The 56636-nt window shown below is 71.5% G+C and carries 53 protein-coding genes, 1 tRNA gene and 1 pseudogene (1 of these 55 running past the window's edge); 28 read left to right on the top strand and 27 right to left on the bottom strand.

What is annotated here, in order from left to right; translation table 11 throughout:
- A pseudogene (locus FK530_RS18605) lies at positions 1-557 on the top strand (Fe-S oxidoreductase); the annotation flags it as partial.
- A gap of 45 nt (positions 558-602) precedes the next feature.
- Positions 603-1271 carry a hypothetical protein gene (locus FK530_RS18610; protein WP_231706698.1) on the top strand — a complete coding sequence of 223 codons (669 nt, stop codon included), beginning with the start codon at positions 603-605 and terminating at the stop codon, positions 1269-1271.
- Positions 1272-1349: 78 nt separating this feature from the next.
- Here the strand turns inward: FK530_RS18610 and FK530_RS18615 are convergent, their stop codons facing one another.
- On the bottom strand, positions 1350-1931 hold the full coding sequence (locus tag FK530_RS18615) for a TetR/AcrR family transcriptional regulator (protein WP_146488480.1): 582 nt from the start codon (positions 1929-1931) through the stop codon (positions 1350-1352).
- 96 nt (positions 1932-2027) lie between these two features.
- Here FK530_RS18615 and FK530_RS18620 point away from each other — a divergent pair, with 96 nt between their 5' ends.
- The 3 genes from FK530_RS18620 to FK530_RS18630 are packed head-to-tail and all read left to right on the top strand — an operon-like array spanning position 2028 to position 6113.
- Positions 2028-3050 (top strand): ABC transporter permease, encoded by a 1023-nt coding sequence (locus FK530_RS18620; RefSeq protein ID WP_146488481.1) that lies wholly within the window; start codon positions 2028-2030, stop codon positions 3048-3050.
- A 3-nt stretch (positions 3051-3053) separates the two neighbouring features.
- Complete coding sequence (locus FK530_RS18625; RefSeq protein ID WP_146488482.1) at positions 3054-4310, top strand: pyridoxal phosphate-dependent aminotransferase; 1257 nt, start codon at positions 3054-3056, stop codon at positions 4308-4310.
- Positions 4311-4319: 9 nt separating this feature from the next.
- The gene (locus FK530_RS18630; RefSeq protein ID WP_231706699.1) at positions 4320-6113 is read left to right on the top strand and encodes a YibE/F family protein; all 1794 of its coding nucleotides are present in this window, start codon (positions 4320-4322) and stop codon (positions 6111-6113) included.
- Between the two features lie 9 nt (positions 6114-6122).
- On the opposite strand, the gene dcd is transcribed toward FK530_RS18630, so the two are convergent.
- On the bottom strand, positions 6123-6689 hold the full coding sequence (dcd, locus tag FK530_RS18635) for a dCTP deaminase (RefSeq protein ID WP_068524682.1): 567 nt from the start codon (positions 6687-6689) through the stop codon (positions 6123-6125).
- Positions 6690-6769: 80 nt separating this feature from the next.
- Here dcd and FK530_RS18640 point away from each other — a divergent pair, with 80 nt between their 5' ends.
- The gene (locus FK530_RS18640) at positions 6770-7363 is read left to right on the top strand and encodes a hypothetical protein (protein ID WP_146488483.1); all 594 of its coding nucleotides are present in this window, start codon (positions 6770-6772) and stop codon (positions 7361-7363) included.
- 76 nt (positions 7364-7439) lie between these two features.
- Positions 7440-7513: transfer RNA gene (locus FK530_RS18645), tRNA-Gly, on the top strand.
- Positions 7514-7563: 50 nt separating this feature from the next.
- Here FK530_RS18645 and FK530_RS18650 read toward each other — a convergent pair.
- Positions 7564-8358, bottom strand: coding sequence for a hypothetical protein (locus FK530_RS18650; RefSeq protein ID WP_146488484.1), 795 nt, complete (start codon positions 8356-8358; stop codon positions 7564-7566).
- Positions 8359-8450: 92 nt separating this feature from the next.
- Positions 8451-8822, bottom strand: a complete 372-nt coding sequence (locus tag FK530_RS18655; protein ID WP_146488485.1) for a PLD nuclease N-terminal domain-containing protein — start codon at positions 8820-8822, stop codon at positions 8451-8453.
- Between the two features lie 78 nt (positions 8823-8900).
- Between FK530_RS18655 and FK530_RS18660 the strand changes: the two genes are divergently transcribed.
- Together FK530_RS18660 and FK530_RS18665 are read left to right on the top strand one after the other, a co-directional pair.
- A complete protein-coding gene (locus FK530_RS18660; RefSeq protein WP_146488486.1) occupies positions 8901-9224 on the top strand; it encodes a hypothetical protein in 324 nt (107 codons plus the stop codon).
- A complete protein-coding gene (locus tag FK530_RS18665; protein WP_146488487.1) occupies positions 9221-10000 on the top strand; it encodes an S-methyl-5'-thioadenosine phosphorylase in 780 nt (259 codons plus the stop codon). Before FK530_RS18660 ends, FK530_RS18665 begins: the two co-directional genes overlap by 4 nt.
- Here the strand turns inward: FK530_RS18665 and FK530_RS18670 are convergent.
- The 3 genes from FK530_RS18670 to FK530_RS18680 all read right to left on the bottom strand — a co-directional run bounded on the left by FK530_RS18670 (position 9997) and on the right by FK530_RS18680 (position 12301).
- Positions 9997-10329: a hypothetical protein gene (locus FK530_RS18670; RefSeq protein WP_146488488.1), complete on the bottom strand. Its 333-nt coding sequence runs from the start codon at positions 10327-10329 to the stop codon at positions 9997-9999. The two genes, FK530_RS18665 and FK530_RS18670, sit on opposite strands and share 4 nt — an antisense overlap.
- Positions 10330-10401: 72 nt before the next feature.
- Positions 10402-10893 (bottom strand): SRPBCC family protein, encoded by a 492-nt coding sequence (locus FK530_RS18675; RefSeq protein ID WP_146488489.1) that lies wholly within the window; start codon positions 10891-10893, stop codon positions 10402-10404.
- 22 nt (positions 10894-10915) lie between these two features.
- Positions 10916-12301 carry an aspartate aminotransferase family protein gene (locus FK530_RS18680; protein ID WP_146488490.1) on the bottom strand — a complete coding sequence of 462 codons (1386 nt, stop codon included), beginning with the start codon at positions 12299-12301 and terminating at the stop codon, positions 10916-10918.
- 163 nt (positions 12302-12464) lie between these two features.
- On the opposite strand from FK530_RS18680, the gene glsA reads away from it, so the two are divergent.
- Positions 12465-13733: a glutaminase A gene (glsA, locus tag FK530_RS18685; RefSeq protein WP_146488491.1), complete on the top strand. Its 1269-nt coding sequence runs from the start codon at positions 12465-12467 to the stop codon at positions 13731-13733.
- A gap of 21 nt (positions 13734-13754) precedes the next feature.
- Here the strand turns inward: glsA and FK530_RS18690 are convergent, their stop codons facing one another.
- From FK530_RS18690 to FK530_RS18700, 3 genes are all read right to left on the bottom strand, one after another.
- A complete protein-coding gene (locus FK530_RS18690) occupies positions 13755-15311 on the bottom strand; it encodes a molybdopterin-dependent oxidoreductase (RefSeq protein WP_146488492.1) in 1557 nt (518 codons plus the stop codon).
- 137 nt (positions 15312-15448) lie between these two features.
- Entirely contained in the window at positions 15449-17089 is a 1641-nt protein-coding gene (locus FK530_RS18695) for a long-chain fatty acid--CoA ligase (protein WP_231706700.1), read from the bottom strand.
- Between the two features lie 44 nt (positions 17090-17133).
- Entirely contained in the window at positions 17134-17904 is a 771-nt protein-coding gene (locus tag FK530_RS18700) for an SDR family oxidoreductase (protein WP_146488493.1), read from the bottom strand.
- Between the two features lie 160 nt (positions 17905-18064).
- Between FK530_RS18700 and FK530_RS18705 the strand changes: the two genes are divergently transcribed.
- Positions 18065-19522 carry an alanine/glycine:cation symporter family protein gene (locus FK530_RS18705; RefSeq protein WP_146488494.1) on the top strand — a complete coding sequence of 486 codons (1458 nt, stop codon included), beginning with the start codon at positions 18065-18067 and terminating at the stop codon, positions 19520-19522.
- A 31-nt stretch (positions 19523-19553) separates the two neighbouring features.
- Entirely contained in the window at positions 19554-19859 is a 306-nt protein-coding gene (locus tag FK530_RS18710; RefSeq protein ID WP_146488495.1) for a hypothetical protein, read from the top strand.
- Between the two features lie 55 nt (positions 19860-19914).
- On the opposite strand, the gene FK530_RS18715 is transcribed toward FK530_RS18710, so the two are convergent.
- On the bottom strand, positions 19915-20466 hold the full coding sequence (locus FK530_RS18715) for a TetR/AcrR family transcriptional regulator (protein WP_223120463.1): 552 nt from the start codon (positions 20464-20466) through the stop codon (positions 19915-19917).
- Positions 20467-20557: 91 nt separating this feature from the next.
- Between FK530_RS18715 and FK530_RS18720 the strand changes: the two genes are divergently transcribed.
- Complete coding sequence (locus FK530_RS18720) at positions 20558-22105, top strand: MFS transporter (protein ID WP_146488497.1); 1548 nt, start codon at positions 20558-20560, stop codon at positions 22103-22105.
- A 192-nt stretch (positions 22106-22297) separates the two neighbouring features.
- Here the strand turns inward: FK530_RS18720 and FK530_RS18725 are convergent, their stop codons facing one another.
- From FK530_RS18725 to FK530_RS18735, 3 genes are all read right to left on the bottom strand, one after another.
- Positions 22298-23419: an alpha/beta hydrolase gene (locus FK530_RS18725; protein ID WP_146488498.1), complete on the bottom strand. Its 1122-nt coding sequence runs from the start codon at positions 23417-23419 to the stop codon at positions 22298-22300.
- A 124-nt stretch (positions 23420-23543) separates the two neighbouring features.
- Positions 23544-23945 (bottom strand): GlcG/HbpS family heme-binding protein, encoded by a 402-nt coding sequence (locus tag FK530_RS18730; RefSeq protein ID WP_146488499.1) that lies wholly within the window; start codon positions 23943-23945, stop codon positions 23544-23546.
- Positions 23938-24714 (bottom strand): SDR family oxidoreductase, encoded by a 777-nt coding sequence (locus FK530_RS18735; protein WP_146488500.1) that lies wholly within the window; start codon positions 24712-24714, stop codon positions 23938-23940. Before FK530_RS18735 ends, FK530_RS18730 begins: the two co-directional genes overlap by 8 nt.
- Before the next feature lie 108 nt (positions 24715-24822).
- Between FK530_RS18735 and FK530_RS18740 the strand changes: the two genes are divergently transcribed.
- The 7 genes from FK530_RS18740 to FK530_RS18770 all read left to right on the top strand — a co-directional run bounded on the left by FK530_RS18740 (position 24823) and on the right by FK530_RS18770 (position 32765).
- Positions 24823-25386 carry a TetR/AcrR family transcriptional regulator gene (locus FK530_RS18740; RefSeq protein WP_146488501.1) on the top strand — a complete coding sequence of 188 codons (564 nt, stop codon included), beginning with the start codon at positions 24823-24825 and terminating at the stop codon, positions 25384-25386.
- A 28-nt stretch (positions 25387-25414) separates the two neighbouring features.
- Positions 25415-26185 carry a deoxyribonuclease IV gene (locus tag FK530_RS18745; protein ID WP_146488502.1) on the top strand — a complete coding sequence of 257 codons (771 nt, stop codon included), beginning with the start codon at positions 25415-25417 and terminating at the stop codon, positions 26183-26185.
- Positions 26182-26883, top strand: a complete 702-nt coding sequence (locus tag FK530_RS18750) for a class I SAM-dependent methyltransferase (RefSeq protein ID WP_146488503.1) — start codon at positions 26182-26184, stop codon at positions 26881-26883. The genes FK530_RS18745 and FK530_RS18750 overlap by 4 nt, the downstream gene beginning before the upstream one ends.
- Before the next feature lie 115 nt (positions 26884-26998).
- Entirely contained in the window at positions 26999-28831 is a 1833-nt protein-coding gene (locus FK530_RS18755) for an acyl-CoA dehydrogenase (protein WP_146488504.1), read from the top strand.
- Positions 28832-28986: 155 nt separating this feature from the next.
- Entirely contained in the window at positions 28987-29655 is a 669-nt protein-coding gene (locus FK530_RS18760) for a hypothetical protein (RefSeq protein ID WP_146488505.1), read from the top strand.
- A 35-nt stretch (positions 29656-29690) separates the two neighbouring features.
- Positions 29691-31649 carry a YhgE/Pip domain-containing protein gene (locus FK530_RS18765; RefSeq protein ID WP_146488559.1) on the top strand — a complete coding sequence of 653 codons (1959 nt, stop codon included), beginning with the start codon at positions 29691-29693 and terminating at the stop codon, positions 31647-31649.
- Positions 31650-31700: 51 nt separating this feature from the next.
- Positions 31701-32765: an acyltransferase family protein gene (locus FK530_RS18770; RefSeq protein WP_223120473.1), complete on the top strand. Its 1065-nt coding sequence runs from the start codon at positions 31701-31703 to the stop codon at positions 32763-32765.
- Here the strand turns inward: FK530_RS18770 and FK530_RS18775 are convergent.
- From FK530_RS18775 to FK530_RS18785, 3 genes are all read right to left on the bottom strand, one after another.
- Positions 32731-33231 carry a hypothetical protein gene (locus tag FK530_RS18775; protein ID WP_146488507.1) on the bottom strand — a complete coding sequence of 167 codons (501 nt, stop codon included), beginning with the start codon at positions 33229-33231 and terminating at the stop codon, positions 32731-32733. The genes FK530_RS18770 and FK530_RS18775 overlap by 35 nt on opposite strands.
- Positions 33228-33650, bottom strand: a complete 423-nt coding sequence (locus tag FK530_RS18780) for a CoA-binding protein (protein ID WP_146488508.1) — start codon at positions 33648-33650, stop codon at positions 33228-33230. The genes FK530_RS18775 and FK530_RS18780 overlap by 4 nt, the downstream gene beginning before the upstream one ends.
- A gap of 85 nt (positions 33651-33735) precedes the next feature.
- Complete coding sequence (locus FK530_RS18785) at positions 33736-35019, bottom strand: acetyl-CoA C-acetyltransferase (RefSeq protein ID WP_146488509.1); 1284 nt, start codon at positions 35017-35019, stop codon at positions 33736-33738.
- Positions 35020-35124: 105 nt separating this feature from the next.
- Here FK530_RS18785 and FK530_RS18790 point away from each other — a divergent pair, with 105 nt between their 5' ends.
- Positions 35125-36483, top strand: a complete 1359-nt coding sequence (locus FK530_RS18790) for a 3-oxoacyl-ACP reductase (RefSeq protein WP_146488510.1) — start codon at positions 35125-35127, stop codon at positions 36481-36483.
- Positions 36484-36485: 2 nt separating this feature from the next.
- Positions 36486-37376, top strand: coding sequence for a MaoC family dehydratase (locus tag FK530_RS18795; protein WP_146488511.1), 891 nt, complete (start codon positions 36486-36488; stop codon positions 37374-37376).
- Between the two features lie 377 nt (positions 37377-37753).
- Here the strand turns inward: FK530_RS18795 and FK530_RS18800 are convergent, their stop codons facing one another.
- The 3 genes from FK530_RS18800 to FK530_RS18810 all read right to left on the bottom strand — a co-directional run bounded on the left by FK530_RS18800 (position 37754) and on the right by FK530_RS18810 (position 40544).
- Positions 37754-38350: a TetR/AcrR family transcriptional regulator gene (locus FK530_RS18800; protein ID WP_146437632.1), complete on the bottom strand. Its 597-nt coding sequence runs from the start codon at positions 38348-38350 to the stop codon at positions 37754-37756.
- Positions 38351-38429: 79 nt separating this feature from the next.
- Positions 38430-39593: a glycoside hydrolase family 3 N-terminal domain-containing protein gene (locus FK530_RS18805; RefSeq protein ID WP_146488512.1), complete on the bottom strand. Its 1164-nt coding sequence runs from the start codon at positions 39591-39593 to the stop codon at positions 38430-38432.
- 27 nt (positions 39594-39620) lie between these two features.
- Complete coding sequence (locus tag FK530_RS18810; RefSeq protein ID WP_146488513.1) at positions 39621-40544, bottom strand: SMP-30/gluconolactonase/LRE family protein; 924 nt, start codon at positions 40542-40544, stop codon at positions 39621-39623.
- 143 nt (positions 40545-40687) lie between these two features.
- On the opposite strand from FK530_RS18810, the gene FK530_RS18815 reads away from it, so the two are divergent.
- The 3 genes from FK530_RS18815 to FK530_RS18825 are packed head-to-tail and all read left to right on the top strand — an operon-like array spanning position 40688 to position 45666.
- The gene (locus tag FK530_RS18815) at positions 40688-41188 is read left to right on the top strand and encodes a universal stress protein (protein ID WP_146488514.1); all 501 of its coding nucleotides are present in this window, start codon (positions 40688-40690) and stop codon (positions 41186-41188) included.
- 10 nt (positions 41189-41198) lie between these two features.
- On the top strand, positions 41199-41399 hold the full coding sequence (locus tag FK530_RS18820; RefSeq protein ID WP_146488515.1) for a DUF2613 family protein: 201 nt from the start codon (positions 41199-41201) through the stop codon (positions 41397-41399).
- Positions 41386-45666, top strand: coding sequence for an alpha-(1->3)-arabinofuranosyltransferase (locus tag FK530_RS18825; RefSeq protein WP_146488516.1), 4281 nt, complete (start codon positions 41386-41388; stop codon positions 45664-45666). The genes FK530_RS18820 and FK530_RS18825 overlap by 14 nt, the downstream gene beginning before the upstream one ends.
- Positions 45667-45970: 304 nt before the next feature.
- Here the strand turns inward: FK530_RS18825 and FK530_RS18830 are convergent, their stop codons facing one another.
- Positions 45971-47206 (bottom strand): acyltransferase family protein, encoded by a 1236-nt coding sequence (locus FK530_RS18830; RefSeq protein WP_146488517.1) that lies wholly within the window; start codon positions 47204-47206, stop codon positions 45971-45973.
- A gap of 165 nt (positions 47207-47371) precedes the next feature.
- On the opposite strand from FK530_RS18830, the gene pgfA reads away from it, so the two are divergent.
- Positions 47372-48727, top strand: coding sequence for a cell envelope lipid trafficking protein PgfA (gene pgfA, locus FK530_RS18835; RefSeq protein WP_146488518.1), 1356 nt, complete (start codon positions 47372-47374; stop codon positions 48725-48727).
- Here the strand turns inward: pgfA and FK530_RS18840 are convergent.
- Complete coding sequence (locus FK530_RS18840; protein ID WP_146488519.1) at positions 48657-49856, bottom strand: polysaccharide biosynthesis protein; 1200 nt, start codon at positions 49854-49856, stop codon at positions 48657-48659. The two genes, pgfA and FK530_RS18840, sit on opposite strands and share 71 nt — an antisense overlap.
- Before the next feature lie 29 nt (positions 49857-49885).
- Between FK530_RS18840 and FK530_RS18845 the strand changes: the two genes are divergently transcribed.
- Positions 49886-51604 carry an MmpA family trehalose lipid delivery protein gene (locus FK530_RS18845; protein WP_146488520.1) on the top strand — a complete coding sequence of 573 codons (1719 nt, stop codon included), beginning with the start codon at positions 49886-49888 and terminating at the stop codon, positions 51602-51604.
- 269 nt (positions 51605-51873) lie between these two features.
- Positions 51874-53223, top strand: a complete 1350-nt coding sequence (locus FK530_RS18850; RefSeq protein WP_231706702.1) for a condensation domain-containing protein — start codon at positions 51874-51876, stop codon at positions 53221-53223.
- A gap of 64 nt (positions 53224-53287) precedes the next feature.
- Here FK530_RS18850 and FK530_RS18855 read toward each other — a convergent pair whose 3' ends face one another.
- The 5 genes from FK530_RS18855 to FK530_RS18875 all read right to left on the bottom strand — a co-directional run.
- Positions 53288-54016: a hypothetical protein gene (locus FK530_RS18855; protein ID WP_146488522.1), complete on the bottom strand. Its 729-nt coding sequence runs from the start codon at positions 54014-54016 to the stop codon at positions 53288-53290.
- 39 nt (positions 54017-54055) lie between these two features.
- Positions 54056-54682 (bottom strand): MBL fold metallo-hydrolase, encoded by a 627-nt coding sequence (locus FK530_RS18860; RefSeq protein ID WP_146488523.1) that lies wholly within the window; start codon positions 54680-54682, stop codon positions 54056-54058.
- The gene (locus FK530_RS18865) at positions 54679-55764 is read right to left on the bottom strand and encodes an S-(hydroxymethyl)mycothiol dehydrogenase (protein WP_146488524.1); all 1086 of its coding nucleotides are present in this window, start codon (positions 55762-55764) and stop codon (positions 54679-54681) included. The genes FK530_RS18860 and FK530_RS18865 overlap by 4 nt, the downstream gene beginning before the upstream one ends.
- A 68-nt stretch (positions 55765-55832) precedes the next feature.
- A complete protein-coding gene (locus FK530_RS18870) occupies positions 55833-56183 on the bottom strand; it encodes a UBP-type zinc finger domain-containing protein (protein ID WP_146488525.1) in 351 nt (116 codons plus the stop codon).
- Positions 56180-56636, bottom strand: partial view of an ATP-binding protein gene (locus tag FK530_RS18875; RefSeq protein WP_231706703.1) — the end only. Its footprint extends 1028 nt past the window's final position; only the last 457 of its 1485 coding nucleotides appear in the window; its start codon lies beyond the right edge, outside the window; it ends in the stop codon at positions 56180-56182. Before FK530_RS18875 ends, FK530_RS18870 begins: the two co-directional genes overlap by 4 nt.

The raw sequence follows: 56636 nt of genomic DNA on the forward strand, positions 1-56636 counted from the left end.
CCGCTCCGGCGGCCGAGGCACCCGCGACCGACGCACCCGCCGCACCCGCGAAGCCCGCGGTCGGCCTCGGCCTGGCGGGTGGCGCGAAGCGTCCGGGCGCGAAGAAGCCCGGCGCTCCGAAGCCTGCGGCGGCGGCTCCTGCCGCACCCGCGGCCGAGACGCCGGCTCCGGAGGCCCCGGCCCCCGCGGCGGAGTCCGCTCCCGCCGAGGATCGCACGGTCACGACTCCGGGCGAGTCCAAGGCCGCCGGCTTCGGCATCGCCGCGGGCGCCAAGCGCCCCGGTGCCAAGAAGCCGGGTGCTCCGAAACCAGCGCCTGTGACGGATTCGGCGCCCGCACCGGCTGAGACGCCGGTCACACCCGAACCCGCGGCCGAAGCCCCGGCGGAGGCCCCCACGGCGGCGCCGGAGGCGGCGCCGTCGGCCCCGGAAACCCCCGCCGACCAGCCGAAGGCACCGTCGGGCGGCAGCGACCGGACGGTGTCGACGGAGGGCGAGTCGAAGGCCAAGGGCTTCGGGATCGCGGCGGGCGCGAAGCGCCCCGGCGGCAGGAAGTGATCGAAGCTCCCCGAATGGCTATCGCTTCTGCGGCAGGATGTACGCGTGCCTGAGTACGTGACATACGAGGAGTTCGGGCGGCGGTTCTTCGAGATCGCCGTCAACGAGGAGCGCGTGGGCTCCGCGTTCTCCGACATCGCCGGCGGCGACTTCACCGTGGGCCCGATCCCGTCGGGTCCCGGTGGGGTCGCCAAGGTGTGGGCGCAGGTCGAGATCGACGAGCCGCAGCTCACCCGCCAGGTGGGCGAGCTCATCACCTTCACGGTGAAGATCCCGCTGCGCATCGGCCTGCTGATCGACCTCAAGGTGGACCGGATCCGCTACGACGTGGCCGGCCTCATCACGCTGCCGCTCACCGTGCGGGCCGCGGCACCGCTGGAGCTGCGCATCGAGGTCGACCCGCCCAAGCCCAAGGACGTGTGGGTCGACGTCGAGTCGCGCACGATCCGCGGCTCGATCGTCCGCGTCGTCGCGAGCGTCGACTCGGAGATCCGCCGTTTCATCGCGCAGTACGTGGCCAAAGAGATCGACAAGCCCGAGGTCAAGAAGGCCCGGATCATCAACGTCTCCGAGGAGCTGGGGCGCGCCTTTCACAACCTCGGCGACGAGGAGGATCCGCAGACCGCGACCGCGGCGCCGCAGGTACCGCCCGCGGCGCCCACTGCGGAGTCCGAGGTGCTGGAACCGACCGAGATCCTGCCACCGCGCGACTAGCTCTGGAAACCGGCCGATTCCCGCCTCGGGGCGTCGTACATCGATCGTCGGCGAGTATTCGGCCGGTTCCGCGGCGGATCAGCCCTCGGCGCCGTCGACGATCCGCTGAATCGCGGCGCCGTACGTCGCGATCAGCTCCTCGGGCGACGGCTCGACGAACAGCGGCGCCGCGATCAGGTACCGCAGGAAGGCCAGCCCGAACATCGTGCTGGCGACGATCCGCGCCGTCTCGATCGTGACGCCCGAATGCTTGGTCAGCGTCGGAATCATCACCGACGACAGGAACTCGCCGAAGGTGTTGGCCGCGCCCTCGTCCGCGTTGATCGCGGCGCGCAGCAGCGCTCGGAACGCCTCGGACGTCTCCGGCCCCTCCCATACCGTGAGCGCCGCGCGCACCAGGCGCTCCCCCATGCCCTCGCGCGGGCCGTCGAGCGCGGCGGTGAAGATCTCCTCCGGGTCGACCGGCATGCTCATCACGCCCCGGAACAGGCCCTTCTTGTTGCCGTAGTAGTACGAGACCAGGGCCACGTCGACGCCCGCGCGGCTCGCGATGGCGCGGATCGTGGCGCGGTCGTACCCCACCTCGGCGAAGAGCTCACGCGCCGCCTCGAGGATGTCCGCCTTCGCGGTACTGGTGCCCGCCCGTCTGCCCGTCGCCATGCGGCGATCCTAACAGTATTTCAACGAGTGTTGACTTCCAGGCGCACGCGGTCGTACCGTCGTTTCATCACACGTTGAATTACCTCGGAGGCTCTCATGAGCAAGTCCCACGCCACGCTCGCCGCGGCCTTCGCCGCGCTGGCGATCGCCATTCCCCTCATCGTCCTGCTGTTCACCGGCCCCGCCTCGCACGGCAAGCCCCACGACCTGCCGATCGGCGTCGTCGGGCCGGAAGCGGCCGCGCAGCAGGTCGAGCAGCGTCTGGACGCGCAACAGCCCGGCGGCTTCGACGTCCGCGCCTACGGCTCGGAGGCCGCGCTCGTGCGGGCCGCGCAGGACCGCGAGGTCTACGGCGGCCTTGTCCCCGGAGGCCCCGGCACCGAACCCAAGGCCGTCGTCGCGAGCGGCGCCTCGCCCGCCGTCGCACCGATGATCACCCAGATGTCCACCGCGCTGGCCCAGGGCCAGAAGGTGCAGACCGTCGAGGTCGCGCCGCTCTCCGCCGACGATCCGCGCGGCGCGGGCTTCGGTTCCATCGTGATGCCCGTCTTCCTCTCCGGCATGGTCCTGGCTTTGGCCACCGTGATGATCGGCGGCCACCCGAAGATCGTCGCCGCCGCGCTGCCGATCGGCGCCGCGGTCGTCGGCGGCGCCGCGGTCGGCGCGGCCATGTGGATCGGCGTCCTGCCCGGAGGCTTCTGGGGCCAGTGGCTCGCGATGAGCGCGGGCATGCTCGCCATCGGCGCGACGGTGGCCGGCCTGGTCTCCCTCCTCGGCACCAAGGGCATCGGCCCCGCCGCGTTGCTGTTCATGCTGATCGGCATGCCGTTGGCGGGCATCGCGATGCCGCCGGAGTTCCTGCCGCACGTCTGGGCGGTGCTCGGCCAGAGTCTGCCGATCGGCGCCACGGGCACGGCGCTGCGCAGCGCGGCCTTCTTCGCCGACGGTGGCCTGATCGGCGCCGGGGCCGGCGCGGCCTTCGCGGTGCTCGGAGCGTGGATCGTCGTGGGCTACGCCCTGCTCGTCATCGGCGCGGCCAGGCACCGCGCGGAACGCGGCGCACCGTCGGACAACGGCGAGGTGACCGAAAAGGATTTGCCGCAGCCTGCGACGATATAGCTCATGAGCCGACCGCATGTGCCCCACATCCGCACCGAACTCAAGCCGCTCGAGCAGTCCGCCAAGCTGCAGAACGTGCTGTACGAGATCCGTGGACCCGTGGTGGCACAGGCGGCTCGGCTCGAGGCGCAGGGGCACCGCATCCTCAAGCTGAACATCGGCAACCCGGCGACCTTCGGTTTCGAGGCGCCGGACTCCATCGTGCGCGACATGATCCACGCGTTGCCCACCTCGCAGGGCTACAGCGAGTCGCAGGGGATCGCCTCCGCCCGACGGGCCGTGGTGACCCGCTACGAGGAGGTCCAGGACTTCCCGTACTTCGACATCGGCGACGTGTACCTCGGCAACGGCGTCTCCGAGCTGATCACGATGACGCTGCAGGCGCTGCTGAACAACGGCGACGAGGTCCTCATCCCCGCACCCGACTACCCGCTGTGGACGGCCATGACCTCGCTCTCCGGCGGCACACCGGTGCACTACCTGTGCGACGAGGACAACGGCTGGAACCCGTCGGTCGAGGACATCGAGGCGAAGATCACACCGCGCACCAAGGCGATCGTGGTGATCAACCCGAACAACCCCACGGGCGCGGTCTACTCCCGCGAGACGCTGCAGCAGATCGTCGAGGTGGCGCGCAAGCACTCGCTGCTCGTACTCGCCGACGAGATCTACGACCGCATCCTCTACGACGACGCGCAGCACATCTCCATCGCCGAGCTCGCCCCGGACCTGCTGGTGTGCACCTTCAACGGGCTGTCCAAGGCCTACCGCGTGTGCGGCTACCGCGCCGGCTGGATGGTGCTCACCGGCCCCAAGGATCACGCGTCCGGCTTCATCGAGGGCCTGACCCTGCTGGCGTCGACGCGCCTGTGCCCCAACGTTCCCGCGCAGCACGCCATCCAGGTGGCGCTCGGCGGCTACCAGTCGATCAACGACCTGATCCTGCCGGGCGGGCGCCTGCTCGAGCAGCGCGACGTGGCCTTCGAGAAGCTCAACCAGATCGACGGCGTGAGCTGTGTGAAGCCCCGGGGCGCCCTCTACGCCTTCCCCAAGCTGGATCGGGAGGTCCACGACATCCGCGACGACGAGCAGATGGTCCTCGACCTGCTCAACCAGGAGAAGATCCTCCTGGTCCAGGGCACCGGCTTCAACTGGCCCACGCCCGACCACCTGCGTGTTGTGACGCTCCCCTGGGCCCGTGACCTGGCCGAGGCCCTCGATCGTTTCGGCAACTTCCTGAGTTCCTACAAGCAGAAGTAGGGTGTCGGCGTGACAGCCGACCACGACCACGACGTGCACGACGACGCCGCAGCGCACGTGCACAGCCACTCGCTGACCACCATCTCGCTGGGGAGATGGGCGTCGCGGGTCGTCGTCGGGCTGCTCGCCGTCATCGGCGTCCTCGTCGTGGCGGGCGTGATCCTGCTCTGGCCGTCGCAGATCCGCGTCAGCGTGCCCTCGGGGCCGCAGACGCCGACCCTGGCGAAGGGCGAGGTCTCCGAGCAGCTGGTCGGCGACTGCAACTTCTCGCCGTCGGGCAACGGCCAGCTCAGCGACACGGAGCCGCATCCGGTCCTCAACGCCGACGGCGGCTGCCTCAACAGCTCCGTCAAGATCACCAGCGGCCCGGACGCCGGCAAGTGGACCGTGTTCTCGATCGGCACGCAGCGCACCAACGTCTCCGCCGTGCCCGGGCAGACCGCCTCGCCGGATGCGGCACCGTCGGGCGTGGACCTGTCGCGTCCGGCCACGCCCGGGACCGGGCAGCCCGACCTCTCGCCCGGCACGAAGATCATGATGAGCTGGAACGGCGGCGGCGTGGCGGGCTCACCGTCGAACTACGCCTTCTACGACTACGCGCGCGGCGTCTCGCTGTGGGTGTGGGGCCTGGTCTTCGCGGCCGTCGTGATCGCGGTGGCGCAGTGGCGCGGGCTGCGGGCGCTGCTCGGTCTCGCACTCTCGGGCGTGGTGATCGTCTTCTTCGCGCTGCCGTCGATCCTGGACGGACACTCGGCCGTGTGGGTGGCGCTGGTCGCGTCGGCGGTGATCCTCTACCTGGTCCTGTACCTGGCGCACGGCGTCTCGCTGCGGACATCGGCGGCCCTGTTGGGCACGCTCTGTTCGCTGGCGGTGTGCGGGGTCCTCGCCTGGCTCGCGACGGCCACCACCCAGGTCACGGGCCTGAGCAGTGAGGACACCACCAGTCTGCAGGCGTACGCCTCCACGGTCTCGACGTCCGGGGTGCTGCTCGCGGGCTTCGTGATCGGCGCGCTGGGCGTGCTCAACGACGTGACGATCACGCAGTCGTCGGCGACCTTCGAGCTCGCGAAGCTCTCCCCGAAGTCCTCGCGGCGCCGCACCTTCCTCTCGGCCATGCGGGTGGGCCGGGACCACATCGCGTCGACGGTCTACACCCTGGTCTTCGCCTACGTCGGCACCGCGCTGCCGCTGCTCCTGCTGTTCTCCATCGCGGGCCGGCCGCTGGGCCAGGTGCTCACGTCGGACTCCGTGGCGATCGAGCTGGTTCGCGCCTTCGTCGGCGGCATCGGCCTCGCGCTGTCCGTGCCGCTGACCACGGCGATCGCCACCCTGCTCGCGAAGCCGAAGCGGGTGGCCGTGAGCCCCGAGGCCGCGAAGCGCTACTCGCAGAGCCACCCGGACGCCGACCCGGAGGACATCCCCGTGCGGCCCCGTCGGACCGCCAAGCCCGTGACGGCGTCGGCTCCCGCCGACGACGCGGCGCCCGCCCGACGGTCCGCGACGGTCGAACAGGGATCCGCACCCGTGGCGCCGCCGACCGGACAGTTCCCCGTCGCCCCGCACCCCGCGGCGTCCCGCCCCGCGGCGTCCCGTCCCGTCTCGAGCGCCGACTCCCGGCCCGAGGCAGGGCAGCCGCGCCAGGCCCCGTCACCGACGCAGCAGCCCGCGCCGCGGCCGGGCCGGCGACGCCTGCCGGACGAGCCGATTCCCGCGCCCCCGCGGCCGCAGCCTCGCCCGCCGGTGCTGCCCGACCCGCCCGCGCAGGATCCCTCGCCGCGGCGCGGCCGGCATTCGGCTGACTGAGCCGGGAAGTCAGCTCTGGAAGTTGAGATACGCCTTCGAGGGCGTCGGGCCGCGCTGGCCCTGGTACTTCGAGCCCACCGACGAGCTGCCGTAGGGGTTCTCCGCCGGGCTGGTGAGCCGGAACAGGCAGAGCTGGCCGATCTTCATGCCCGGCCACAGCGTGATCGGCAGGTTCGCGACGTTCGACAGCTCCAGCGTGATGTGCCCGGAGAAGCCGGGGTCGATGAAGCCGGCCGTCGAGTGCGTCAGCAGGCCGAGGCGCCCCAGCGAGGACTTGCCCTCGAGGCGGCCGGCGAGGTCGTCGGGCAGGCTGCACACCTCGAGGGTGGAGCCGAGGACGAACTCACCGGGGTGCAGCACGAAGGGCTCTCCCTCGGCGGGCTCGACCAGCGAGGTCAGCTCGTCCTGTCGCTGCTTGGGGTCGATGTGCGTGTACCGGGTGTTGTTGAAGACCCGGAACAGGCCGTCGAGCCGCACGTCGACGCTGGACGGCTGCACCATCTGCGGGTCGAAGGGGTCGATCCCCAGGCGGCCGGATTCCACATGGGCGCGGATGTCGCGATCGGAGAGCAGCACGGGTTCAGCGTAAGGCAGGCCACCACGGCCCCGAGCGTTGCCACGGGTAACGATCCCGGCCCGCGCACCGACCACAGGGCATGAAGCTCGCACGGATCGTGCTCCCCGCCCTCCTGGCCATCGCGGTGTCGGCGTGCGGCTCCGGGTCCGACGGTCCGCCGACGGGCACGGTCCCGCCGCCGGTCACCGCCTCGGAGACGACCGCATCGGCGCCGGTCACGGCGTCCGACACCGTCGCACCCCCGACGCCCGCATCGCCCTCCCCGCAGGCCGCGACGGTGGCCGATCCACCGGACCGGTATCGCCCCGCGTCCGGTCGGGGCGTCTACTTCTTCACGCCGAGCCGCAACATCGCGTGCGGGCTCGACTCGGCCACCGTGGGCTGCCAGGTCTTCACGACCACTGCGATCCCGCCGGGCGCCGACTGCGATCACGGGACGATGCCGCGGGATCGGTTGTCGAAGGGCTACGTCTCCCAGGACGGTGGTGCGTTCACGCCGTCGTGCTTCAACCAGGGCCTGTTCTTCATGGTGGTGCCCGACCAGAAGACCCTGGAGTACGGACACGGCGTGACCGCGGGCGGCGTGAGCTGCGTGTCCGAGACCCGGGGCGTGACCTGCCGGCGCGGGGAGCACGGCTTCTTCGTCTCGGCGCAGAGTTTCGACCGGTGGTGACGGCTCGCCGGACCCGACGGTGCCCGTGCTAGTGTTGCCGTTACGCGCGGCACCGCTCACCGACGGTGCCGCGACTGCCGATGTAGTTCAATGGTAGAACTCCTGCTTCCCAAGCAGGTAGCGCGGGTTCGATTCCCGTCATCGGCTCCAGGACCGGTCCGCGCAGCGGGCCGGTCTTCATCGTTCGGGGCGAGTGCGCCTCAGGCGTCGGCCGCTTCCGCCGTCGCGCTCCGCGACTTCTGGTCGACGTACAAGAGCGCGTTGGTCACGATGAGGAACGGCAGCACCGCGAGCTGCCCGACCACCCAGCCGACGTTCCCGAGCAGGAGGCTGGTGAGGGTCTGGGAGGCGATGTCGTCGCCGGGCCGCGCTTCGAGGGCGGCGAGGGTGAACGGCAGCCCCACGACGGTCGAGACCACGCCCACCAGCACGTAGGTGCAGATCACGCGGCCGAGCAGGCGCCAGTAACCGTGCCGCTGCAGCTCGACTGCGCGCCACAGCGCGTCGACGGGCCGCAGTTTCTCGAGCACGAGCATCGGCCCCGCGATCACGAGCGTCGGCAGGGCGGCGAGCACCACGACGGCCGCGACGGCGAACAGCACCGTCGTGGTCAGGCGGGCGGACTCCGGCCCGGCGCGCACGGCGAGGGCGATCGCGAGCGCGGCGGCGAGGACGACCGGCACGAGGACGACCACCCCGTCCAGGACACCGAGGCCCAGTGCGGAAGCCAGGCGCGGCCTGGACTGCCGCCACGCCAGACGCAGCGTGGTCCGCTCCCCCGCGAGGTGCCGATAGGCGACGATCGAGCCCATCGCCGTCACGGCGACGCTGACGAGCATCCACACGAGCGTCACCAGCATCGTCCCCGCCGGGTAGAAGCCCAGCGTCACCACGACCTGGAGGCTGTCCTGGTCGGCCGACGGGGTCCAGCGGGGGTCCCGGATGAGCGGGAGCCGGGCCAGCACGCCGAGTGCGGCGATCGTGCTGATCAGCACGGCCGCTATCCCGAACGTGGGCCCCGGGTTCGCGCGGAGCACCGCGAGGGACGAACGGTAGATCGTGCCCACCCCGCGCGGCGGGACGGCGTTCAGTCCTTGTCCTCGGGTGCGTCCGGGTGGTTGCGGGCGTCCATCTCCTTGGCCCGGCGGCGCTGCTGCTCGGCGCGCTCACGGCACTGCCGCAGGAACTCGTCGTCGTCGTCCGGGTACTGGGCGATGTGCCGGCCCGGGCGCTCGTACTCGGGGAATCCCGTGGCGCGCGACGGTGCGCCGCCGCCCGCAGGGGCCCCGACGGGCCGGCCCAGAAGGAACCAGATCAGGGAGCCGGCGAGTGGGATCAGGATGACGATGATCAGCCAGCCGCCTTTGGGCAGGTGGCGGACCCGGTACTCGTCCGAGACGATCACGTCGATGAGGGCGGCCACCCACATCAGCATCACCAGCGCACCGAAGTACGGCATCTTGAACCCCCACCCTTAGGAAAACGGATAGCCGATGCTACCGCGAACCCCGCCCACGACTCGACCTATTGTGGCAGCGTGAGCGATCTCAGCTGGCCGGCGGCCCGTTCCCTCAGCATCGGCAAGCGCTCCGGCGCCGTCCGCGGACACCTCGAACTGACCGACACGCACCTGCGATTCCGCCCGGCGGGCATCGCGTCGAAGGTGCAGGGCACCCCGTTCGCGGTCCAGCTCAAGCACGTCGCGGCCGCGGGGACCGTCGAGGAGACGGTCGGCCTGTTCAAGCGGACCCGGCAGCGGCTCTGCGTCACCCTGGGCGACGGTTCGGAGCAGTTCTTCGAGGTGGGACGGCCCGACGAGGTCGCCGAGGCCGTCCGCGGCCGGCTCGGCGGCCGCGCATGATCGGCGTCATCGGCGGGACCGGGCTGTACCGGTTCCTGCCGGGCGAGAGCGAGCAGCGCACCGTCGACACTCCGTACGGGCGGCCGAGCGCGCCGATCACCGTCGGCGAGGTCGCCGGCCGCGAGGTCGCCTTCCTCCCCCGGCACGGGCGCGGCCACGAGTTCTCGCCGCACACCGTGCCGTACCGGGCGAACCTCTGGGCGTTGTGCAGCCTCGGGGTGCGCAAGGTGCTCGCCCCGTGCGCCGTCGGGAGCCTGGACCCCACCGCGGGGCCGGGAACGATCGCGATCCCCGAGCAGCTCGTCGACCGGACGAGCGGCAGGTCGTCGACCTACTTCGACGGTGGCGGGGTGCACGTGAGCTTCGCCGACCCGTACTGCCCCGCCCTGCGCGCGGCGGCGGCGCCGCACGCGGACCGGGCGGCGTCGACGATGGTCGTCATCGAGGGGCCACGCTTCTCGACCCGCGCGGAGAGCCGCTGGTACGCGGCGCAGGGCTGGGACCTGGTGAACATGACCGGCCTGCCCGAGGCGGCGCTGGCCCGCGAACTGAAGCTCTGCTACGCGTCGATCGCGCTGGTCACGGACCTGGACGCGGGCATCGAAGCAGGCACCGGCGTGCGCACCGAGGACGTCCTCGCCGAGTTCACCCGCAACCTGCCGCGGCTGACCGACGTGCTCACGAAGACCATCGCCGCGACCGATTCCGCCGCGAAGTGCGACTGCGCCGCGGGCGATCACGACCTGCCGGCAGGGCTGGATCCGGTGTGGGTCTAGCCGTCGGCGAGGATCTTCGCGCGGGCCGCGGCGCGCTCATCGGCGTCGATCACACCGCGTTCCGCGAGGTCCTCGATCTCCGCGAGCCGCTCCTCGATCGTGCGCTCCGCGCCGAGGGCGCGGCTCTGCAGCGCCTGCACCTGCAGGTCCGTCTCCAAGGTGAAGATGTCCTGCCCCTTCTCCTTGGCCGCACGATAGTTCTTGACCCCGGTCACGATGATCAGCGTCAGGATGCTCAGAAAGAACACCGCGAAGATCACCGCGCCCACAATGAAGAATCCCGGGACCCCGGGCGATTCCACGGTTACCTGCGGCGTGTCCGGATACATGCGGCGACTATAGCGCGAAATACAGAATCCGCACGACCCGATTCGACCGTGCGGATTCTGGAGTGCTAGCGGCTACGCCGAGCCGAGGTAGCGCTCGGTGTCGCGCTGGAGCCACTTGACGATCAGGCCCACCGGGAACCCGCTGAGCCCGATCGCTCGGTCGCCGCCGATCGGTTCGATGAGCAGCGTCCAGGTGAACACGGAGCCGCCGTCGGGGTGCGCCTCGACGCGGTACTTCTCCGCGAGCCGCGCCAGGCCGGGGGCGGTGGCGGACTGCACGTAGAAGGCTTTCTCGCACAGCGTCTCCGACTCCTCCCAGGAGTAGAAGATCTCGTCGGCGCTGATGCCCGGGCCGAGGTGCACCCGGCGGGTGGAGCCGGCGGCGAAGGGCCGCGGGCTGGTCCACTCGATCTTCCGTATCCCCTTGCACCAGTGCAGCGGTCGGTCCGAGGTCAGCTCACCCCACACCCAGTCGACGGGGCGCGCGGAGCGCACCGAGAACTCGTACACACCGGGACGCCCGGCCTGCAGTTCGGCGGGGAGGACGGGCTTGAGAGCGGGCATGTCGGGCTCCTGGGTTCGGCGGTCAGACGGTGTGCGCGTCCGCGACGTTGAGCGCCTCGTCGATGATGGCGAGACCCTCGCGGGCCTCCTCGGCGGAGACGTTGCACGGCGGCACGACGTGGATGCGGTTGTAGTTGGCGAAGGGCAGCAGGCCGCCCTTCTTGAGCGCACCGATGGTCTCGTTCATCGCGGGGCTGCTGCCGCCGTAGGGCGCGAGCGGCTCGCGGGTCTCCTTGTCGCGCACCAGCTCGATGGCGAAGAAGACGCCCTCGCCGCGCACGTCGCCGACGGACGGGTGCGTGGCCTTGAACTGCTCGAGCGTGGGGCGGATGATCTCGTCGCCGATCGTCGCGGCGTTCTCGACCATGCCCTCCTCGGCCATGGCGTTGATCGTGGCGACCGCCGAGGCGGTAGCGAGGGGGTGGCCCGAGTAGGTCAGGCCGCCCGGGTAGGGCTTGTCGGCGAAGGTCGCGGCGATCTCGGCACCGATGGCGACGCCGCCGAGCGGCACGTAGCCGCTGTTCACGCCCTTGGCGAAGGTCAGCAGGTCGGGCACGACGGGACCGGCGGCGGTCGCGCCGTGCTCGATCGCGAACCACTTGCCCGTGCGGCCGAAGCCGGACATGACCTCGTCGGCGATCATGACGATGCCGTACTTGGTGCACAGCTCCCGGACGCCGGCCATGTAGCCGGGCGGCGGGACCATGATGCCGGGCGTGCCGGGGATCGCCTCGAGGATGATCGCGGCGATGGTCGCCGGGCCCTCGAGCACGATGGTGCGCTCCAGATGCTCGAGCGCGCGCTGCGACTCCTGCTCCTCGGTCTCCGCGTAGAAGGAGCTGCGGTAGAGGAAGGGGCCGTCGAAGTGGGCGACGGACTCGCCGCCGAAGTCGCTCGCGAAGCGGCGGGTATCGCCGGTGACGTTGATCGCCAGCTCGGTGCCGCCGTGGTAGCTGCGGTAGCGGCTGAGCACCTTGCGGCGCCCGGTGTGGACGCGGGCCATGCGGATGGCGTGCTCCACGGCGTCGGCGCCGCCGTTGGTGAAGAAGACCTTGTCCAGATCGCCCGGGGTGCGTTCGGCGATGAGCCGCGCGGCCTCGCTGCGGGACTCGTTGACGTGCTGGGGCGCGATGGTGCAGATCTTCGCGGCCTGCTCCGCGATGGCCGCGACGACCTTCGGGTGCTGGTGGCCGATGTTGGTGTTGACCATCTGCGAGCTGAAGTCGAGGAGCTTGCGCCCCTCGCCGTCCCACACGTACGAGCCCTCGGAGGCGAGGATCGTCATCGGGGTGATCTGCGCCTGCGCCGACCACGAGTGGAAGACGTGGGCGCGGTCGAGCTCGTAGGCGCGGGATCCTGCGGCGATCGCGTCGTCGAGGTTCCGGCCGTCGGGCAGCGTGTTCGTCATAGCTGTTACTCCAAGAAAATGTCTGCGGCAATGCTTCTCTGGCGGTATCCGCGGGTATGCGCTGCTCACCTGGTCACGTCACGGTGACTGCAACGATACCCGCCGCTTCCGGCCCGATTCGTCGCGGCCGACGCCGCGACGCCCCGTCGGATAGCTTTGCAGTATGAGTGGGACGAGCACGGAACGACAGCCCGGCGGACTCACCGGGTTCACCGACAACCCCGTCAACGCGGCGATGGCCCGCGTGCTCGACGACGTGCGCCGCGAGGAGCACCCCGGCGCGGTCGCCGACTACATCCCCCAGCTGGCGACGGCCGATCCGGAGGCCTTCGGAGTCGCCTCGGTGTCGGTGCACGGGCACAGCTACGGCGCCGGCGACTACCGCGTCCCGTTCACCATCCAGTCGATGAGCAAACCCTTCGTCTACGCGCTGGCGCTGGAGGCGCTCGGTGTGGAGGCGGTGTGCGCGCGGATCGGGGTCGAGCCCAGCGGCGAGGCCTTCAACGGCATCAGCTTCGACCCCTCGGGCCGGCCCGAGAACCCGCTCATCAACGCGGGGGCGATCGTCTCGACCTCGCTGATCCCCGGGTCCGACGGTGCCGAGCGCTTCGCCACGATCCGGGACGGCCTGTCGCGCTTCGCCGGTCGCGAATTGGAACTCGATGAGGCCGTCTACCGCTCGGAGTCGGACACCGGCTTCCGCAACCTCGCCCTCGCGGCGCTCGCCAAATCGACGGACGCGCTGCGCGTGCCGATCGAGGACGCGCTCGATCCGTACTTCCGGCAGTGCTCGCTGCTGGTCGACGCCCACGACGTCGCGGTGATGGGCGGCACCCTCGCCAACGGCGGCGTCAACCCGGTCACCGGCGAGCGGGTGGTGAGCACGGCGGTCGCGCAGCACGTGCTCTCGGTGATGACGGGCTGCGGCATGTACGACCGGTCCGGGGCCTGGATGGTGTCGGTCGGGATCCCGGCGAAGTCCGGGGTCGGCGGCGGCATCGTCGCCGCGACGCCGGGCGAGTACGGTATCTGCGTCTTCAGCCCGCCGCTCGACGAGGCCGGCAACTCCAGCCGCGGCGTCGCGGTGCTGCAGCGGATGAGCAGTGAATTCGGCCTGCACCTGCTGAGCCGGTCGATGAACCCGGTGAGCGCCGTCGCCGCCGTCACGACGGATCCGGCCACCGGTCGCGTCGTGCTGCGACTGCGCGGCGAGGTCGACTTCGTGGCCGTCGAGGAGGTCGTGCACGAGGCGCTGAGCCTCGGCCATGCGCAGAGCGGCAGCACCATCGTGCTCGACCTCACCGACGTCACCCGGATCTCGACGGTGTCCGCCTACCTCCTCAACCAGCTCGCCTCCGATGTGGGCTACGGCGTGCGCGTGATCGTGCAGGACCCGTCGAGCCTGTGCACGGCGAACCGTCTCGGGGACTGACGTTCTCGGCGACCCGTCGGGTCATCGTGCGGTGACCACGACGCGGTGCCACCCGGTGGCACCGTCGGGGGCGGGCGGTGCCTGCGCGTCGGTCTGGAGCATCCCGTTCGCGTCGGTGGCGCGGACCTCGAGCGTGTGCTCGCCGCGGTCGAGCGGGATCGAGGCGCTCCACTGCCGCCAGGTGTCCGGCCCGACGGTGTCCGCGAGACGCGCGGGGACCCACGGGCCGGAATCGGCACGGACCTCCACCCGGCCGATGCCGGTGTGCTGCGCCCAGGCGACCCCGGCCACCGTCACCGCGCCAGCGGAGACCATTCCGCGCGGCACGTCGATGCGCGAGGAGACCTTGACCGGGCCGAGCGCCGACCAGCCCCGCGGCGTCCAGTAGCCCTGGTCGGCCGCGAACGTGGTGACCTTGAGCGAGGTCACCCACTTCGTCGCCGACACGTAACCGTAGAGGCCGGGGACCACGAGCCGGGCGGGGAAACCGTGGATCACGGGCAGCGGCTCGCCGTTCATCCCGATGGCGAGCAACGACGCACGGGCGGGATCGCGCAGCACCTCGAGCGGCGTCCCCGCGGTGAAACCGTCGCTGCTGCGCGAGAGCACCATGTCGGCCCCGGCGCGCGGTCGCGCCCGTTCCAGTAGGGACCGGATCGGGTAGCCGCGCCAGAGGGCGTTGCCGATGAGGTCGCCGCCCACCTCGTTACTGACGCACGCCAGCGTCGCGTAGTGCTCCTCCAGCGGCAGCGCGAGGAGCTCGTCCCAGGTGAGGGTGAACGGCTCGTCGACCATGCCGTGCACGTCCAACGACCACTCGGCGGGATCGAGCTGCGGCACCCGCAGCGCGGTGTCGATGCGGTAGAAGTCCGCCGCGGGCGTGACATAGGGGGTGAGCCGGTCGATCCCCAGGTCGGCGCCCGCCGGGACGGCGGCCGCCGGCGTCGTCGGCGACGGCAGACGGAGAGTCTCCCGCGCCGACTTCACCGCGACCGCGCCGGCCGAAAGCAGGCGGGCCCCGACGAGGGCGAGCACCGTCGTACCGGCGGCCGCGCCGGCGACGACGAGGAAGCCCCTCCGGTCCAGCGTGGCGGCGCCGGCTCCCTCACCCGACGATCCGGGCCACAGCCGCCGCATCGCGAGACGCAGCACGACGAGCGCCGTTCCGATGCCCACGAGACTCGGCGCGGCCCACAGCGGAGTCGCCTCGGGCCGCGTGAGCGCCGTCCACGTTCCCACGATCCCGACCACCCCGAACAGCACCGATCCCCAGGGCGGCCGGCGGAGCTCGAGCAGACCCGCGACCGCGGCGCCCAGGGCGAGAACAACGCCCATCACGCCGAGGAGGACGGCCTTATCGGCGGTACCGAAGTACTCGACGGCGAAGTCCTTGAGCCACGGCGGCGCGGCGTCGATGACCGCCGCGCCGCCCGTGAAAAGGGTGCTGGACCCGGGCGCGACGACGGCGGCGACGAGCTCCGACACCGCCAGCCCGGCCGCGCCGGCGAGGACACCCGCCAGCGCGGCGTCCCCTCGTTGTGCACCCCGCCCGGCCGGACTCGCGGACTCCTCGGTCATGGATCCAGCGTGGCACGCGGAGGCTGCGCCCGCGAGCGTCGCCCGCACACCTCACGGAATCGTAAGAATCGGGGGAAGGACAAGGGCCGCCGCAGCCTTCCGGCTGCGACGGCCCCGTCGGTCCAGCTACTCCCGCATCAGCTGCGCGAGTCGACCACGGTGTAGGTGTCGTCGGCGTACTCGGCGCGGATGAGCTTCTTGTCGAACTTGCCGACCGAGGTCTTCGGGACCTCGGCGACGAAGGCCCACCGCTCGGGGATCTGCCACTTGGGCAGCTTGTCCTCGAGGAAGGCGCGCTGCGCGGCGACATCGGCGTCGGCGGCGTCCTTGACGACGGCGAGCACGAAGGGACGCTCGTCCCACTTCTCGTCGGGCACGGCGACGACGGCGGCCTCGGCGATGGTCGGGTTGCTCATGACCGTGTTCTCGAGCTCGACGGAGCTGATCCACTCGCCGCCGGTCTTGATCATGTCCTTGGTGCGGTCGCGGATGGTCATGAAGCCGTCCGGGCTGATCGACGCCACGTCGCCGGTGCGGAGCCAGCCGTCGTGGAACTTCGACTCGTCGGAGACGTTGCCCTCGGGCGAGTAGTACGCGCCCGTGATCCAGGGGCCGCGCACCTCGAGCTCGCCGGATGCCTCACCGTCCCAGGGCTGTTCGTTGCCCTCGTCGTCGATGAGACGGGCCTGGACCGACGCGGGGAAGCGGCCCTGCGTGACGCGGTAGCCGAACTCGTCCTCGGCGGAGATGCCGAAGGGCGGGCGCGAGACCGAGCCCAGCGGGGAGGTCTCCGTCATGCCCCAGGCGTGCACGATGCGGGTGCCGAGCGTGTCGAAGGTGCGGATCATCGACGGGGGCACCGCGGCTCCGCCGACGACGACCTCGCGCAGGTGCGAGATGTCCTGCGGCTTGGCGGCGAGCTGCGCGGCGACGCCGGCCCAGATGGTGGGCACGGCGGCCGCGAAGGTGGCCTTCGTGGCGTCGAGGATCTGCAGCAGCGGCTCGGGCTGCAGGAAGCGGTCGGGCATGATCAGCGTGATGCCGCCCATCATCGCCGCGTAGGGCAGGCCCCAGCTCATGACGTGGAACATCGGGACGATCGCGAGCACGGAATCGGCGTTGCCGAGCGCCATGCCCGACGACGAGTTCACCTGCATCGAGTGCAGCCAGATGCTGCGGTGGCTGTAGACGACGCCCTTGGGGTCGCCCGTGGTGCCGGAGGTGTAACACATGACCGCGGCGTCGCGCTCCGAGATCTCGGGCCACGCGAAGGTGGTGGGCTCACCGGCGATCAGCTCGTCGAAGGAGTGCACCGTGATGCCCTCGGGCGCCTCGAGCGCCTCCTTCGGGCCGTTCGCGACGATCACGTGCTGGACGTTCGGGGTCGCGGCCAGGTACTTGCCGAGCAGCGGCGCGACGGAGGCGTCGACGAGAATCACCTTGTCGTCGGCCTGGTTGATGATGAACACCGCCTGCTCGGGCGAGAGGCGCAGGTTCAGGGTGTGCAGCACGGCGCCCATCGCGGGCACGGCGGCGTACGCCACCTGATGCTCGTTGTTGTTCCACATGAACGTCGCGACGCGGTCGCCCCGCTGCACGCCCAGCTTGGTCAGGGCGTGGGCGAGCTGTGCGGCCTTGTCCCCGACCTCGGCGAAGGACAGGTCGCGCAGGCCCTCACCGGTCCACGTGGTGATCTTTGCCTCGGGGAAGACGCGGCGGCTGTACTCGACAAGACGGGCGATCGTCAGCTCGCCGTCCTGCATGGTGGTCGCAATCACGGTGGTGGAGACTCCTTCTCGGATGGGAAATGCAGCCGGTGGCACTACTGGCTGGTGATCTGGTTGACCAAGCGCACGACCGACCTCGGGGCGAATTTACTCGAATTGGACAGCAACGTGGTCAGGGTTCCGACGGAATAGTGGATCCGGGGCAGGAAGGGCACCCGGATCGAGGGGTGTACGGAGTTCCAGACCTGATCGGCGACCTCCTCGGGCGTGATGTTCACGCCGAGCGTGCGCGTGCTCTTGGCGTCGGTGTCCGCCAGCGCCGTCTTCGCCCACAGCGGCCAGATCGCGACCACGCGGATACCGTGCTTCTCCCACTCCAGCTCCAGCGCCTCGGTGAAGCCTGCCACGTAGAACTTCGCGGCGCTGTAGGTCGCGATGCCCGGCTGGCCGTAGATCGCCGACGCGGAGCTGATGTTCACCAGGTGCGCGCCCTCGACACCGGTGAGGTACGGCAGCGCCGCCTTGGCGCCGTAGGTGACGCCGAGGGCGTCGATGTCGATCTGGAGCTTGATCTGCTCCGGCGTGATCTCGTCGAGATCGCCACTGAAGAGGACGCCCGCGTTGTTGTCGAGCACCGTGAGGGTGCCGCCGGTGTGCTGGGTGAAATCGGCGAGCGCCGCCTCCCACTGGCCGTAGTCGGTCACGTCGAGCGTGCCGGTCACGATCGCGGGGTGTTCGGCCTTCAACTCCTCCAGCGCAACGGCGTTGACGTCGTAGACGCCCACCGTCCACCCCTCGGAGAGGAAACGCAGAGCAGTGGCCCGACCGATGCCCGAGGCACCGCCGGAGATGAAGATCGATGGCATGGCGTCCAACCTACCTGCTGGTCAGGCCGGGGTAAACCCCCTACTGAGCAGGACTCAATTAGGGGCGGGTGCCGCCCTCGGGCGCGGATCCGGGCGGTACGACGGTGCCGCTTCCGGGCATGAAATCATCGGATCACCGCACGCTTCATGAGAGGAACGAATGACCTCGCTCTTCGAGCACATCGACACCGCCATCAGCTGGCTCAGCGTCAATCTCTACAACTGGGTCCTGATCTACCTGCTGTTGGGCGTCGGCGCCTACATGACGATCCGAACCCGTTTCGTCCAGGTCCGCCTACTGCCCAGCATGATCCGCGCTATCGGCTCGTCCCGGTCCGACGCGGAGGGCGGCATCTCGTCGTTCCAGGCCTTCTGCGTGGGCCTCGCATCGCGCGTGGGCACCGGCAACATCGCCGGTGTGAGCGTGGCGCTCGTGCTCGGCGGGCCCGGTGCGGTCTTCTGGATGTGGGTCGTCGCGCTCGTCGGCATGGCGACGGCGTTCGTCGAGGCCACTCTGGCGCAGCTGTTCAAGGTGCGGGGCACCGACGGCAGCTTCCGCGGCGGCCCCGCCTACTACATCCAGCGCGGGCTCGGTTCCCGCCGTTGGGGCATGGTCTTCGCGGTGCTGCTGATCTTCGCCTTCGGATTCGCCTTCAACATGGTGCAGGCCAACACGATCGGCGGCTCGCTCGCCGCCACCTTCCACGTCGACACCGCCTGGATCGCGGTGGCGCTCATGGTGATCACCGCACCCATCCTGTACGGCGGCGTGCGCCGCATCGCCAAGGTCGCCGAGGCGATCCTGCCGGTGATGGCGCTGATCTACGTGGGCCTCGCACTCGTGATCGTGGCGCTCAACATCACCGCCTTCCCCGAGGTGATCCGACAGATCGTCGCCGGCGCCTTCGGCCTCGACGAGGCCCTAGCCGGCACCGCGGGCGGCATCCTCGCGGCCCTGCTCAACGGCGTGAAGCGCGGCCTGTTCTCCAACGAGGCCGGCATGGGCAGCGCGCCGAACACCGCCGCGACGGCCACCGTCTCGCATCCCGCGAAGCAGGGCCTGATCCAGTCCTTCGGCGTCTTCGTCGACACCATCATCGTGTGCACGGCGACGGCCTTCATCGTGCTCGTCTCCGGGATCTACACGCCGGGAACCACTCCGGAGTCCGGTGGCGCCGTGCTCACGCAGGATTCGATCTCCGCCGTCCTCGGAGCGTGGACGACGGTGCCGATGGCGCTGCTGGTCTTCGTCTTCGCCTTCTCGTCGATCATCGGCAACTACTCCTACGCCGAGATCAACCTCAACTTCCTCGGGCTGGAGGGCCAGCGGCTGCGCGTCCTCCAGACCCTGGTGCTCGCGGCAGTCGGCGTCGGCACCCTCGCCGAGCTCGACACCGTGTGGATGCTCGCCGACGTCGCGATGGCGCTGATGGCCACGGTGAACCTCGTCGCGATCGCCCTGCTCGGCTCGTGGGCCTTCGGCGCGCTCCGCGACTACGACGCGATGACCAAGCGCGGCGTGGACGAGCGGTTCGTCGGGCGCGGCAACCCGAATCTCCCCGGCGACCTGCCGGGTGATGTGTGGGGCCCCGTCGATGAGGCAGAGCCCGCCCGCTGAGGGGCGACCCCGGAAGTCGTAGGACAGGGTGATGGTTTCTGACATCGCACAGTGGACGGCCTGGTCGATCGCCGCAGTCTGCCTCCTGGTGAACTTCTACACCATTGCGGCAGAGCACGATCGACGAAAGAACGGAGCCCCCTCGCTCGCGTGGGTGTTCTGGACGTCGGCGGGAGCGCTGGCGGCGTCGACGGGCGTCGCCGTGGCAATCCAGCGAAACGCCAGCGCCGGAGTGGCGGCGGCCAGCCTCGTGGTGATCACGGCCCTGCTCGTTGCGATCCGAAGCACTCGGTATGTCCGCCTGTTCGGACGAGTGATCACCATGGCGGACCGATAGACGTCCCGACGGGTAGCCGGGGCATTCCGCGGGCAGCGGAAGGGCCGACGGCGGGTCAGGAGGCCCCGTCGACCATGCGGGCGACGACGGCGAGGAGGCCGGCCATCTGCGCATCGGTGGCGCGGCGGCGGCCGCCGCTGAGGGCGGCGTCGTAGTACAGGCCATCACCGAGGAGGAGGACCGCGCGGGCGGTGGCCTCGTCGGGCACCTCCTGCTGCACCGTCGCGAGGAAGCGGTCCTGCATCGACCGGATCGCGCGCTCGGCGCGATCGTTCGCCGCCTGGCTCAGGCGGAGCACCGCGACGATCGCGCGATCGAGCGGGGAGTCGTCGTAGTTCGAGGTGCGCACGTAGTAGGCGACGGCACCCTCGGGCGCGGCGGCCATCAGCTCGACGTCCGTGGCCACCAGCTCGTCCAGCCAGTCGCACAGGCCGTCGACCAGGGCCTTCTTCGATCCGAAGTGATAGAGCAGGCCACCCTTGCTGACGCCGGCCTCCGCGGCGACGGCCTCGAGCGTAGCCGCGCGTTCGCCGTGCTCGATGAGGATCTTCACGAAGGCGTCGAGCAGCTTGGCGCGGGCGGCGGGAGGGGGCGGCACACCTCGCATCGTAGGGGTGATCGTCGTCTCTCGTTTCTATACCGTCCAGCTGGTACAGTAACGCGGTACTCGAAACAACGACACCGCAGGAAGTGCCGCCATGACCACCACACTCACCACCACGACCGCGTCCCCGCGCGCCACGGTGCGCGATTGGGGTGCGCTCGCGGTCCTGATGCTTCCCGTCCTCCTGGTGTCCATCGACGGCACCGTGCTCGGCTTCGCGCTGCCCTCGATCGCCGCCACGCTGGGGCCCACCGCGGCGCAGCAGCTGTGGATCATCGACGTCTACCCGCTGGTGCTCGCCGGCCTGCTCGTCTCGATGGGCAGCCTCGGCGATCGCTGGGGACGGCGCCGCCTGCTCCTCCTGGGCGCCACCGGCTTCGCCGCGATGTCCGTGGTCGCGGCCTACGCCCCCACGGCCGCGGCGCTCATCGCCGCCCGCGCGGGCCTGGGCTTCTTCGGCGCGATGCTGATGCCGTCGACGCTCTCGTTGCTGCGCAACATCTTCACCGATCCGCAGCAGCGGCGGCTCGCGATCGCGGTGTGGGCCTCGTGCTTCGCCGCCGGTGCCGCGCTCGGCCCCATCGTGGGCGGCTTCCTCCTGGAGCACTTCTGGTGGGGCTCGGTCTTCCTCATGGCCGTGCCGGTGCTGATCCCGCTGCTCGCGCTCGCCCCGGTCTTCGTGCCCGAGTCGCGCGACCCGAAGCCGGGCCGCATCGATCCGGCCTCGATCGCGCTCTCACTGCTCGCGCTGACCCCGATCGTCTACGCCGTCAAGACGCTCGCCAAGGGCGGCGACCTCGTGGTCGTCGCGGTGGCGCTGGCCGTCGGCGCGACGGCGACCGCGCTGTTCCTGCGCCGGCAGCTGCGCCGCCCGGACCCGATGCTGGACGTGCGCCTGTTCGCCGACCGCCGCTTCTCCGGCGCCGTCGCGGTGAACCTGCTCAGCGTCTTCTCGCTGGTCGGCTTCATGTTCTTCGTCTCGCAGCACCTCCAGCTGGTGGTCGGGATGAGCCCGATGGACGCCGGCTGGGCGCTGGTCCCCGGGCTGATCACGATGATGGTCGCGGGCCTGTACGTGGTGCGGGTCGTGCGGTGGATCGCCCCGTCGACCGTGGTGGTAAGCGGCATGCTCGTCTCCGCCGCCGCGTACGCCGTGGTGATGGCCTTCGCCTCGCCGGATTCCACGCTCGCCGTGCTCATCGCCTTCGCGATGCTCGGCGTGGGCATCGGCGCCGCCGAGACGCTGTCGAACGACCTCATCGTCTCGTCGGTGCCCGCCGAGAAGGCGGGTGCGGCATCGGCCGTTTCGGAGACCGCGTACGAACTCGGTTCGGTGCTGGGCACGGCCGTCCTGGGCTCGATCCTGGCCGGTGCGTACGCCGCGAAGCTCGTGCTTCCCGCGGGGCTGAGCGGCGACCAGGCCGGGGCGGCGTCCGAGACGCTGGCCGGCGCGCACCACGTCGCCACGCAGCTGCCCGCCGAGTCCGCCGACGCGCTGGTCCGGGCCGCCGGTCAGGCCTTCGACGCCGGCGTCTCGGTGACCTCCGCGATCGGCGTGGTGCTCATGCTGGCTGCGGCCTGGATCGCGCACCGCACGCTGCGGGCACCGTCCTCGTCGGTCGCGACGACCGTCGCGCAGTAGTCCCGCAGCCGCCGCGCCGCGGCGCTCGCCACCTCCGCGTGGCCGGTGAGCGTCGCGGCCGCGCGGGCGGCGAACGCAGCCACCTCCGGCGGCCCGGCCCGGGTCCGCCAGTGCGCCGCGCGAGTCTCGAAGAAATCCGCGATCTCCTCCCACCGCCGGGCGGCACGCGCCAGTGCCGCCGGGTCCACCGCATCACCGGGCATCGCCGCCCCCTCCCATGAGCACCTCGGCGAAGGCGCGCAGGCTCGGCGATCCCTCGGCGAAGTAGCCGGAATGCGCGCCCGCCGTGGGGAGTGCCCGCTCGCCCGCGGGCAGCGCCGTCGCACCGAACGACGGTGCCGCCGGGTCGGTTCCGAGCCCCACGTAGATCCCGAACAGCCGCGCCAGGCGGGCCGCACCGTCGGTCCGCGCGACCTGCGGGATCGGATCGGCGGGGTCGCGCGCCACGTACACCGGGATCCCCAGCTCGGCGGCCGAGCGCACGGGGCCGGCGCCCGGCGAACCGAGCAGGACCATGGCGTCGACGGTGCCCGCGAGCGCGCCGTCGGCGCCCGCCGTCGCCACCGTGGTCGAGCCGTAGCTGTGCCCGAAGACCACGACGCGCCGGTCCTCGACGAGCGCATCGATCTCCCGCAGGTCGCGCTGCAGCGCGGCCGCGCCGTGTGTCGCCGCGGACCGGCCCAGCACCTTCGCCGACCCCCACCCGGACGGCGCGTCGTAGCCGATCCACGCCACCGTCGCGACGGTGCGCGACGGGTCGGCCCGGCGCGCCTCCGCCAGCAGGTTCTCGGCGTTCCCCAGGACCGCCGTGACCGAGCCGAGCGTGGTGCCCATCCCCGGCACCACGACGCCCACGTTCTGCGCGGCGTCCAGATCGCCGATCGCAACGACGGCGATCCCGTCGCCCGCGAACGCCCCCGACTCGTACGCGACGAGCTGCACCGTCTCCCCGCCCGCCTCCAGCGCGACGATCCGGGCCTCCAGCGCGCCCAGCGCCGCGAGCCGCGCGTCCTCCGCGTGATCGCGACGGCGACCACGCTCCCGCAGGAAGGCCAGGTCGGCGGCGAGCCGCCGCCGATTCTCGCGGTCGCGCGACGCCGTCCTTCGGACGGGCATCGACGGTGCGCCCACCGCCGCGGGCAGGTCGATCGCCGCCAGCCGCTCCGCGAGTCCTCCTCCCCCGGCGAGGATCTCACGCTCCGCCGCCGCGAGCGCCACGGCCAGTGCCGCGGCGGCGGCATCCTGGCGCGACGCCCAGCCGGCGTACGCCGCCGCGGGCGTACCGCGCCACGCCGTCTCGTCGATGACCACCATGGCGTCACGCTAGGCCCCGGCGCCGTCGACCTCGCCCGGTCGACGGCGCTCGAAAGCCCGTTCCTCCACAGGACCGCGGTCCTCCACAGGAGGTCGGACCGCGGCCCGTCGGACGGAAGGAATGTCAGTCCCCGCGGGCCGCGCGGGCGAGCGCCGCATCCTGCTCCGGCGTGCCGCCCGAGACCCCGAGCCCGCCGATCAGGTCCCCAGCATCGTCGAACAGCGGGACCCCGCCGCCCATGAGCAGCAGGCCGCCGCGCGGGACGTGATCGAAGTGCGGGTACGCCTCACCGACCGCGACCGGCGAGGCGAGGTCCTCGCTCGGCATCCGGAACATCACCGCGGTCCGGGCCTTAGCGACCGCGAGGTCGTTCGAGGCCAGCCAGGCGTCGTCCATGCGCTCGAAGGCGACGGGCGAGGCGCCGCGGTCGAGCACCGAGAAGACGGCGTTCAGTCCCTGTTCCGCGGCTCGCGCGCGACCTCGGTCGATGATCTGTCGGGCAGTGTCCAGGGTGATGTCAGGCATGCTGCGTCCACTCCGTCTCCTGCCACTGCTTCGCGGCCTCGATGGTGTCCGCGGGCCGCATCGTGCGGTAGAGGTGGTCCTCCGCGGGGATGATCTCGACCATCGCGTCGATCATCTCCTGCGGATCGGCCTGTCCGGCGAGGCTGTCGCCGAAGTCGGGCATCGGGACCACCGCGGTGTCGGGGTCGTACCACTGGACGTAGCTCTCGGCGCCGGTGTCGTTGAAGCCGGTGCCGAAGACGCCCGGGTTCACGGTGGCGACCTTGACGCCCAGGGGCTCGAGCTCGGCCTTCATCGACCCTGCGATCGCCTCGATGGCGTGCTTGGTCGCGCAGTAGACGCCGAGGAACGGGACCACGAGGATGCCGCCCATTGAGGAGGTCCAGACGACCTTGCCGGCGCCGCGCCGCACCATCTTCGGGACGATGCTCTGCACGAGCTGCAGGTGGCCGAAGACGTTGATCTCGAACGACTCCCGGGCGCGCTGGAGCGGAATGTCCACGATCGATCCGCCCTCCATCACGCCCGCGTTGAGGACGAGGACGTCGGGGTCGTACGAGCCCGCGTGCGCGAGATCGATCTCGTCGAGGATGTTGAGCTTGATGACCTCGATCCGCACGCCAGCCGCTGCGGCGTCCGCGCGGAGCCCGCGGACCTGCGGCCAGGTCTCGGCGGCGGCGATGACCTCGTGACCCTGCCGCGCGAGCTCGAGCGCGGTCCCGCGACCGAATCCGGAGCTCGCCCCGGTGATGAGTATGCGCTGTGCCACGATCTCTCCTTCACTAACTGGTTGGTTACCTTCGAATCCAGAGTGACACCGCAGCGCGACGATGTCAATAACTGGTTAGTTACTTTGGCGGCGAGTAGTGTGCCCGGCGTGCCACCCGACGCCACCGAGACCAAGCGACGCATCCTGGCCGCGGCTCGTACCGAGTTCGCGGCCAACGGGCTCGCGGGTGCCCGCGTCGACCGGATCGCCGAGTCGGCCAGCGCGAACAAGCGGTCGATCTACGTGCACTTCGGCCCGAAGGAAGAGCTCTTCGACCTGGTCGTGGGCCTGGCGCTGCAGGACATGGCCGAGGCTGTGCCGCTCACCCCGGACGACCTCCCCGCCTACGCGGGAGCCCTCTTCGACTACCTCAGCGCGCATCCGGACGTCCTGCGCCTGACCACGTGGTCGCGCCTCGAACGGCCCGACGCGGCACCGTCGGAGGTGGACGCCTACGGCCCGAAGGTCGCCGCCCTGCGCGCCCGGTACGGCGACGCCGCGGTCGACGTTCTCGCGCTCGTGCTCGGACTGATCACCGCCTGGCCGAGCGCCTCCCCCGCGCTCCGCTCGCTGGCCGGCGAGGCGGACGCCGCCGCGCGACTGAGCCGGCACCGGGAGTCCCTCATCGCCGCCGTGCGCGCCACCGTCGACACCGCGACGACCGGACACTGAACGCCGGGCGGACGCCTAAGCTAGCGGCATGCGCATCGGTGCCCATGTCCGCAGTGACACCCACCCCGTCGAAACGGCCGAGCAGCTGGGGGTGGACGTGATCCAGATGTTCGTCTCCGACCCTCAGGGCTGGAAGAGGCCGGAACCGCACCCGCAGACCCAGGCCCTCAAGGACTCGCCCCTGGAAATCGTGGTGCACTCGGCGTACGTCATCAACGTCGCGAGCCTGAACAACCGGCTCCGCATGCCGAGCCGCAAGGCCGTCGAGCAGCAGGCCGCGGCCGCCGCCGACCTCGGGGCCTTCGGACTCGTCGTGCACGGCGGGCACCTGCGTGACGGCGAGGATCTGCAGGCGGGGATCGACAACTGGCGCAAGCTCTTCACCCGCCAGGAGGAGAAGGGCGGCTTCGGCGTGCCGATCCTGATCGAGAACACCGCGGGCGGCGACGGAGCGATCGCGCGCCAGCTGGAGACCATCGACCGGCTGTGGGACGCCGTGGGCGATCAGGGCGCCGGCTTCTGCCTCGACACCTGCCACGCCTGGGCGGGCGGCGAGGAGCTGATGGGGATCGTCGAGCGCGTCCTGGCGATCACCGGTCGCATCGACCTGGTGCACCTGAACAACTCGCGCGACGAGTTCGACTCCGCCCGCGACCGGCACGCCAACCTGCAGGACGGCACCATCGACCCCGACCTGCTGGCCGATGTGGCCCGCGCCGCCGGAGCCCCGATCATCCTCGAGACCCCGTCCGAGGGACTCGCCGACGACGTGGCGTACCTCAAGGAGGCCCTGCTGTGAGCACTCCCGACGGGATCGACCGGGCCGACGAGGAGCGCGAGGACGGCGGGATCGGCCCGCTCTCCCCCGCCGAGCTCGCGCACGGCGAGAAGCAGCTCCGCGGCGCGAAGGAGTGGGACGACCGCTATCGCGCCACCGAACTGGTGTGGGGAACGCCACCCGATCCGTGGATCGTCGAGCAGGTGACGATCCTTCCGCCCGGTCGCGCACTGGACGTGGGATCCGGCGAGGGCCGGCACGCGCTCTGGCTCGCCACACGCGCGTGGGACGTGACGGCCGTCGACTACTCGCGGGTCGGCCTCGACAAGGCGGCCACCGTCGCGGCCCGGTCGCCGCGCACCGTCCGCGCGCGGCTGCACTGGACCCCGCTCGACATCACCACCGATGCGATCCCCGATCAGCCCTACGACCTGGCCGTCTGGGCGTATCTGCACCCCGACCCCGAGGACCGCGCGGCGGCGATCGCCAAGGTCGCGCACGCGCTCGCACCGGGCGGGCTGCTCCTGCTGCTGGCCCACGAGAAGGCCGACTCCCATCCCGGGCTGCCGACCTTCGGGGCCGCCGAGCTGTCCGCGGCCCTGCCCGAGGACATGGTGGTGGAGCACGTGGAATGGCGCGAGAGTGATCCGTACCACGGCACGGGCACTGACCTGGCTGTTCGCGCACGTCGGCGCCGCGGGGAGGCGATCGCGCCGTAGGCGTGCTTGCACTTGTTCGCACGCGGCGAGCGCGTTATCCTGTCCATATTACCGAGCGGTAACTTACCGACAGGTAACAGTCCGACAGCCTGATCTGAGAAGGTGGAACAGCCCCATGGGCCATTACAAGAGCAACGTCCGCGACATCGAGTTCAACCTCTTCGAGGATCTCGGCGTCGGCGAGGTGCTGGCTTCCGGTGCGTACGGCGACCTCGACGAGGATACCGCCAAGGAGATGCTGCGTGAGGCGGCCCGTCAGGCCGAGGGCCCCATCGCCGAGTCCTTCGCCGAGGCCGACCGCAACCCGCCGGTCTTCGACCCGGCCACCCACGAGGTGAAGATCAACGAGGCCTTCAAGAAGTCGCAGGCGCAGTTCGCCGACGGCGGCTGGGCCTACCTGGGCCTGAACGACGAGCTCGGCGGCACCGACGTGCCCCGCTCGCTGTACTGGGGCATCGGCGAGATGTTCCTCGGCGCCAACCCGCCCGTCTTCATGTTCGCCGCGGGCCCCGGCTTCGCGCAGATCCTCTTCGACGAGGGCACCGACGAGCAGAAGAAGTGGGCGAAGATCGCCGCCGAGCGCAACTGGAACGCCACCATGGTGCTCACCGAGCCGGACGCCGGCTCGGACGTCGGCGCCGGCCGCACCAAGGCCATCAAGCAGGAGGACGGCTCCTGGCACATCGAGGGCGTGAAGCGCTTCATCACCTCGGCGGTCATGGACGGCATGTTCGAGTCCACCTTCCACCTCGTCCTCGCCCGCCCCGAGGGCGGCGCGCCCGGCACCAAGGGCCTGGGCCTGTACTTCGTGCCGAAGCACCACTTCGACGAGGAGGGCAACCTCGGCGAGGAGAACGGCGTCTACGTCACCGGCGTCGAGCACAAGATGGGCATCAAGACCTCCACCACCTGTGAGGTCACCTTCGGCGGCCACGGCAAGCCCGCCAAGGGCTGGCTCGTGGGCGAGGAGATCAAGGGCATCGCGCAGATGTTCAAGGTCATCGAGCACGCTCGCATGATGGTCGGCACCAAGGCCATCGGCACCCTCTCGACCGGCTACCTCAACGCGCTCGACTACGCCAAGCAGCGCGTCCAGGGCGCCGACCTGACCCAGATGGCCGACAAGACCGCGCCGCGCGTGACCATCACGCACCACCCGGACGTGCGCCGCTCGCTGCTCACGCAGAAGGCCTACGCCGAGGGCCTGCGCGCCGTGTACCTGTACACCGCCGCGCACCAGGACGTCCGCACCGCGACCCCGGTCTCGGGTGCCGACGAGGAGATGGCTTTCAAGGTCAACGACCTGCTGCTCCCGATCGTCAAGGGCGTCGGCTCCGAGCGCGCGTTCACGCTGCTCGGCCAGGAGTCGCTGCAGACCTTCGGCGGTTCGGGCTTCCTGCAGGACTACCCGATCGAGCAGTACGTCCGCGACTCGAAGATCGACTCGCTGTACGAGGGCACCACGGCCATCCAGGCGCAGGACTTCTTCTTCCGCAAGATCCTCCGGGACCGTGGCGCCGCGCTCGGCCACGTCGCCGGCCAGATCACCGCGTTCATCGAGGCCAACGCCGGCGGCCCGTTCGCCGCGTCGGTCGCGCAGCTGAAGACCGCCGCCGAGGACGTGCAGGCCATGGCCGCCACGCTCACCGGTTTCGCGCTCGCCTCGCAGCAGGAGCCCAAGGAGCTGTACAAGGTGGGCCTCGGCTCGGTGCGCTTCCTCATGGCCTTCGGCGACCTGATGGTCGGCTGGCGCCTGCTGCACCAGGCCGTCATCGCGCAGGCCGCGATCGACGGCGGCGCCACCGGCGCCGACAAGTCCTTCTACGAGGGCAAGGTGGGCGTCGCGACGTTCTTCGCCGCGAACATGCTGCCGCTGCTCACCGGCACCAAGGACATCATCGCCGCGCTCGACAACCAGGCGATGGAGCTCGACGAGGCCGCGTTCTGATCGTCGCCTCGTAGCAACGAGCATCCGAGGGCGCTCCGACCACCGGTCGGGGCGCCCTCGCCCGTTCCCGGGTCCGACGGTGCGCGCGGCACCCTCGGACCCGCCCCCGTAGGATCGACAACCGACCTGCGCCGACGACCTCCGGAGTGCCCCGCATGGATGACGACCAGCCGAACGACGTACAGCTCGCGGCGGTGAACATCGGCGTCGACGGGGAGCACGGGCCCCTGTTCCAGGGCATCGACCTGGAGTTCGGCCCCGGCCTGCACGCCGTCCAGATGCCCGCCGGCCGCGACCAGGACGCGCTGCTGCTCACCCTCGCCGGGCGGCTCAAGCCGAGCCACGGCACCGTCGACGCCCTCGGCGCGACGACCCCGGGCGCGATCCGGAAGAAGTGCGCCATCGCCGCCTTCGAGGACATCGACGACCTGGACGAGTCCGTGACCGTCGAAACGGTGCTCGCCGAGCAGCGGCGCTGGCTCGCACCCTGGTACTCGATGGTCCCGCTCAGCGCGGGCAGCCTGGAGCTGGACCAGGTCTTCGGCGATCTCGACCGGCCCGCGGGCAAGACCCGCATCGTCGAGCTCAGCGACCTGCAGCTGTTCCTGCTCCGGATCACCCTGGCGCTGTTGGGGAACCGGCCGATCCTGATCGTCGGCGACCTCGAGCAGGTCCGCGACAACCCGGGACGCGCCGACGCCGTGCAGCGCCTCGGCGCGATCTCCACCCGTTACACCGTGATCGTCGGGGTCACCAACCCCCTCGGCGGCACCGCCCCGCAGCACACCCTGCACGACCGCCGCGCCCTGACCCGGAAGGACTGATCTCCATGTCCGACAAGAAGAGCCGCCTCATCCCCATCGCCGCCGGCCTCGCCTTCGGTTCCGAGATCAAGCGCTTCGGCCGCAGCCGGCTGACCCGCGCCGCCATCGTCGTGCTCATGCTGCTGCCGCTGGTCTACGGCGCGCTGTACCTGTGGGCCTTCTGGGATCCGTTCGGCAACGTCAACAAGATGCCGGTCGCGCTCGTCAACGCCGACAAGGGGACCGAGGTCAAGGGCCAGAAGATCAACGCGGGCGCCGAGGTCGAGAAGTCGCTCGCCGACGACAAGAGCCTCGACTGGAACATCGTCTCCCCCGCCGAGGCGCAGCAGGGCGTCCAGGACGGCACCTACTACTTCATGCTCGAACTGCCGGAGAACTTCTCCTCCGCGATCGCCTCCCCCATGACCGGCAAGCCCGAGAAGGCACAGCTGCGGGCCGTCTACAACGACGCCAACAACTACATCAGCTCCACCATCGGCCAGACCGCGATGTCGCAGGTGCTCAACGCGGTATCCACCCGCATCTCGGGGCAGGCCGTGAACCAGGTGCTGTCGATGATGATCACCGCCGGTTCCGGGATCGAACAGGCCGCCGACGGCGCAGGGAAGCTCCACGACGGGCTGGTGACCGCGAACGACGGTGCGCAGCAGCTCGCCACGGGCCTCGGGACCGCGAAGACCGGCTCGACGCAGCTGCGCGCCGGCTCGCAGAAGCTCTCCGACGGCATCACCCAGGCCACCGATCCCCTGCTCGCCGTGACCAAGGCCCTCTCCGGGCTGGGCGGGAACACCGCGCAGATCCAGCAGAGCGCCGCCGCCCTGGCGGACGCCGCCGACAAGGCCGGGGTGTTCATCAAGACCCAGGACGCCGCGCTCGCCGGGATCGACGCGGCGATCGCCCAACTGACCACCAGCCCCGATCCGGCGGCGCGACAGGCGGCCGAGGGCCTGCGCGCCGTGCGGGCGCAGCTGGCGCAGGCCTCCGTACCGGCCGCGGCCAAGCAGCAGGTCGTGGCCGCCTCGTCGGCCGCAGCGACGCTCACCGAGCAACTCCGCACGCCCGGCAGCCCGCTGCAGACCCTGCTCACCCAGGTCGGCGCGACCGGCGGTGATCTCACCGCCAAGCTCACCGAGCTGCGCTCGGGCGCACAGCAGCTGGCCGCCGGCAACGCCACGCTCGACGACGGCATCACCAAGCTCTCCGACGGTGCCACGAAGCTCTCCACGGGCACCGGCCAGCTCCGCGACGGCAGTCAGGAGCTGTCGACCAAGCTGCGCGAGGGCGCGGGCGCCGTGCCGAAGTGGTCGCAGGAGCAGACGTCGCAGGTCGCCCAGACCATCGGCGGCCCCGTCCAGCTGGACGCGCAGCACGAGAACCGCGCCCCGAACTTCGGCACCGGCATGGCGCCGTTCTTCCTCACGCTGGCACTGTTCTTCGGCGCCCTGGTGCTGTGGATGGTGTTCCGTCCGCTGCAGAACCGCGCGATCGCCGCCGAGGTGCTCGCGATCCGCGTCGTGATGGCCAGCTATCTCCCGGCCGCGGCGATCGGCCTGTGCCAGGCGGTGATCCTGTACTGCGTGGTGCGCTTCGGGCTGGGGCTCGAGGTGGCGCACCCGGTGGCGATGATCTTCTTCATGATGGGCGTCTCCCTGGCGTTCATCGCCTTCACGCAGGCTGTGAACGCCTTCGTCGGGCCGGCGGTCGGCCGCGTGCTGATCATGGCGCTGCTGATGCTGCAGTTGGTGAGTTCCGGCGGCATGTATCCGGTCGAGACCACGGCGAGACCCTTCCAGATCCTGCACAAGTACGACCCGATGACCTACGGCGTCAACGGTCTCCGGCAGCTGATCCTGGGCGGCATCGATCACCGGCTGTGGGTCGCGCTCGGGGTGCTGTTGTTCATCTGGCTGGCATCGGTCACGGTGTCGTGCCTGTCCGCGCGCCGGAACCGGCTCTGGAACCTCGACAGACTCATCCCCGCGATCAAGATCTGAGGCGCCATCGCTCCCGCTGCGCGCTCCGGCCACGTCCCCGCGCTCACCGGCCTGCGGGCGGTGGCGGCGTTCGGGGTGTGCGTCACGCACGCCGCGTTCTGGGGCGGTGACTTCACCGCGGACTGGCGCGGCGCCGCCTACGCCCGCCTCGAGACCGCCGTGCCGGTCTTCTTCGCACTGTCGGGCTTCCTGCTGGTGCGGCCCTGGCTGCGGGCGCGCACGGAAGCGGTCACGGGGCCCGGGGCCGGAGTGTTGCCCGACCTGCGGCGGTACGTCGTCGCGCGGGCCTGGCGGATCCTGCCCGCGTACTGGACGGTGGTCACCGTCGTCTACGCGATCTACCTCTGGCGGCCCGACGGTTCGCCGCACGGCCACGGGTGGGTCGGGTACCTGCGGCACCTGACCTTCACGCAGATCTACGGGGTCGGCCACGTGCACACCGGGCTGACGCAGATGTGGTCGATGTGCGTCGAAGTCGTCTTCTACCTGCTGCTTCCGCTGCTGGGCCTGTGGCTGCTCCGGGTGCGGCGGGCGTGGATCGTGCCGGCGGCGATGGTCGCGGTGGCGATCGGCTGGCTGGTGCTGGTGATCGCGACGGAGGTCTTCGGCAAGACGGCCCGCTCGTGGCCGCCCGGGTACGCGGCCGCGTTCGCCGCGGGCATGGCGGTGGCGCTTCTGGTGGACCGGGTGCGGCTGCCGCGGTGGCCGTTGTTGGCGGCGGCGGCGGTGGCGTACGGCGTCCTGCTCACCCCGCTCGCGGGTCCGATCGACCTGCGGCTCCCCACGGTCGCGGAGGGCGTGACGAAGTTCCTGCTCGAGGCCCTGATCGGCGGGCTCCTCGTCGCGGCGTTCGCGACCGGACCGTCGCGGGTGCTGGGCTCGCGGCCGATGGTGTGGCTCGGCACCATCAGCTACGAGTTCTTCCTGATCCACGTGATGGTGATGGAGGTGGTGGTGCTGGACGTCTTCGGCTGGTCGCTGTTCACCGGCTCGACGTGGCCGATCGTCGCGGTGACCACCGCGATCACCGTCGTGCTGTCGTGGGCACTGCACCGCTCCGTGGAGCGGTTGCGCGCGGCCGTCAGCGGAGGAGAGTGGAGGTGGTCGCGTCGATGAGGGGGCGGCGCTGGGCGGAGGGCGCGTCCCAGAGCTTGCCGGTCAGCGCCTCCAGGGCCGCGACCTTGGGCTCGAGCTCCCCGAGCGCCTTCGTGCGCTCCTCGCCCGACAGCTGTGCGGCGGCGATGATGCGGTCGTCGAGGGCGAAGACCGCGTCGTCGAGCTCGGCGAGGTCGGACTCGGGACCGTCGATCGCGGAGTCCGGCGGAGGCGGGACGGCGGGTGCGAAGGCGCCGCGGTGCACGTCGGCGATGGCGTAGCGGGTGCGCTGGTGCAGCAGGGCCTCAGTGGAGGTGGCGGTCGCCCACTCGGCGGGCGCGCGACCGGGGCGGCCGGGAATCAGATCGCCGGAGTTGGCGAAGTCCTTGATGCGCTTGTTGGAATCGCGCAGGAACCAGACCACGCCGATCAGCATGAGCACGGCCACCACCGCGACCACGGCGACGACCACGATGCCGAAGCTCATGCGCTCCTCCTGGAGATCCGCGTGCGGCGCTGTTCGATGATGAGGCAGCGGTCCTCGACGTAGAGCAGGCCGGCGGCTTCGGCGATCTCGCGCGCCTCGGCCGAACGGATGCCCAGCTGCAGCCAGAGCGCCGTCGCCCCGGCCGCGACGGCCTGCCGCGCGATCTCGGGCGTCTGCTCCGAGGGCCGGAAGACGTCGACCAGACCGACCTGCTCAGGGATGTCGGCCAGGGACCGGTACACCCGCTCGCCGATGATCTCGTCGGCGTGCGGGTTGACCGGGATGATGCGCCAGCCGCGGTTCTGCATGTACGCGGGCACGTCGTGCGCGGCCTTCGCCGGATCGGCGCTGGCCCCGACCACCGTGATGGTGTCGTAGTCGCGCAGGATCTTCTCGATCGTCTCGTCCGTCGCGCTCATGACCTCAGTGTAGGACGGCCGCAACGACGTCGGGCCGTCCACGTGCGTTCGCAGCACGTGGACGGCCCGAGGTGACGTTGGGGAATCAGCCCTCGATGATGGCGGTGATGCCCTGCCCGCCGGCGGCGCAGATCGAGATCAGCGCGCGACCGCCGCCGTTCTCCTTGATCTGCTTCGCGGCCGAGGCCACGATGCGGCCGCCGGTCGCGGCGAACGGGTGGCCGGCCGCGAGCGACGAGCCGTTGACGTTCAGCTTCGCGCGGTCGATCGAGCCCAGCGGCGTGTCGAGGCCGAGGCGGTCCTTGCAGTACTCGGGCGACTCCCAGGCCTGCAGCGTCGCCAGCACGACGGAGGCGAAGGCCTCGTGGATCTCGTAGAAGTCGAAGTCCTGCAGCGTGAGACCGTTGCGCGCCAGCAGCTTCGGCACCGCGTACGTCGGCGCCATGAGCAGGCCGTCCTTGCCGCCGACGTAGTCCACGGCGGCGTACTCGACGTCCTTGAGGTAGGCGAGCACGGGCAGGCCGCGCTCGGCCGCCCACTCGTCGGAGGACAGCAGCACCGTCGACGCGCCGTCGGTGAGCGGCGTCGAGTTGCCGGCCGTCATGGTCGCGTCGCCCAGCGAGACGCCGAAGACGGGCTTGAGCGTGGCGAGCTTCTCGACCGACGAGCCGGGCCGCAGGTTGTCGTCGCGGGTGAGGCCGAGGTACGGGGTGATCAGGTCCTCGAAGAAGCCGCGGTCGTAGGCGGCGGCCATGTTCGTGTGGCTGAGGTAGGCCAGCTCGTCCTGCTCGGCGCGCGAGACGCCGAACTCCTTGGACGTGATGGCGGCGTGCTCGCCCATCGACATGCCGGTGCGGGGCTCGCCGTTGCGCGGGATGTCGATACCGAGGTTGCCGGGGAGCTTGCCGACCAGCTTGAGCCGGTCGACGGTGCTCGACGCGCGGTTGAGCTCGAGCATCACCTTGCGCATGCCCTCGGAGACGCCGATCGGTGCGTCGGAGGTGGTGTCGACGCCGCCACCGATGGCCGCCTCGTACCGGCCGAGCTGGATGCCCTGGGCCGCGGCGTTGATCGCCTGCAGGCCGGTGGCGCAGGCCTGCTGCACGTCGAAGGCCGGGGTGTACGGGCTCAGCGGGCTGCCGAGGACCGACTCGCGGATCAGATTGAAGTCGCGGCTGTGCTTGAGCACGGCCCCGCCGACCACGGCGCCGAGCTGCTCGCCCTGCAGATTGAAGCGGCTCACGAGACCATTGAGCGCAGCGGTGAACATGTCCTGGTTGCTCGCCTTGGCGTAGGCGCGATCCGAGCGGGCGAACGGGATGCGGTTGCCACCGAGGATGGCGACCGGGCGGGTTTCGATGTTTGCCACGGGTTTCTCCCTGGAATCGAGGGTTGCTACTACCGAGTATTCTTACTCTGGAGTAAGTTGCTTGTCGATAGCCTATCGGAACCCCACACGGATGAGGTACCCCACATGCCTGATGCACCTAGCACGGACTTCTACGCGGCCTTCGTGAAGTCGGGCCCCGGCTCCTTCCTGGCCAGCCGGCTCGGCCTGCCGCAGCCGCCGGTCCTCCGCCGCTACCAGGCCGGTAAGCCCGCGCTGGCCGGCCCCGTCCTCCTCGGCGGCAAGGGCCGCCTCGTCGAGCCGGTTCGCGAGCTGCTCGCGGACTACGACCTCGTCGTCAACAACGGCGGCGCCCGCGGCGCCGAGAAGCTGGGCGGCGCGGTCTTCGACGCCACCGGCATCACCTCGATCGACGAGCTGGTGACCCTCTACGAGTTCTTCGCCCCGCAGATGCGCTCGCTGGGCAACAGCGCCCGCCTCGTGGTGCTCGGCACCACGCCGGAACTGATCGAGGACCTCGACGAGCACATCGTCCAGCGCGCCCTCGAGGGCTTCACCCGCTCCGTCGCCAAGGAACTGCGCGACGGTGCCACCGCCCAGCTGGTCTACGTGCACCCGCAGGCCTCCACCGGCGCCTCGGGCCTCGCGTCGACGCTGCGCTTCCTGCTCTCGGGCAAGTCCGCCTACGTCGATGCGCAGGTCATCCGCGTCACCGACAAGGACGCGACCGCGCCCGCCGACTGGGACAAGCCGCTCGCCGGCAAGGTCGCCCTGGTGACCGGCGCCGCGCGCGGCATCGGCGCCACCATCGCCGAGGTGCTCTCGCGCGACGGAGCCCACGTCATCGCCGCCGACATCCCCGCCGCCGGCGAGGCGCTGTCCGCAGTCGCGAACAAGGTCGGTGGCACCGCGTTGCCGCTGGACGTGACCTCCGAGGACGCGGGCAAGAAGATCGCCGAGCTCGTGAAGGCGCGCCACAGCGGCCTCGACATCATCGTCAACAACGCCGGCATCACCCGCGACAAGCTGCTCGCCAACATGGACGAGGGCCGCTGGAACTCGGTCATGGCGGTCAACCTCAAGGCGCCGAAGCAGCTGGTCGATGCACTGCTCGCCGAGGACGCCCTGAACGAGGGCGGCGCCGTCGTCGACGTCTCGTCGATCGCCGGCATCGCGGGCAACCGCGGCCAGACCAACTACGGCGCCACCAAGGCCGGCGTCATCGGCCTCGTCGACGCCTACACCCCGGTGCTCGCGAAGAAGAACATCACCATCAACGCCGTCGCCCCCGGCTTCATCGAGACCGCCATGACCGCGGCGATCCCGCTGGCCACCCGCCAGGCCGGCCGGCTCATGAACTCGCTGCAGCAGGGCGGCCAGACCGTCGATGTCGCGGAGACCATCGCCTACTTCGCCGCGCCGTCCTCGGCCGCGGTGACCGGCAACGTCGTGCGCGTCTGCGGTCAGAGCCTGCTGGGGGCCTGATCATGGCGACCAAGACCACCGTCCTGCAGGCCCCGCCGTCGAGCCTGTCGGTGCTCACGCGCGGGCTGCGCGGCATCCTGCCCGTGGTCGGCAAGCAGGGCCCGCTCAAGCCGGAGACCGCGCTGCCGGACCGGACCGTCGAGCTCACCGTCGACGTCGATCCCGCACGGGTCGGCGAGTACTGCGAGGTCGTGGGGCTGAAGAACACCGGCGAGGTACCCGTGATGTACCTCTACGTGCTCTCCTTCCCGCTCATCATGGACCTGTTCCTCTCGGACGAGTTCCCGGCCGCGGCCGTGGGCTCGGTGCACGTGGAGAACACGATCACGCGCCGCCGCCGCGTGGTGCCCGGCGAATCGCTGACGCTGCGCACGTCGGTGGGCAACCTGCGGGAGCACCGCAAGGGCATGCTCATCGACTTCACGACGGAGTTCACCGACGCGTCCGGCGCGTCGGTCGCCTCCGAGGTGTCGACGATGCTCATCCAGCAGCGCACGTCGCTGTCGGGTGAGCCCTCGGGGCCCGCTCCCAAGGAGGGCCGCCCGGGCGCCCCCGACGCGCTGCTCTCCGTGAACGGCTCGCTGATCCGGCAGTACGCCGGTGTCAGCGGCGACCGGAACCCGATCCACATGTCGCCGCTCGGCGGCAAGGCCTTCGGCTTCCCGTCGTCGATCGCGCACGGCGCGTGGACCGCCGCCGCGATGCTGCGCGTCGTCGAGGGGCACGTCCCCGACGCGGTGGTGCACCACGTGCGCTTCGGCAAGCCGGTGATCCTGCCCGCGCGGATCGGGCTGTACGTCGCGCGCGACGAGGCCACCGGCGGCACCGAGATCGTCGCGAAGGACCTCAAGAAGGGCTTCCCGCACGTGACGGCCACCGTCACGCCGCTGTAAGTCCTGATCTCCGACGGTGCCCGCCCGGCTTCGGCCGCGGCGGGCACCGTCGTCTCCGGGTGCGGGCGCGCGGGCCGCGGGGGTGCAGTAGTCGTTCAGAAGAGCCATGCGCGGCACGCACACCCGTCACTGCACGCAGCGGCGCCGACATTCCCGCACTCGGGCCATGCAGCATCTCGTAGTGTCGATGCATGACGGCAGATCGTGAGGCGCAGCGCAATTGGACCCACGTCGGGTGCGGCCTCGCGGTCTTCCTCGCGCTCGACGCCGCGGCGCTCCTCTGGGCCGGAACCTTCCCCGGCGACCCCGACCGACGCGGCTCGGACCAGGGGCATACACCTCTCCGGCCGGTGGTGGGCAAGAACTGTCCGACTGACTCACTCCGGCCGCTCGCCGCGGATGCCGCCCCAGAGGAACGAAGTCATGATCTCGACGGCGCGGTCCAGCTCGACCTTGCCGGTGGCCAGACGGTCCGCGATCGCCTCGCCGGAGCCGACGAGCGCGACGGCGTAGAGCTCGAAGTCCGTGTCCTCCGGCGCGTACTTGGCGGCCTCGCGGAGCAGCACCGCCGTCATCTCGACGACCCGCTCGCGGCTGTTCTCCGAGAGGGCGGCGAAGGCGGCCTGACCGGTGGTCTCCCGGTACATCACACGCCAGGCGTCGCGGTTCTCGTCGACGTACTTGAGGAAACCCGCGATCACGGACCGCAGGCGCTGCAGCGGCGGCAGGGTGGGGCTGGCGTCGAACTCGATGCTGCGCATGAACTTGCCGGCCTCGCGGGTCACGCAGGCCGCGAAGAGCTCGTCCTTGGAGCCGTAGTACAGGTAGAGCATCGGCTTGCTGATCTGCGCCTCACGGGCCACCGCGTCCATCGACGTCTCGTAGAAGCCGTTGCGCGAGAACACCTTGATGGCGGCGTCCAGCATCTGCTGCTCGCGCACCGCGCGGGGCAAACGCTTCGTACCACCGGCCATCGGCGTCCTCCTTACTCTCGAGTCAGATCCTAGCCCACCAGGTTACCCACAAGTAAGTTACGGCGGAATCGCCCGGATTTCAGCAGCGGACGGCGTGCTTGGCGCGCGCGACGCGCAGCACCGAGTCGTCGAGCTGCTTCGCGGTGATCCGCTTCGCCTTCACCGAGGCCTCCACAGCATCGATGGCCGCGCGCAGTTGGTCGGTCGAGATCCACAGTGCCACATCCGCGCCCGCCTCCAGCGACTTCGCGACGGCCTGGGGCACCGAGAACCGGTCGGTGATCGCCTTCATGCCGGACAGATCGTCGGTGAAGATCGGCCCGTCGAACCGCTTCGCGCCGTAGCCGGCACCGTCGCGCAGCAACCGCATCGTCGCGGGACTGAGGCTGGTGGGCAGGCCCGGCTCGGTGAGCCCCGGCACCGTCAGGTGGCCCACCATGACGCCCGCGTCGCCGCTCTCGACGGCGGCGCGGAACGGGATCAGATCCTTCTGCTTGAGCTGATTCAGGGGCGGCACGCTCACGCCGCCCCGGTGCGAGTCGCCCGACGAGCTGCCGTGCCCCGGGAAGTGCTTGAACACCGGGTAGACGCCGCCGTCGCGCAGCCCCGCGGCGAAGGCCTGCGAGTACTTGACCACCACCGCGGGGTCGTTCGAGTAGGAACGATCACCGATCACCGAGTCGTCCGGCTGGGCGGAGACGTCGGCGTCGGGCGCGAAGTCCACCGTGATCCCCATGGACTTGAGCAGCTTGCCGATGCGCGCGCCCTCCGCCCGCGCCTGCGCGACCGTCTTCGTCTTCGCCAGCTCACGCGCCGAGACGAGGTCCGCGCCGGGCACGCGGGAGACGCGGCCGCCCTCCTCGTCGACGGAGACCATGGCCGGCACCTTCCCCGCCTTCGCCACGGATTGCAGAGTGCCGCCCGAGAACACCGAACGATCGGTCCAACTGCCGATGAACACGCCGCCCGCGCCCTGCTGGATCGCGCGCCGGGCGTCGGCGGCGTCCGTCACGCCGACCATGAGCAGCTGCCCGATCTTCTCCCGCACCGAGAGCGTGGCGAGCAGGTCCGATCCGCAGGTCGCCGGCCGCCCCGGGCCGGACGACGGCGCGGCCGACGCGGTCGCGGACGGGGCCTGCGCGACGGTCGCGGTCGTCGGCGGCGCCTCCGGCGTCGACGGGCCGCACGCGGCGACCGTGGCCGCCGCGATCGTCAGGATCGTGAGGTTCCGAAACTTCTGCATCGCGGCCAGTCTGTCAGATCGCGCCGGCTACCGGGCCAGTCGAAGCAGCTTGCCGGTCAGCGTGGTCGCGTACATCGCCGCGCCGTCCCAGCCGGGACCGCGCCCGAAGCGCACCGACGTCACACCCCGGTGACCAGTGGCGATCGTGCACTGTGCGCCCGTCTCCGGGACGAGCCGCACGACCGTGCCGGGCAGGTCCAGCGCGGCGTAGACGGCACCGTCGGGCCCGACGGTCAGGTCGTCGGCGAAGTGCGCGGGGCCGAACCCGGGGACCTCGTAGCGGCGCGGCCGGTCGGGGCGAGCGGGATCGATCGCGTAGAGCCGCGTGGTCGCGGTGGTGGCCGTCGAGGCCCACAGCCGGCCCGACGCGCCGTCGAACCAGAGGCCGTTGACGGGCTCGCCGCGCAGCGCGAAGGGCACGGGCGCGCCGCCGGGCGCGGTCGCGACGATCCCCTGCCGCGGCCCGAGGACGGTGCTGGTCACGGCACGCCCGTCGGGCAGGAGCGCCAGGCCGTTCGGCATGGTCAGGCCCGCGGCGACGGTGCGGGCCGCACCGGTGGACGGGTCGACCACCGCCACCGTGCCGTCCGTTCTCCCTAGTAGTCCCGACGGTGCGCTGTTCGCGGTGGTCACGTGCACGGCGCCCTCGCGCACGACGATCCCTCCGGGGTTCGGCAGGTCGACGACGGTGCGCAGCGAGCCGGGGTCGGTCCCCGCGAGCAGACTCCCCTTCCCGGTCACCGGGTTCTGTCGGGAGAGGTAGACGGTGCCGACACCGTCGAAGGCGAGGTTCTCCAGCGCACCCATCCCGGACCGGAGGACCGTCGTGCGCCACCCCGCACAGGCCGGGTCCGACGGTGCCGCCGTGGCCGGGGCCGGGGCGACGGACAGAGCGCCGATCGCGGCGGCGGTAACGGCGACGGGACGGAGCAGGGCGCGGCTTCTTCGCATGCGCGCAGTGTTGCAGGCGCGCGAAAACCAGCCCGGGTGCGCGTCCGCACGCCGCCGGACACGCCCGGACTTGCATCTTGCAACCGTCTCGTTTCGGCGTAGCCTGGAGGCATCAGGTAACCGTGAAGATCGAGGTGATCCGCATGAGTGTCCCCGTCAAGGTTCTGATCGCGTACGACGGTTCCGAGTCCTCCCAGCGCGCCGTCAAGTACGCCAGCAAGGTGCTCGCGCAAGGACGCGACGCCGAGGCGATCGTCGTCACCGCGTGGGAGTCCACGATCCATCAGGCCGCTCGCCTGTCCGCGATGTCCGGCGTGGCCGGCGCCGGCGCGGCCGAGACCGCGCTGACCCGCGAGAGCGACGTCGTGCACGCCGAGGCGAAGAAGACCAACCAGCAGGGTGTCGACCTGGCGGCCGCCGCGGGATTCAGCGCGCACGGCGAGCTCATCGAGGTCTCCACCACGGTGTGGACCGCGCTCATCGCCGCGTCCGACACCTTCGATGTGGACGTCATCGTCTCCGGCAGCCGCGGGATCTCGGGCATCAAGGCGCTGTGGCATTCGTCCGTATCGGAGCACGTGCTCCGCGGCTGCAAGCGGCCGGTCATGATCGTGCCGTCCGGCTGCGCCGAGCTGGACCTGTAGACTTTCCCGCATGGACCGCACCTCGATCATCGCCAGCGCCACCGCCGCGCTCGCCGGCATCGTCGTCGCCGTGGCCCTCGCACTGGTGAGCGGCGCGGCCGTCGCGCAGACGACCCCCTCCTCCGAGGTCACCGCCGTGAACCCCGACAAGGGCTTCCTGCAGGGCTCGTCGAACTACGGCGAGCGCGACGACTCGGGTGCCAACAAGTAGCCCGCACTTCTCCGACGAACCCCTGACCCGCCGCGCAGGCGCGTGGGCGTTCGTCGCCCTGCTCGCGCTGAGCTTCCTCAGCGCGCCCGGCAAGGTCGTCGCCGACACCAAGCTCGACCTCACGGCGAACCCGATCGGCTTCCTCGCCCGCGCGGCCAACGTCTGGTCCAGCCAGTCCCCGCTCGGCCAGGTGCAGAACCAGGCCTACGGATACTTCTTCCCGCACGGCGCCTTCTTCGCGCTCGGCCAGTTCCTGCACGTCCCGCCGTGGATCACGCAGCGCCTGTGGTGGGCACTGCTCCTGTTCGCGGGCTTCTGGGGGATCATCCGGCTCACCGAGGCACTGCGCACCGGGTCCCGCGGCAGCCGCGTGGTGGCCGCCGCCGCGTTCGTGCTGGCGCCACAGGTGCTCACGACGCTGGGCGCCATCAGCTCCGAGACCGCACCGGTGATGCTGGCGCCGTGGGTGCTGTTGCCCCTGGTGCAGCTGCTGCAGGGCGCGGACGTGCCGCTGCGGAACCTCGCCGCGCGGTCGGCGGTCGCGGTCGCCCTGATGGGCGCGGTGAACGCCGTGGCCACGGGCTTCGCGTGCGCGGTCGCCGCGCTGTGGTGGCTGCTGCATGCGCGCGTCGGCGCCGGGACGAGGCGGTTCTGGACGTTCAGCGCCTGGTGGGCGGTGTGCGTGGCGCTCGCGACCACCTGGTGGATCGTGCCGCTGCTCATCATGGGCCGCGTCAGCCCGCCCTTCCTCGAGTTCATCGAGTCCTCCCGCGCGACCACGCAGTGGGCGTCGCTCCCCGAGGTGCTGCGCGGCACCACGTCGTGGAGCCCGTTCATCTCCGACGAGCGCGGCGCCGGCGCCATGCTCACCACCTCCCCCGCGGCCGTCGTGGTCACCGGGCTGGTCGCCTGCGCTGGAATCGCCGGGCTCACCATGCGCCGCATGCCGAAGCGCGGAGTCTGGGCGACGGTGCTGCTCGTCGGGTTGGCGGGGATCGGCGCGGGCTACGCGAGCGGCCTCGGCTCCCCCTTCGCGGAGCCGGTGCGGGTGTTCCTGGACAGCGTCGGCGCGCCCCTGCGCAACGTCTACAAGCTCGAGCCCTTCCTCCGGTTGCCGCTGGTCCTGGGCCTGGCGCACCTGCTGGCCCGCGCGCCGCTGCCCGGCACCGTCGACCTGCGGCGCGTGCGGCGGGCGCTGGCGCACCCCGAGAACGACCGGCTCGCGGCCGGGGCGCTCGCCGTCGTGGTGGTGCTCGCACTCGCGGGCGGCATGGCCTGGACGGGCAAACTCTCGCCCCGCGGCCCCTACGACCGGATCCCCGACTACTGGTCGCAGGCCGCGGACTGGCTGTCCGCCCACGCTGCCGGGACCGCCCCCGGCCAGGCCCGCGCCGAGCGCGCCCTGGTGGTGCCGGGCGCGCCCTTCGGTGCGCAGCTGTGGGGACTCACGCGCGACGAGCCCATCCAGCCCCTCGCCGAGACGCCGTGGGCCGTGCGCGACGCGATCCCGCTCAACCCGCCCGGCGCCATCCGAGCCCTCGATTCGGTGCAGCGCCTGTTCAGCGCGGGCACCCCGTCGGCGGGCCTGGCCGCGACGCTGCGCCGCCAGGGCATCTCCTATCTCGTGCTGCGCGCGGACCTCGACCCCGGTACGTCGCGCTCCGCCCGGCCCGCGCTGGCGCGCGCGGCGATCACCGGTTCCCCCGGGATCAGCGAGGTCGCGCGCTTCGGTCCCGACATCGCGCCGCCGACCGTCGAGAAGGTGGTCGTCGACTCGGGGCTGCGGCCGCCGCTGCCGGCCATCACGATCTACCGGGTCGACGGTGCCGCCCCCACCGGTCCGTACGTCGCGGACCTGGCGGCGATGCCGCGCGTCGCGGGCGGGCCGGAGTCGCTGCTGGGGCTGCAGGCGGACGCCGCCGCGGCCGGCCGGCGCGAGCTCGGGGCGGCGCTGCTCGCCTCGGACGCCGAGGCGGCGGGCCTGCCCGACGGTCCGCTCATCGTCACCGACACCCCCAAGCGGCGCGAGACCGATTACGGCCGCGTCGACGACCACAGCTCCGCGATCCGCACCGCGGACGATCCGCGCCGCACCCTCAACCGCCTGCCCGACTACCCCGCGGCGGGCCTGGTCGACGGCCAGTGGGACGGCGCGACGGTCTCGGCGTCGAGCTCGGCCGCCGATGCCACGCAGCTCGGCACCGTCCTGCCCGGCGCGGGGACGGCCGCCGCGGTGGACGGCGACAAGAACACCGCGTGGGTCTCGTCGGGCCTCGACCACGCGATCAACCAGTGGCTGCAGTTCACCCTCCCCGAGGCCCGCGAGGACCTGTCGGTGACGGTGACCGTCGGCCGGGCGCTGGGCCCCGCTGTGACGCGCCTGCTCATCACCACGGAGGCCGGCTCCGTCTACTCCGACCCGGTCACCGCGGGCACCCCGATCACGCTGGTCGCCCCGTCGGAGCCGACCCGATGGGTACGGATCACCGCCGCCGAGACCGCGGACCGCTCGTGGGGCAACCAGTTCGCGATCACCGAGGCCGAGCTCGCGGACACCCGCACCGGACGGGCCGTCCCCGCGCGGCACGACGTCGCGCTGCCCGCGACCGGGCCGGCGCAGCGCTGGGTCTTCGGACAGGACACGATGGGCCGCTCGGGCTGCGTCGTCACGCCCGGCCCGAACGGCGCGCCGGGGCCCGTGCAGTGCGCCGACATCGCGATCGGGCCGGAGGAGCCCGGGCCGCTGCGACGCACCGTCGACGGCCCGGGCGCACCCGCGGTGACACCGTCGCTGACGGTGCGAGCGCGCCCCGGCCAAGCACTGTCGGCCCTGCTCGGGGCGCCGGGCGCGCCGTCGGCGTTCGCGGAGTCGGCGGTCGGCGACGGCCGGGCGAGTTCCGCGGCCGCCGTCGACGGCGACCCGAACACCGTGTGGTCGGCCCCGCAGTCCGCCACCGAGCCGACGTCGCCGAAGCCGGTGCTGCGGCTGCGGCTGCCATCGGCGCAGGTCGTCGGCGGGCTCACGCTCCGGCTCCCGCGCGGCGAGGCGCCGGCGCATCCCACGCGGGTCGGCGTCGACCTGGGGACGGGCCGGCAGGTCCGGGAGGTTCCGGAGGACTCCGGCTCCGGGGACGAGGTGACCATCAGGCTCGACCCCGCGGTGACGGACTCGATCTCGGTCTCCCTCCTCGACTGGGACGAGCGGATCAACATCAACGACTTCGGCTTCCCGGAGAAGATGGCCCCCGGCCTGGCCGAGGTGCGGGCCGTCGGCCCCGACGGGACGCCCGTCCCCGGCTCGGAGCCGGCCCCCGCGGACCGTCCGGTCGTGGTGCCGTGCGAGACCGGTCCGACGGTGCGCGTCGGCGACCGGGTGCTGCGCTTCCGCGTCGAGGCCGGGGCGCGGGAACTGCGCGACGGTGCGCCCGTCCGCGCGATCGCCTGCGATCCCGCGCCGGTGCCGCTGCCGGCGGGGAAGTCGCAGGTCGTGGCATCGCCGGGGCTCGCCTTCAGCGTCGACACGGTGACCCTGGACGCGCCCGCGCCCGATGCCGCCGCGCCGCGGGACGAGAGCGTGAAGATCCAGAGTTGGACCCCGGACCGCCGGGTGGTGACCGTCAGCGATGCCGGCGCCGACCAGGTGCTCGTCGTCCCCGAGAGCCGCAACTCCGGATGGTCGGCCACCGGCCCCGACGGGACGCCGCTGCGCGCCGTCACCGTCAACGGCTGGCAGCAGGGCTGGGTGGTGCCGAAGGGCACCGACGGTGCCGTCACCCTGCGGTTCGAGCTCAACGCGCCGTACCGGATCGGCCTCTTCGGCGGCCTCGCGCTGCTCGTGATCCTCGCCGCGCTCGCGCTCGTCCCGGGCTCGCGGCCGCGGAGCGCGGGCGGGCCGATCCGGGCGTGGCAGCCGGGCATCGCGGCTGGGCTGGGGATCGGGGCCGTCGCCTTCGTGCTCAGCGGCTGGCCGGGGATCGCGCTCTGGGCGGCCGCGGGCCTCGCGACCTGGGTCGTCTCCGGGCTGCACGTCCGGGCGGACCGTCGGGCGGCGTTGCGGGTGTTCGGCGCCTCCGGGTTCGTGCTCGCGGGAATGCTCCTGCTCGCGACGGGGCCGTGGCACGCCGAGTCCGGCTACGTGGGCCACGACCCCTGGCCCCAGGGCCTCGCCCTGACGGGCGTCCTCCTGATGGCGTGGTCGACGGTGCCACCCACCCGATTCCTCCGCCGGCGCGGCGCTGCGTCCGGCGGGGCCGGCGGCGCGGAGTAGGCCCTGCGGGCTGGGTGTTGTCTCGCAGAGAGGCCATGCGCGCCACGCATACCCTATGAAACTGCAGGTCAGTGGCCGATTTCGCTGATCGAGCGATGCGGCCGGCGCATACCCCGCAGCTCCACACGATTCCGTCGTGCTCGTTCGACGTCCCCACGCGGCGTTCCGTCCCCGCGAGACACACGCTCGGACGTCCCCGCACAGAGTCCGGGTGATGCGCCGCGCGCCACACCCGCTGCCGAAACACGCCTCTGACCTGCAACGACGAGGGGGTATGCGTGGTACGCATAGCTTCCGTGCAGAACTATCCCACCGGCGCGACGGGCTCCGGCGGCTCGATCCGCGTCGGCTCAGGCGAGGGCGCGGACTCCCCGGCCGTCGCGGACCGTCGGGCCTCGCGGCGCGCGAGCCAGCGGCGGGCGGGCTCCTCCACCCAGGCGTAGCTCAGCGCCGCGACCGCGACGGAGAAGACCAGGGTCAGGACCGTCACCTTCAGCATGTTGCCGTGGAAGGGGACGATGGCGAACAGCGGGAAGATCGCGGTGAGCACCACCAGGTGCCAGATGAAGATGCCGTACGACCAGCGCCCCAGCGCCAGCATCGGGCCCGATCCGAGCCAGCGTGCGGGCGCGGACGCGGGCGCCAGCACGAGCGGCGCCAGCAGGAGGAAGCCGAGCACCCCGCCGAGGCCCATCCGGACGGCGAACTGCCAGGACTCGGGACTGTCGAGCGTCACCGGGCCGCCCAGCGGCGTGCAGATCACCGCGAACACCACCAGCGCGGCGGGCCAGCACACCCGCCGCTGTGCGAGCCGCCGGACGGCGCCGTACCGCGTCACGGGAGCGCTCACGATCTCGGCGAGGACGATGCCGGCGACGAACCACGGCACGTACGAGGGGAGCCAGTTGTGGTGGTTCACCCCGGGCGGCAGGGGCAGCGCGGCGCCGACCCACGCCCAGCTCAGCGACACCGCGGCCACGACGAGCAGCACCGGCACCCGCCACCGCGCGGCGGGCCCGCGCAGCCGCACCAGCATCAGCGCGGCCGGCGGAAGCAGCAGGTAGAACAGCATCTCCACGGAGAGCGACCACATCTGCGTGAGGCCGTCCGTCAGCGAATAGGGCACGAAGACCTGGGTGAGCGTGAGGTTCGCGAGCCACGTGGAGCCCGACGGGGCCGTCGACCGCGGCAGCAGCGCCAGCGCGACCACGGCGACCACGAGGTACGCCGGCATGATCCGCACGAAGCGCGATCGGTAGTACCGCCCCGTCGGCGGACCGTCGGACGAGGACCAGGCGGCCCGCGCGTGCGCGCGCCACAGTAGGAAGCCCGAGAGCCCGAAGAAGAGGGCGACCGCCATGTCGAAGCGGCCCCACACCCGGCCGACCACCGAATACCCCACCTGACCGGTCTGGAACGCGGTGTGCGTCAGCATCACGGCGATCGCGGCGCAGGCGCGCATGCCCTCGAGTGCGGGCACGAATCCGGCCGCACCCGCAGGCTTTGCAGATGCGAAATCGCTGGTCCCGACGGTGCTCATCGTCCACCGAATCTACCCGCGAATCGTCCCTCACCCGCGCGCGTGGCCCGTGCCACCCCGGCACCACCTGTAGGCTCGGGTACTTGGAAGGGAGCGCGACCACGTGCCCCGACGGCGTGTGCGAACCACGCACGCGCTCCACAAGAGATGTGAGGAGACACTTCGATGGCGGTAGGCCGTAGCCGGCTGGCGCGCGTTATCGGTCCGATCCTGATCTTCTTGGGCGCGCTGCTGATCACGGCCGCGATCGCCGGGCCGGCGTACGTGGCGGGCAAGCTGACGACGATCCCGCTGGACATCGACACCACGACGGTGGCGAAGTCCGAGAAGGCCGCGGACTCCCAGGCGGATGCCGACTTCCCGGCGAAGTCGCTGGACATGTGCTCGATCGACAAGGCGAAGGCCGTGGTCAACGAGGTCTCGGTGACCACCCAGACCCGCACGCTGGTGACCACCCCGTCGGACAAGTCGACGATGACGGTGCAGTCCGGCAGCTCGATGGTCGTCCCGTCGATCAAGACCAAGGGCGAGCCGCGGCACCCCGAACTCACGGGCGCAGTGCAGGACAAGCGGCCCTGCGACGACGGCCTGGTGCAGGCGTGGCTCGACCGCGTCTCCCTGGACCGCGAGACGGGCAAGCCCACCGGGAAGACCTCGGAGGCCACCTACCAGCCCGGCGAGAGCACGCCCGCCGTGAAGATCGCCGACCGCAAGGGCCTGCAGTACCGCTTCCCCGCCGGCACCACGCAGGACGGGAAGTACGAGTTCTTCGACCTGATCACCCGCAGCAACGTGGGCCTGAAGTTCGTCGAGGAGAAGGAGGTCAGCGGCACCAAGACGCTGCACTTCCAGGGCCAGCAGAGCTGGGTGGACCTCTCCACCATCCGCGACGGCAACGACCCGACGCTGGGCACGGTCCTGACCATGCCCGCCGGCTGGTGGGGCATCGGCGGCGTCGACCCCAAGGACGACATCACGCTGAACCGCTGGGCCAAGACCGACGTCGACCTGTGGGTCGACCCGACCTCGGGCGTCATCGTCGATCAGTCTCTGCATTACACGCAGCAGTTCCGCCTGCCGGGCCAGGTCGCCCCGAACACGCCGAAGCCGGTCCGCGACTTCAAGCTCGACGTCTTCGACGCCAAGCAGCGGTGGGTCGATGCGACGGTCCGCTCGCAGGCGGAGGTCGCGAAGTCGGCGCAGAACAAGATCGCGGTCGCGAAGTACGTGGCGCCCGTCGCGGGCGGCGTGCTCGGTGTGATCGCGCTGGGTCTCGGCGTCTTCGCGCTGCTCCTGGGCCGCAATGCGGCCACCGCGGGCGGCCCGGGCACGGGCGGTCGCGGCGCCGGACGGTCCGCCGCCGGCTCCGACGACGCCGCGCCCACGGCCCCGCTCGACGACGAGCCGATCACCACGCCCGACGGCGGCGGCGATCCGGCGACGGAGGCGTTCAACGCTCAGCCGCGGCCGGACGATTCGCAGACCGAGGCGATCGACTTCCGGAAGCGCGACGAGCGCTGACGGTCACGACCGCACCGATCACCATCACCGCCGCGAGCGCACACAGCGCCGCGGCGGTGATCATTTCGGCGGGACTTCGCGGCACGACGAGCAGGATCGCCGCCTCGACGGCGACCACGGCCCACGCGAACAGCGCCATCCGCGTGCGCTCGACGGCGATGGCGTAGAGCAGGAGGCCCTGCAGCAGCGCCAGCAGTGCGCCCTGGGCCGCGAACAGCCACAGGAGCCCCTGCACCGGCAGGTAGTCCTCACCGGCGAGCGCCGTCGCCAGGGGCGCGCAGACCGCCGCGCCCGCCACGCAGGCGAGCCCCAGGCCGGTCAGCAGCCCCACGACGGTGCGCAAGGCGCCGCGGGCCCGGCCCGGGGTGGCGAGCTGGGGGTAGAAGACGACGCCGACGGCCTGCGGCAGCCAGAACGCGACCTTCGCGGCCACCGCACCGAGGGCGTACGTGCCGGCCGCGGCGGCGCCGAGCACCGGCCGGGAGAGGAGCAGGTCGAGCGACGCGAAGACGACGAGCACCAGCTGCACCGAGCTGGCGCCGAGCACGGCGCGCACCCCCGCGTCCGGCCCGGCCTCGGCCCCGGACGGCGCACCGGCCAGCGCCCGGCCGACGACCGCCGCGACCAGGGCGCCCACCGTCGTGCCGAGCAGGGCGGGCCCCGGGCCCAGCAGGAGCCCCGGCACGGTGAAGACGAGTTTGCCCACGCCCGCCAGGCCGAGCAGGGCCGCGAGCCGCCCGAAGCGGCGCTCTCCCTGCAGCAGCCCCTGCTCGACGGCGAGCAGCACCAGCGCGGGGGCCGCGGCCAGCGCGGCGGCGGCGGTGAGTGCCCGCGTGTGCAGGCCGGCGGCCGCCAGCGGCACGGCCACGGCGGAGAGGACGCCCGCGCCGAGCGCGATCCGGTGGCCGAGCGCCCTCATCTGCGCGGCTCCGGCGCCGCGCACCACCTGTCGCGCGACGACGGTCTGCAGTGCGAGCGCGGGCACCGCGAGGATCAGCGAGAGCTGCAGGAGGGAGGCGAACTCGCCGTAGCCCGACGGGCCCAGCCAGCGGCTCGCCGGCAGGTGCACGAGGTAGGAGCACAGGTTCGCCAGGAGCGAGCCGATCGTCACCCACGCCAGACCACTCACCCGGCCATTGTGTCAGTAGGGTGACGGTGATGAGATCGCGCGACCTGGCCCTCGCCGCCTGGTCCGCCGTGCTCGCCGCCCTGATCCTGGGTCCGCTGGCCGTCGGCGGACGCTATCTGCTGCTCCGTGACGCGGTCTCCACGCCCCGCTCGTACCTCACCGACACGGCGCTCGGCCTCGGCGACAACGCCGCCCGCGCCACGCCGCAGGATTGGCTGATCGCGCTCGGCTCTCAGGTGGTCGACGGTGGCCTCCTGGTCACGGCCCTGCTGTTCGCCGCGCTCGTGGCGGCGGGATGGGGCTTCGGGCGCTGCGCGCTCGCGGTGCTCGAGGCCGTGGGGTGGACCGCGGGCCTCGGCTCCGGCCTCGCCGCGGCGACGGTCGGCCTGTGGAACCCGTACGTCGCCGAGCGCCTGCTGCAGGGGCACTGGAGCCTGCTGGCGGGGTACGCGGCGATCGGCTGGGCGGTGGTCGTCGGCCTCCGGATGCGGGGAGGCGCCCAGCTCGGGGGTTTCGCGGCGTGCCTGGCCGCGGGCGGCCTGACGCCGACCGGCGCCGTCTTCGCGCTGATCGCGGGCCTGGTCGCGGCTCCCCGCCGATGGGCCTGGCAGCTCGGGCTGTTCGTCTGCGCGGCGGCGCCCTGGCTGTATCCGTCGCTCGTCTCGGGCAGCGGCGTACGCGCCGATCCGGCGAGCGTCGCCGTCTTCGCGGCCCGCGCCGAGCCCGGGCTCGGCACACTCGGCTCGCTGCTGGGGCTCGGGGGCATCTGGAACCGGCAGGCCGTGCCCGACGGTGCGCCCTGGCTCTGGACGGCGCTCGCCCTCGCCGTGCTGGTGGGCGGGGCGGCCGTGCTCCGGGCGCGGCTGTTCACTCCCCCGCTCGGCCGGTTCGCGCTGCTCGCACTGTGCGCGGTGGTCCTGCCGGCGCTGGCGGCGACCGGCCCGGGGACGACCCTGCTCGAGGCTGTGGTGCAGGCGATTCCGGGCAGTGGGTTGCTGCGCGACGGGCAGAAGTGGGTGGCTCTGGCGGTGCCGCTGCTCACGACGTGCGCCGCTGCGCTCGTCGCCGCCGCGCCCGCCGCCGCGCGTGCCGCGACCGCGGTCGTGGCGGTGGCCCTGCCGATCGCGGTGCTGCCGGGCCTCGTGTGGGGCGTGGGTGGCGCGCTCGCCCCGGTGACCTATCCGGCGGCGTGGCGGATCGTCGCCGAGGCCGTGCCCGCGGACCGCGGAGCGGTCGCCGTGCTGCCACCCGGGATGTTCCGGACGTACGCGTACGGCCCCGACGCGCCCGTCCTCGATCCCGCGCCGCGGATGCTGCGGGCGCCCGTCCTGCAGACGGGTGAACTCCGCGTCGGCGGGCGCTCCGTGGACCGGGTCCCGGGCGCGGCGTCCGATGCGGAGGACGCGCTCGCCACCGGCGGGGAGGCACTCGCGGGCAGGCTCGCCGGGCTCGGCGTCGGTTGGGTGCTCGTGGAGGCCGTCTCCGACCGCGGCGCAATCGCCTTCCCGACGGTGCCGCTCCCCGGGCTCACGCTCGCGATCGACACTCCTGAACTGCGGCTCTACCGGGTGCCCGGCGACATCACGACGCACGCGACGTCGCGCGCGGAGCGGGCGGGTGCCTGGGCCGCGCACGCGCTCTGGGGGGCCCTCCTCCTCGGCGGCGGGGCCGTCGTCGTGCTGCGCAGGCGGTCCTCGCCCGGTCCCGGCAACGCCCCCGCACCGGTCGCCGGATCGACGGGGCCATGACCGCCGCGGTTTCCGTACGGCGTCCGTGAAAACTCCGGAGAGTTTGCACGTCGAACAGTTCATGCACCCTTGTTGTCCGCATATGTAATTAGCACTGCACATGATGCGTCATAAACCTCGCAATGGGAACCCCTCGCCATTGTCGGATTTCTCACGGAGTACCTGTCTTTTGCTGCGCTATTGAATTCGGGATCATGTTCTGCATGATCTCGGGTTTCTCAGAACAGTGGCAGTGCCCGGCGGGAGAGTGGTCCGTCTGGGCTCCGGACGTGACCACCAAGGAGGCGATGCGCACCGCCCCTGACCTGGATGTCTGCACGTCCTTCGTGCAGGCGGACCACCTGCGCAGCGGCATCGACGGCGAGGCGTGCACCCGCCGGCTCGTCTTCACCACATTCATGATTCACGATGTTTTCGACGAGGCGACCATCGAATCGGTCTTCGTCGATTTCGTGCGTGCGCACGGCGTCTTCCACACCGCATTCCCGGTGTCGACGGATCTCAATCCGCGCGGCCGCACTCTGTCGCCGGAGCGGATCAACCTCGCCGTCGAGGCCACCTCGCAATCGCATCCGGGCGCCACGGTCAAGGACTACCTCATGGCGAACGTTCCCGAACTGCACGACTGGGCGGCCTTCGCCTTCGCCGTGACGGGCGTCGAGAACGCGCGTCCCGGCACCGCGGATCCGCACTTCCAGGTGGTCGTGTGCTCGGACCACCTGTACACCGACGGCGTCTCGCAGGCGGTCTCCTTCTTCGAGATCCTCTCGCGCTACACGGCCGCCCGCAGCGGTACCGCGTACACGCCCGTGCCGGTCCGCCCGCACAGCGACTTCACCCGCGAGCAGCGCACGCTGGCCGCCACCCTCACCAAGACGCACCCGGACGTCGTGCAGTGGCGGGAGACCCTCCGCCGCTCGGGCGGCATGCCGCGCTTCCCCCTACCGCTCGGGCTGACCGACGGCGAGGCGGCCCCCGGCCGGATCGCGGTACACGCCTCGTTCATCGATGCCGATCGCACGGCGCGGTTCAGCGCGGCGGCGAAGCGGGCCGGCGCCAACATGAGTAGCGCCCTTCTCGCGGTGCTGGGGCAGGTGCACCGGGGCCTCACCGGGGATGAGCTGTTCACCATGCTCATCCCCCGCGCCGACCGGTCCGCCACCGGCGACGCGATGGCCGTCGGCTGGTACGTGACCCTGGTGCCCGTGCAGTTCTCCGCCGTCGGGTCCTTCGACGAGGTGGCGCGCAACGCGCACGAGGCGGTCTCCACGGCGAAGCAACTGGATCGCACGCCCGTGTTCCCGATCATCGACCTGCTCGCGGACGACCCGGATTTCCCGGTCGAGCACGGATTCACCGCGCCGATGCTCTCCTACATCGACGTGACCCGAGTGCCGGGCGCGGAACTGGCTCGCCTGCACGACTTCTCGGTGTTCGCGAACGCCACCCCGTCGCGCGAGGTCTTCACCTGGATCAACCGCGACGAGTCGGGCCTCGACTTCAATGCGATGCACCCGGACACGACCCAGGCCACCCGCTCCGTGGACACCGTCTTCCGCCTCCTCCGCGACCGCATCATGGAGGTGGCGGACCACACCCCCGCCCTCATCTCGGCGTGAACCCGCTGAACCACTGACGCGGACCGCACGCCCCGCCGCGCACGCCGGGTGCGATCACCGCACATCAGGCGCGGCTGCGCGCGCCCGGCACGTGCGCCGCACCGGCGTGCGGTGTGCGCGGAGACCGCGTCATGGCCGCGCCAGGGCGTTCCGGGCGCAGGTCGGCGGGAAAGCCGCCGACGCGGGCGTGCAGTTCCGCCTGCAGGACGTCCCGCGTGCGGCGGACGAGTGCGGGCGCGAATGCGGCGGGCGCGACGCCGAAGGCGATCCACGGGCCGGCCGGATCGACGGCCACCGCCGTCACCACGAGTCCGGCGCGACGGTCGGCACCGTCGGGCCCGGGGTCGAAGGGGACGCGCACCAGGACCGGCAGGCCGAGGCTTCCGGGCTGCACGTTCCGCGGGTATCCGAGCAGCCGCTCCGCCTCCTGCACCGGCCTACCGACGAGTTCCTCGGTGCGGACCCGGCCACCGGAGCCCTCGCGGCGCGCGAGCGGCACGAGCGCGGCGAGCACGAGCGCCGCGAGCACGCCGAAGATCGACCAGAAGACGTCGTGGCCGACGAGCGCGATGACGGCGGACGCGGCGGCGAACGCGCACGCCACCACGTGCACGGCGACCTGAACCGCCAACGATCCCGCCGTCGTGACCAGGCCGACGAGCAGGATCGCGGTGACGAGCGCGGCGCTGCCCCAGCGCCGATCCATCACGGCCCCGAGGAGTGCGCCGCCGAAGACCAGCAGGTAGGCGATCCACCACCTGCTCGCCGACGGCCCCATCTGCACCCTGGTCATGCAAAGAAGATACAACCCGGGTTCCGGTTGCGGCGGAAATCAGTGACCCCGGCGGATCCACTCCTCGAGGTGCGGGGACTCGGCGCCCAGCGTGGTGCCGTCGCCGTGGCCCGTGTTCACCCTGGTTTCAGGCGGAAGCGCGAACAGGCGGTCGCGGATGGACTCGATGATCACCGAGAAATCGCTGTAGGAGCGACCGGTGGCACCGGGCCCGCCCGCGAACAGGGTGTCGCCGCTGAACAGCTGCCCCGCCTCCGGCAGGTACAGGCACACCGACCCCGGCGAGTGCCCGGGCGCGTGGATCACCTGGATCTCCGTGCCGCCGAAGGCGATCCGGCTGCCGTCGGCGAGGTCCTCGTGCCCGATGCCGGGGTGCGTCATGTCCCACAGGACGTCGTCGCCGGGGTGCAGCAGGATCGGCGCGTCGAGCCGTTCGGACAGCTCCGGAGCGACGGTCACGTGATCGTTATGCCCATGGGTGCAGACGATTCCGCGCACCTTCCGGCCCGCCACGGCGTCGACGATCGGGTCGGCGGAGTGGGCGGCGTCGATCACCACGACCTCGGTGTCGTCGCCGACCAGCCAGACGTTGTTGTCGACGTCCCAGGTGCCGCCGTCGAGGCTGAACACACCCGACGTGACAACGCGTTCCACGCGCAGGGTCACAGGACCACCACCGAGCGCAGCACCTCGCCGCGGTGCATCGTCGCGAAGGCGTTCTCCACCTCGTCGAGCCCGATGCGCTCGGTGACGAACTTCTCCAGCGGCAGCCGGCCCTGCCGGTACAGGTCCACCAGCTGCGGGAAGTCGCGCTCCGGCAGGCAGTCGCCGTACCAGGAGGACTTGAGCGCCCCACCGCGCGAGAAGAAGTCGATGAGCGGCATGTCGAGCGTCATGTCCGGCGTGGGCACGCCCACGAGGACGACGGTGCCCGCGAGGTCGCGGGCGTAGAAGGCCTGCTTCCAGGTCTCGGGGCGGCCGACGGCGTCGATCACCACATCGGCGCCGAAGCCGTCGGTGAGTTCCTGGATCGCCTCCACCGCATCGGTTTCCGCGGCGTTCACGGTGTGCGTGGCACCCAGCTCGCGCGCCCACTCCAGCTTCTTCGGGTCCCGGTCGACGGCGATGATGGTGCGCGCACCCACGAGGCGGGCACCGGCGATCGCCGCGTCTCCGACCCCGCCGCAACCGATCACGGCGACGGTGTCGCCGCGGGCGACGCCGCCGGTGTTCACCGCCGCGCCGAGCCCGGCCATCACACCGCAGCCGAGCAGGCCCACGACGGCGGGATCCGCCTCGGGATCGACCTTGGTGCACTGCCCCTGGTGGACCAGCGTCTTCTCGGCGAAGGCGCCGATGCCGAGGGCGGGCGAGAGCTCCGTGCCGTCCTCGAGGGTCATCTTCTGCGTGGCGTTGAACGTGTCGAAGCAGTACTGCGGCTTGCCGCGCTTGCACGCGCGGCACTGCCCGCACACGGCGCGCCAGTTGAGCACGACGAAGTCGCCGGGCGCGACGTGATCGACTCCCTCACCGACGGTTTCGACGATGCCGGCAGCCTCGTGCCCGAGCAGGAACGGGAACTCGTCGTTGATGCCGCCCTCGCGGTAGTGCAGGTCGGTGTGGCAGACGCCGCACGCCTGCACCGCGACCACCACCTCACCGGGGCCGGGGTCCGGGATCACGATCGGGACGACTTCGACGGGCTCGCCCTTCGCGCGGGCGACGATTCCTCTGACGGTCTGCGGCACGGTTCTCCTCCTGGTCCGGATACGGCTATTGCCATCCTCGCATTGATCGGGCCGACGAGAACTCGGGCTCAGTGCACGTGGTTGCGCCAGTCGGCGGGCACGCGCCCTTCGGGACCCGGCACGGCCTGCTCGACCGGGCGGTTCTGCGGGTCTGCGAGCCGCGGACCGTCGTAGTAATCCTCGGAGACGTAGTCCCAGAACCAGGTCTCGCCGGGCTCGTAGCTCTGCACGATCGGGTGCCCGGACTCCCGCGCGTGGGCGCTCGCGTGCTGCGACGGCGAGGAGTCGCAGCAGCCGATGTGGCCGCATTTCGCGCAGCGGCGCAGGTGGACCCACCACCCGCCGGTCGCGTCGCAGTCCACGCAGCCGGGGCCGCTGGGCGGCACGGACGCGTCGATCGGGTCGGTCGGATCGCTCATGGCTGCTGCCCTTCTCCCTCGATGCCCGGCTCGTCCGGGATCTCGATGTCCTCGCGCTGCGGCCCGTCGATGGGCAGTTCCACGGTGAACACGGTGTTCCCCGGTTCGGAGCGCACCGCCAGGTCGCCCTGGTGCTTGTTGACGACGATGCGCCACGAGATGTCCAGCCCCAGGCCGGTTCCCTCGCCGACGCCCTTGGTCGTGAAGAAGGGCTCGAAGATGCGGGGCAGCACGTCGGCGGGGATGCCGGAGCCCGTGTCGCCGACCTCGACGACGACCGACTCCTCCTTGCGGTGCGCGCGCAGCGTCAGGGTGCCGCGGCCGTCCATGGCCTGCACCGCGTTGTCGATGAGGTTGGTCCACACCTGGTTCAGCTCGGCGCCGAAGCCCTTGATGTCGGGGAGGTCGGGCTCGTAGTCGCGGACGACGGTGACCTCGCCCAGCTTGCGGCTG

Origin of the sequence: Tsukamurella conjunctivitidis, assembly GCF_007858475.1 — a bacterium.
Lineage (GTDB): Bacteria > Actinomycetota > Actinomycetes > Mycobacteriales > Mycobacteriaceae > Tsukamurella > Tsukamurella conjunctivitidis.

Coding starts and splice junctions, on each gene's coding strand:
- FK530_RS18615 (WP_146488480.1), bottom strand. CDS start 1,931: ATGGCGACGGGCAGACGGGCGGGCACCAGTACCGCGAAGGCGGACATC.
- FK530_RS18620 (WP_146488481.1), top strand. CDS start 2,028: ATGAGCAAGTCCCACGCCACGCTCGCCGCGGCCTTCGCCGCGCTGGCG.
- FK530_RS18625 (WP_146488482.1), top strand. CDS start 3,054: ATGAGCCGACCGCATGTGCCCCACATCCGCACCGAACTCAAGCCGCTC.
- FK530_RS18640 (WP_146488483.1), top strand. CDS start 6,770: ATGAAGCTCGCACGGATCGTGCTCCCCGCCCTCCTGGCCATCGCGGTG.
- FK530_RS18655 (WP_146488485.1), bottom strand. CDS start 8,822: ATGCCGTACTTCGGTGCGCTGGTGATGCTGATGTGGGTGGCCGCCCTC.
- FK530_RS18665 (WP_146488487.1), top strand. CDS start 9,221: ATGATCGGCGTCATCGGCGGGACCGGGCTGTACCGGTTCCTGCCGGGC.
- FK530_RS18670 (WP_146488488.1), bottom strand. CDS start 10,329: ATGTATCCGGACACGCCGCAGGTAACCGTGGAATCGCCCGGGGTCCCG.
- FK530_RS18675 (WP_146488489.1), bottom strand. CDS start 10,893: ATGCCCGCTCTCAAGCCCGTCCTCCCCGCCGAACTGCAGGCCGGGCGT.
- FK530_RS18680 (WP_146488490.1), bottom strand. CDS start 12,301: ATGACGAACACGCTGCCCGACGGCCGGAACCTCGACGACGCGATCGCC.
- glsA (WP_146488491.1), top strand. CDS start 12,465: ATGAGTGGGACGAGCACGGAACGACAGCCCGGCGGACTCACCGGGTTC.
- FK530_RS18690 (WP_146488492.1), bottom strand. CDS start 15,311: ATGACCGAGGAGTCCGCGAGTCCGGCCGGGCGGGGTGCACAACGAGGG.
- FK530_RS18700 (WP_146488493.1), bottom strand. CDS start 17,904: ATGCCATCGATCTTCATCTCCGGCGGTGCCTCGGGCATCGGTCGGGCC.
- FK530_RS18705 (WP_146488494.1), top strand. CDS start 18,065: ATGACCTCGCTCTTCGAGCACATCGACACCGCCATCAGCTGGCTCAGC.
- FK530_RS18710 (WP_146488495.1), top strand. CDS start 19,554: ATGGTTTCTGACATCGCACAGTGGACGGCCTGGTCGATCGCCGCAGTC.
- FK530_RS18715 (WP_223120463.1), bottom strand. CDS start 20,466: ATGCGAGGTGTGCCGCCCCCTCCCGCCGCCCGCGCCAAGCTGCTCGAC.
- FK530_RS18720 (WP_146488497.1), top strand. CDS start 20,558: ATGACCACCACACTCACCACCACGACCGCGTCCCCGCGCGCCACGGTG.
- FK530_RS18725 (WP_146488498.1), bottom strand. CDS start 23,419: ATGGTGGTCATCGACGAGACGGCGTGGCGCGGTACGCCCGCGGCGGCG.
- FK530_RS18730 (WP_146488499.1), bottom strand. CDS start 23,945: ATGCCTGACATCACCCTGGACACTGCCCGACAGATCATCGACCGAGGT.
- FK530_RS18745 (WP_146488502.1), top strand. CDS start 25,415: ATGCGCATCGGTGCCCATGTCCGCAGTGACACCCACCCCGTCGAAACG.
- FK530_RS18755 (WP_146488504.1), top strand. CDS start 26,999: ATGGGCCATTACAAGAGCAACGTCCGCGACATCGAGTTCAACCTCTTC.
- FK530_RS18760 (WP_146488505.1), top strand. CDS start 28,987: ATGGATGACGACCAGCCGAACGACGTACAGCTCGCGGCGGTGAACATC.
- FK530_RS18775 (WP_146488507.1), bottom strand. CDS start 33,231: ATGAGCTTCGGCATCGTGGTCGTCGCCGTGGTCGCGGTGGTGGCCGTG.
- FK530_RS18780 (WP_146488508.1), bottom strand. CDS start 33,650: ATGAGCGCGACGGACGAGACGATCGAGAAGATCCTGCGCGACTACGAC.
- FK530_RS18790 (WP_146488510.1), top strand. CDS start 35,125: ATGCCTGATGCACCTAGCACGGACTTCTACGCGGCCTTCGTGAAGTCG.
- FK530_RS18795 (WP_146488511.1), top strand. CDS start 36,486: ATGGCGACCAAGACCACCGTCCTGCAGGCCCCGCCGTCGAGCCTGTCG.
- FK530_RS18800 (WP_146437632.1), bottom strand. CDS start 38,350: ATGGCCGGTGGTACGAAGCGTTTGCCCCGCGCGGTGCGCGAGCAGCAG.
- FK530_RS18805 (WP_146488512.1), bottom strand. CDS start 39,593: ATGCAGAAGTTTCGGAACCTCACGATCCTGACGATCGCGGCGGCCACG.
- FK530_RS18810 (WP_146488513.1), bottom strand. CDS start 40,544: ATGCGAAGAAGCCGCGCCCTGCTCCGTCCCGTCGCCGTTACCGCCGCC.
- FK530_RS18815 (WP_146488514.1), top strand. CDS start 40,688: ATGAGTGTCCCCGTCAAGGTTCTGATCGCGTACGACGGTTCCGAGTCC.
- FK530_RS18820 (WP_146488515.1), top strand. CDS start 41,199: ATGGACCGCACCTCGATCATCGCCAGCGCCACCGCCGCGCTCGCCGGC.
- FK530_RS18830 (WP_146488517.1), bottom strand. CDS start 47,206: ATGAGCACCGTCGGGACCAGCGATTTCGCATCTGCAAAGCCTGCGGGT.
- pgfA (WP_146488518.1), top strand. CDS start 47,372: ATGGCGGTAGGCCGTAGCCGGCTGGCGCGCGTTATCGGTCCGATCCTG.
- FK530_RS18845 (WP_146488520.1), top strand. CDS start 49,886: ATGAGATCGCGCGACCTGGCCCTCGCCGCCTGGTCCGCCGTGCTCGCC.
- FK530_RS18855 (WP_146488522.1), bottom strand. CDS start 54,016: ATGACCAGGGTGCAGATGGGGCCGTCGGCGAGCAGGTGGTGGATCGCC.
- FK530_RS18870 (WP_146488525.1), bottom strand. CDS start 56,183: ATGAGCGATCCGACCGACCCGATCGACGCGTCCGTGCCGCCCAGCGGC.